Origin of the sequence: Rhodococcus sp. A14, from assembly GCF_011603105.1 — a bacterium.
In the GTDB taxonomy this organism is placed as follows: Bacteria; Actinomycetota; Actinomycetes; order Mycobacteriales; family Mycobacteriaceae; genus Rhodococcus_F; species Rhodococcus_F opacus.
The window spans coordinates 57,672-113,261 of record NZ_JAAOQS010000011.1 but is presented as its reverse complement, the minus strand read 5'-3'; the positions used below and the strand labels follow the sequence as shown (position 1 = coordinate 113,261).

Genomic DNA, 55,590 nt, shown 5'->3' with positions numbered 1-55,590 from the left:
GACCTCGGACAGCGCACCGTGGAACGCATCGACGACGGCGTAGATCTCCACCCGGTTGCAGGTGGAGACGATCATCGCCTCCGAGATGTGCGACGACGCCAGAAGCTTGTCCGTCAGCTTCGGGCGATCGGTGTCGGTGACAGCTACCCGCTCGAGAACCGGCACCGGGGCCGTCCTGTGCGAGACCCCGACAAGCAGAACACTCACGGCGCGATCACTGATCCGTTTCTTGGTGCGGTGGACGGGACAGCCGAATGTCCGATGCGGACGCGGGGAGCGGTGGGGACCGATTCCGTGTTGCGTGCGCTGTTGAACGAGAGGACCTGCATTTCGACCGCGAGGTCGACGCGGCGCATCTCGACGTGATCGGGGACGTCGAGCGAAGTCGGGGAGAAGCTGAGGATGCAGCGCAGTCCGGCGCGCACCAGACGGTCGGCGACTTCCTGCGCCGCCTCGTCGGGCGTCGAGATGACACCGATGGTGGCCTCGAGTTCGGCGCAGGCCTGTTCGAGTTCGTCGACGTGCCGCACGGTGAGGTCGCCCACCGGCGCACCGACCCGCGCCGGGTCGCTGTCGAACAGTCCGACCATGGAGAACCCGCGACGGCCGAAGCCGCCGTAGCCGGCGAGCGCCTGGCCGAGGTTTCCGACGCCGACGAGCACCACCTTGTGTCCGCGGTCCAGGCCGAGTGCTCGCTCGATGCGGGCCCGCAGGCGCGTCACGTCGTAGCCGACGCCGCGCACACCGTTCGGCCCCAGGAAGGAAAGGTCCTTGCGGAGCTTCGCGGAACCGACACCGGAAGCGGCGGCGAGTTCTTCGCTCGAGACGATGATCGTGCCGCGTTCCGTCAGCACTCCGAGGACCCGCAGGTACGTCGCGAGGCGCGTCACCGTAGCCTGGGGGATGTCCCGCGATTCGGGGAGCGGAGCCGCGCCGGCGACCGAGGGGGCCGGAGACCCGACCACAGACTGCCCGACCGCCCCCGTGACGCCAGGGGCCACAGACCCATGCGTCTGGTGCGTTTCGGTCACGTCGTTGGCTCCTCGTCCGACCGGCATTCGATGCCGTTCTTCACGATGCTCCGGGGAATTGTTCACACCACGGTAACTGCTTGTGAACCCATGCACAAAGTCGCTGCGACTGCGCGACATGCGGTCCTACCTGCACGGCATCGGAAGATCCCCCTTTTAGGGTTCCCTTACTTGCGTAAATCCGAGCGAAGGCGCTCTTCGTCGACCTCCCAGTAACTGTGCTCACGTCCGTCGAGCAATACCACCGGCAATCGGTCGCCGAATTCGGCCCGCAATTCGGGGTCCGTGGCCGCCGCCTCGTCGACGTCTATGCACGTCAGTTCCAGCCCGAACTCCTCGCACACCACCAGCAGCCGCTCGCGGGCCGGCGCGCACGCACCGCACCCCGCCCTCGTGAGAAGCGTCACCTCGTGTCCGTTCGTGCTCATGCCTCGCCACTTCCTTTCGACGCGTCCGGTGGAGTCACTGTGCCGTTTCGGGGTCCACAGACGCCAATCAACTCGGAGATGAACGTCACACAGTCCCCCCTGCACGGCCATCCACCCGCCCCGTCCCCGATTCGGGGGATAGGCTGCTCCCAGAGGCTTCTGCGATACGGGAGGTGCGAGTGCCTGCGCGATCACTACCGAACGGCACGGGTTTCGGTTCAGGTCTGGCGGGGATCATCCTCCCGGGCCGACGCCAGTTCAGGAATCCGCTGGGACCCAGCGAAGCCGAGGTACGTGCCAACGTCGCAGGTGAGGCGAGTGCCGATGCGGCCCTCGCACTTCACGTCGCGTCCGGCGAGGATACCGAGGTGGTGGAACACGACGTTCCCCTCGACCTCACGGCGGCCGCGTTCTTCGACGTCGACAACACGATGGTCCAGGGCGCCTCGATCATCCACTTCGCCCGCGGACTCGCGGCCCGCAAGTACCTGAAGACGTCCGACCTCGTCGACTTCGCGTGGAAGCAGATCAAGTTCCGCATCACCGGCAAGGAGAGCAGCGACGACGTCGCCTCCGGCCGGGAGAAGGCCCTCTCCTTCGTCTCCGGACGGTCGACGGCCGAGCTCGCCCGGCTCGGTGAGGAGATCTACGACGAGGTGATCGCCGACAAGATCTGGCCCGGCACCCGGGCACTGGCGCAGATGCACCTCGACGCCGGTCAGCAGGTGTGGCTCGTCACCGCGACCCCGGTGGAGCTGGCCCAGGTCATCGCGAAACGCCTCGGCCTCACTGGTGCCCTCGGCACGGTGGCCGAGAGCGAGGACGGGATGTTCACGGGGCGTCTGGTCGGCGACATCCTGCACGGCCTCGGCAAGGCGCACGCCGTGCGCGCCCTGGCCGTCCGCGAGGGGCTCAACCTCAAGCGCTGCACCGCGTACTCGGACAGTCACAACGACGTACCGATGCTGTCGCTCGTCGGCACGGCCGTCGCGATCAACCCCGACACCGATCTGCGCGAGCTCGCCAAGAACCGGGGCTGGGAGATCCGCGACTTCCGGACCGGACGCAAGGCCGCCAAGATCGGCGTCCCCACGGCGCTGCTCCTCGGCGCTGCCGGCGGCGCACTCGCCGCGATCGTCGCGCGCCGCCGCGAACAGGCGGCCTGAGCCGCCGGTTCAACGATTCAGCCGAGGAACACGTTGCGGCGCTTCGCGAGGAGCCGGTAGAGCGTCTGCTGGATGGTCTCCCGGACGTGGTCGGTGACCTCGAACAGTTCCATCGGATCGTCGGCCGCCGCCGCGTCGTAGGTGTCGGTGACGATCGGCTTGCCGAACTCGATGTACCACTTCGACGGCAGCGGAACGAGGCCGAGCGGTCCGAAGTGCGGGAACAGCGGGGTCACCGGGAAGTACGGCATCCCCAGCAGCCGGGCGAGCGTCCCCAGTTCGCCGATCTTCGGGTAGATCTCCTCGGACCCGACGATCGAGCACGGAATGATGGGCGCACCGGTCCGCATGGCGGCGGACACGAAACCGCCGCGGCCGAACCGCTGCAGCTTGTAGCGTTCGCTGAACGGTTTGCCGATGCCCTTGAAACCTTCGGGGAACACGGCCGCGACCTCCCCGTCCTGCAGGAGGCGCACGGCGTCCGGGTGGCACGCGAGGGTGTGCCCGGCCTTGCGGGCGACACCGCCGACCAGCGGCATCTCGAAGGCCAGATCGGCGGCCAGCATCCGCAGCGGGCGATGCGCGGGGTGATGGTCGTGGACGGCAACGGACGTCATCAGACCGTCGATGGGCAGGACACCGGCATGGTTGGCGACCACCAGCGCGCCACCGGTCGACGGGATGTTCTCCAGACCGCTGACCTCGACGCGGAACCACTTGTCGAACAGCGGCCGCAGGATCGGGAGCCACACGTTCTCGGCGAAGTGCGGGTCGTAGCCGAAGTCGTCGACGTGATAGTCACCCGACAGCCGGCGGCGCACGAACTCGGCGGTGTTGACGATCTGCTCGGCCAGGGCGTTGCGGACGGCGTCGACGGCCGAAGACTCGGTGACGGGCTCGGGTGGGGTGATCACGGCGGGTGGAGGCATCGCGGACGGATGTCGGCTCTCGCTCTGCTCACGCCTCGATCGTCCGATAGCGGCCCCGCGCGCGGCTGTCGCACCGTGCAACGGAATGACCTTCGCCACTTCGTTCACCTCTCCCCTTTCGCCGTGCCGGTAAGAGCGAGTAGTGCGTTTTCTGCTGCGTCGACCCATTCGTTCTTGATGATCGGCTTGACGCCTGCCGCGCGAGCGAAGTCGTCGAGCGCCTGCATCGAGGTCCACCGTGGCTCGAAGGATAGTTCGCTTCGCATGCGGGTGGTGTCGAGTCCGCAACCGAAGTGGAAGTACTCGAGTTGCTCGGTGGTGTACGACCGCATCACCGGACCCATCAGCGCACGTCCGACGTTGCGGAACAACCCGAACGGCATCGGGACCTCGATCCGCCCGGCGCGACGGATGGCCTGGGACATCATGACCACGCCGTCGCCGGCGACGTTGAACGTGCCCGCCGGACCCGACACCGTGGCCCGTTCCAGTGCGGCGAGCGCGTCCTCCTCGTGCAGCACCTGCAGGCGTGCGTCGCGTCCGAGAATGGTCGGCACCACCGGTGAGGTGAGGTACTGCGCGACGGTCGCGTTGAGGCGGGGCCCGACCAGCGGTGCGAGGCGGAGAATCGACACGGCGATGTCGGGGCGCCTGCGCCCCATTCCGCGCAGATATCCTTCGATCTCGATGCAGTCCCGTGCGTAGGCGCCCGCGGGACGCCGCCGGGCACTCATCTCCTCGGTGAACTTGGCCGGGTCCTTGGCGCTGCAGCCGTACACCACGGAGGCCGAGCGCAGCACGACCTTCCGGACCGTCGGCGCCTTCTGGCAGACGGCGAACAACTGCATCGCGCCGATGACGTTCATGTCCTTCATGGCCGCGCGACTGCCCGACTTCGGCGGGCGCGCCAGCGTCGACGCGTGCACGACAGTGTCGACCTCGGCGTTGCGAATGACCTTGCCGATCAAGGGATTCCGGATGTCGGCGCGCACGAACTCGGCGCGGCCCATGCGGCGCAGCATGTCCTTGCTCGGCGACACCGCGTCCACCGCGATGACCCGCTCGATGTCCGGATTCTGAGCGAGCCGGGTGACCAGGTACCCACCCAGAAACCTGCTTGCCCCGGTGACCAGCACGACGCGCGGCACCGCCGTTCGCGTAGTACAGTCTCCGTCACTCACAACCACTAGGACCCCCGATCACGTAGCGAGTGACGTCAACGATACGTGCAGGAGGGGGATGGCGCTCAGCACAACGACAATTGGTCGGCCGCCCAATACGCGGAGGGGTCGGCGAAACGACGGATGCCCGCCACCGGAGGTGACGGGCATCCAGACGCAACTCTTTACTTACCGAGTTTCCTGCGCTGCACTCGGGTGCGGCGAAGCAGCTTGCGGTGCTTCTTCTTCGACATGCGCTTGCGTCGCTTCTTGATCACTGAACCCATAGCGGGTGTCCCTCACGTTCTTCTCTAGCGTTCCTGCGCACGCCGGTCACGTACGCCTGCGCCGCTCTGGCGCCTGGGCCTCGTTTTAACTAGCTCAGCGCCTTACGACACCAGCTGGCTGGTACGACAGTCGCTAATCGTACCGGTGCGGGTCCTCTCCCTGAAAACTAGGTCGCACCGCTACCGGCGAAACCGAGGTGACCCTCTTCGTGCCGATCGGTCAACCGGCGTCGAAGTACGAGGTTTCGAGGTAGTCGTGCACTGCTTTCGCATGCACTCTGAACGAGCGGCCCACACGGACGGCGGGCAGTTCGCCGCTGTGCACCAACCGATACACAGTCATCTTGGACACTCTCATCAGCGTCGCTACCTCGGCGACGGTGAGAAATTGCGTTCCGGCCAGTGCCGGTTGTCCGTCCGGGGCCGAGCCCTTGGACGGCTTTTTTGCAGACGTCATCAACCACTTACCTCCGGCACGTCTCGCGCCGCCGGCTTCCCCTCCGGCGGAACAGACACGCACGTGCTACTTCGAGCTTAGCGGGACGGATGGGGTTACTGCGACGGGTGTGGGCAATCGAATATTCATTCGGTTGACGTGCCGAGTTCGGCGGAACGAATTTTCGCGGCTTCGAGAGCGTCGAAAAAAGCTGTTCGGAGCCCGTTTCCTTCCAGCCGGCGGATCGCCGCCGCGGTGGTTCCGCCGGGCGAAGTCACGGCGGCACGAAGTTCGGTTGCGCTCTCCCCCGACCTGTCGAGCATGGCTGCGGAGCCGACCATGGTCTGCACGACCAGTTCGGATGCGGTCGCCCGGGTCAGTCCGAGCCCGACGCCCGCGTCGATCATGGCCTCGGCGACCAGGAAGAAATAGGCCGGACCGGAGCCGGAGACGGCGGTGACGGCATCGATCTGCGATTCGGGGACGACGACGACCTTGCCGACCGACGACAGGACGCCGCGCACCAGTTCGAGGTGCTCCTTCTTCACGTGCCTGCCGGGTGCGAGCACGCTGACGCCCTCACCGACCAGCATGGGCGTGTTGGGCATGACCCGGACCACCGGGAACCCGGCGGGCAGTCTCGTCTCGTAGAAGGCGGTGGGGATACCGGCGGCGAGCGACACGAGCAGCTGCTCGCGCTCGCCGTCGAGTTCCACCTTGGACACCTCGGTGAGCGCGGCCTCGACGTCGCCCGGCTTGACGGCCATCACGATGACGTCGGCGCCTTCGGCGGCGTCGGAGGGGGTGGTGACGCGCACCGAGTACGCCGCGGCCAGCTCGTCGGCGCGCGCCGGATGCTGCTCGGCCACCACCAGATCCTTGACGGCGTGACCTGCCTGCAGAAGCCCCGAGATGAGGGCCTCGCCGATCTTGCCGCCTCCGATTACCGCAATTCTCGTCATGCCGAACAGCCTGCCACGACGCTCTACGGCGCCTTCCTAGCGGGGGATCATCGCCAATTGCCGGCTCTGCACGACGATCGCCCCGGTGGAGTCGAGGACGGTGTGGTCCTCCTCGAACCACGCGCCGCCGAGCACCGTGCTGCTGGCCATCACGCGCAGCCATCCCGGTGCCGGCTGCCTGCGCAGGTAGGTGGTCAGCTGCACCGTGGGCGCCCAGCCGAACATGCCGCGGTTCATCGTCACGGGGGCGCTGATGTCTCCGGTCATGATTGCGAACAGGGCCGCCGTGTCGGGATCGTCCTCGTCGCCCGCGCGCGGTCGCACCCACATGCGCACCTCGGGTTCGCCCTGGTTGCCGGTCAGGAAGTGCGCTGACGTCCCGTCGACCCGCATGTCGCAGCCCTGCGACACGTGGACGATCTGCCCCATCGGATGGTCGGCCGTGAGGACGACGGCATCGGCGGGCGGTTCCACCGGGAGCTGGGACAGGGCGTGGTCGCCGTTGTACTGCGGCTCCCCTACGTCGGGGACACCGAGCGTGACCGACGCGTGCACGGCCACGCGGTCGCCTTGCGTCAGCTCCACGTCGACGAACGACACCTGCTTGCCCTGCTTGCGCAGCGTCGTCGACAGTGTCACCTCGCCGGGATCGGGAGCGGACAGGTAGTTGGCACCGACCGCGAGGGGCTGCACCCGGGACAGCTCGGCGTCGCCGTTCTCGTCGAGCAGTCGCCTGCGGGCCGCGGCCGCGCAGAGCGACATCATCGAACCGCCGTGCACCTTGGGGCCGATCGTCCAGATCGGGTCGATCGACGCCTGATAGGTCCCGTCACCGGCAGCGGTGAGGACGTTGAGGTCGCGGAAGGGAGTTGAGCTCACTGCTGATCCTGTTCTTCGGGGTTGCGGAGACGCTTCTGCGCGACGTCCTGGTGTGCGAGGCGGCGCATCGCGGCGATCACCGGCTCGTAGATCGCCGTGCCGAGCACCGCGTAGCGGATCGCGTCCTCGGCCGGTTCGGTGGGCATGAGTCCGATGTCGATCTCGGCGATTCCGCGCACGTGCCGCCCGTAGGCCTCGAGCCGCTCCTCGGTCATCGGGATGCCTGCTTCTTCGAGCCCCTCGAGCGCGCGTTCGAGCTGGCCGACCGCGACGTACCGCGGGTCGTACACCTGCCCGAGCCTGTCGAGGACGGCGCGTGCCCGCGGGAACTCGTCCGTGTCGTCGTCGGAGGCGTCGAGGTAGGGCGGGAGTTGCGCGATGGCCTCGCCGAGCACCTCGAACAGCGAGCCGTGGGGATGGTCGACGAGCCGGAGGATCTCCCGGATGCGCGGAATCGGGAGTCCGGCTCCGGCCAGCGCCTTGACGAGGCCCAGCCGCTCGACGTGCTTCTCGCCGTACCGGGCCTGGGTGGCGCTCGTCGCCTCGCCCGGCATCAGCAGACCTTCGCGCAGGTAGTACTTCACCGTCGCGAGCGGAACGCCGGTACGGGCGACCAACTCGGAAACGCGCACGGCCCCTCCTTCGGCTCGTCGACTCTCGACCTCGGATACCCCAGCACTAGATACTAAAACTATCCAATATGGCGACGAGCTTACCGCAGCAGGGACGCGGCAGATATCTCAGGTGTCGTCGTGATCGCCACCGGAGTGGCTGCGCGACGACCCCGAGGCGGCGCGACCCGGTTCGAGGTGCTCCCGGGCGAACGCCAGCGCCTGCGCGAGCATCGAGGACCGTTCCCGCTGCGTCCGGGCGTTCTGCGTGTTGATCTCGATCACCGCCTGCCCGTCGAATCCGGTGTCGACGAGATGACGGCACAACTGCGCGCACGGCTGGGCGCCGTGGCCGGGGATCAGGTGCTCGTCCATCGACGCGCCCCGACCGTCGGCGAGGTGAAGATGCGCGAGGCCCTCCCCCATACGCTCCGCCAGCTTCATCGCGTCCATTCCGGCCGTGGCCGTGTGGGACAGATCCAGGGTGTAGTGGGCGTGTCCCGAATCGGTGGGGTCGTAGGACGGGCTGAACGCCGACAGCGCCGCACCCGGTCCGCCCCGCTTCCGGAGCCGCTGCGCGGACCTCTCCTTGCTGCCGAAGAAACCGTCCGCCCGCATCGGGAACATGTTCTCCACCGCGACGACCACATCGCTGCGCTGTTCCAGTTCGGCCACCTGATCGGCGAATCCCTCGGCGTACCGGCGCTGCCAGCGGAACGGGGGGTGCACCACGACACTCGTCGCCCCGAGCGACTCGGCGGTGCGGACGGAACGCTCCAGCTTCGCGACCGGGTCGGCACCCCACACCCGCTGCGAGATGAGCAGGCACGGCGCGTGGATCGCCTGGACCGGAATCGCGTACCTGCGCACCAGCCCGGCAACGGCCCCGATGTCCTGGCTGACCGATTCGGCCCACACCATCAGTTCGACGCCGTCGTATCCCAGATCGGCCGCATACCGGAACGCAGCCTCCGTGTTCTCCGGGTACACCGAGGCCGTCGACAGGCCCACCAGTACCTTCCGCCCGCGCGGTGACGGTCGAACCTGCCCGTGCCCACTGTCCCCGACCATGAGCAACTCAGCCCGACGCAAGCATGAAGGCTAACGGCCCCAGAGTGACGATCATCCCGACCACGACGGCGATCACGAAGCTGGTGATGTCGTCGGTGCGACGCAGGATGCGGACCATCGCGACCAGTCCCACGATGACGAGCAGCGCCAGAATCAGCGCGACCCACGGAAAGACGTCCCACAGCTTCTCGAAACCCTTGAAGAGCAGGGCCCCGGCGATCACGGCTACGACGCCCTGACCGATGAGGACGGCCCACTCGCGGGTGGAGTTCTCGCCTGCCTCGTCCTGCTTGCCCGCCTTCTCCGCTTTCGCGGCCTCGGCCTTCTCTGCCTTCGCCTCCTTGCGGGAACGGCGAGGGCTCTCGGGCTTCTGCGCGTCGCCCTCGCGCTTCTCGGTGTCCGCGTCGTCGGTGGCGGCCTCGATGAGGTCCGTCTCCTCGCCCGCGTTCGCCGCGTCCGAGTCCCGGGACTGCCGCATCAGGTCACCGGCCAGAGTCGAGCCGGACAGTAGCGCGGGTTCCGGCTTCGCCTTGGCGGGAGGCTCGGGCTTCGGCGTCTCGACGAACTTCGACGCGCCGTTCGTCGGCGCTGCGGGACCGGCCTTCGTTGCGGTTCCGGTTTTCACCGGCGCCTCCGTTTTCGCCGGCACCTCGGGCTTGGCAGGCGCGGCGGGCTTGGCAGGCGCTGCGGACTTCGCCGCCGGTTCGGCCTTGGCCGGGGTGTCGGGCTTCGGCGCCGGCTTCACGCGGGGAGCGGCGACGGTCGGCGCAGGCTCCGGCTTCTTCACGACCGGGGCGGCCACGGTGGGCGCCGGTGCGGACGCGGCGGCCTCGGGCGCCGGCCGTTCCTTCTGGACGGAGCGGCTGACCCAGGTTCCCTGGTGATCACGCGACGTCCCACCCGACACCACTCCGCGGCCACGACCGGCGGGGCGACTGGCGATGGGCTCGTCGTCATCGTCTTCGTCGTCGACGGGAGCCTTGAATGCTGCGGTGCGCCCGTCGGCACGCACGGACGGCGCCGCCGGTGCGGTGGTGCGCGGCGGCTCGGGCGCGGCAGATTCCGGTTCGGGTTCGGGTTCGAGTGCCCGCGAATCGGACGGATCCCGAACCACCGGAATTTCACCGGTCAGCTCGGCAACGGAGATTCCCCCCTTGACGCCGCGACGACGCCGCCCGCCCCGGGACTCCACCTGCTGTCCGTTGCGTTTGAGCAGCTCTGAAACAGAGATCTGCTGACTGTCCTCGGTCATCGAGCACCCACCATCAATTCACCGCCCATTTCCGTATCGAGCTTGCGGAGGATCAAACCCTCACGCAGAGCCCAGGGGCAGATTTCCAGTTCTTCCACGCCCAGTGCTCTCATGCTGGCCTCCGCAACGAGTGCTCCGGCCACGATCTGCTGCGACCTGTCGGAGCTCACCCCTTCCAATTCTGCACGGTCCGAGGCCGTCATCCGCGAAATGAAAGCTATGAGTTGCCTGAGACCGCTGGCGGTGAGGGTGCGCTTGACCCGCGGGCCCGCGCCGGAGGGCGCCGCGCCCGTCAGCCGGGCCAGCGAGCGGAACGTCTTGGACGTGCCGACGGCCCGATCCCACTGCCCCGCCGCGCGCAGTTCCTTGGACGGGACGGTCAGTTCGGCGTCCAGCCAATCCCTCAGCACGGCCACCCGACGCTTGCCCGGCGGGTCGGCTTCGAGCCAGTCCCGGGTGAGCCGTCCCGCGCCGAGTTGCAGCGACAGCGCGACGTCCGGGTCCTCGTCACCACCCGCCGTCAGCTCGAGGGATCCGCCTCCGATGTCGAGGTTCAGGATGCGGCCCGCGCTCCACCCGAACCAGCGGCGCACGGCGAGGAACGTCAGCCGGGCCTCGTCGACACCCGACAGAACCTCGAGTGCCACCCCGGTCTCGGTGTGCACTCGCTCGAGCACGGCGTCCGAATTGTTGGCGTCGCGCACGGCGGAGGTGGCAAACGCCATGAGCTCACCGCACCCCGACGTCTTCGCGATGCTGGCGAAGTCTGACACCGTCGACACCAGGCGATCCGCACCCTGGGGGGTGATGTCACCCCGGTCGTCGGTGTTCTCGGCCAACCGCAGAGTCGACTTGGTCGAACTCATCGGTGTGGGGTGGCCGCCCCTGTGGGCGTCCACTACGAGAAGATGGACGGTGTTGCTTCCGACGTCGAGTACCCCTAGTCGCACATTGACACGGTACTGGGTCTACCGTCGGGCTTTGTGACAGCACGTAAAGCAGGGCGTTCACACAAGATGACGCCCAGCCCGGAAGTACCCCTCGACTTCGCTCGTGAATGGGTCGAGTTTCCCGATCCCGACAACGCCGAGCACATCATCGCCGCGGACATGACGTGGCTGCTCTCGCACTGGACCTGCGTGTTCGGCACCCCCGCCTGCCAGGGCATCATCGGCGACCGGCCCGACGACGGTTGCTGTTCCCACGGCGCGTTCCTCTCCGACGAGGAGGACCTGGAGAAGCTGAACCGGTCAGTGAAGATGCTCACACCCGCGGACTGGCAGTTCATGGAGAAGGGTCTCGGCAAGAAGGGTTACGTCGAGGAGGACGACCTCGAGGACGAGCCCGCGCTGCGCACCCGCCGGTATCAGGGCGCCTGCATCTTCCTGAACCGCCCCGGCTTCGAGGGCGGCGTCGGTTGCGCGCTCCACTCGATGGCACTCAAGCGCGGAATCGAACCACTCGAGGTCAAGCCCGACGTGTGCTGGCAGCTCCCGATCCGCCGCACTCAGGAGTGGGTCGAACGCCCGGACGGCGAGCAGATCCTCAAGACCACCATCAGCGAGTACGACCGGCGCGGCTGGGGCGAGGGCGGCTCGGACCTGGACTGGTACTGCTCGGGCTCCCCCGACGCCCACGTGGGCGCCAAGGCCGTCTGGCAGTCGTACGCACCCGAGCTGACGGAACTGCTCGGCAAGGCCGCGTACTCGGAGCTGGCGAAGATGTGCAAACGCAGGGCCGGCCTCGGCCTCGTCGCTGTCCATCCCGCCACCGCCGCGGCGCAGAAGAAGGCTGCCGAGTAACGCATCAGACCCACCGGTCGATTTACCCGTCACGGCCCCATTCCGGGCACAGCCATGACAGGAGAGATCATGTTCGCTCGAATTCTGACCGGTGCCCTGTTGACCGCCGCCGCGACGCTCGCCCTCGCGCCGACCGCGTCCGCCCAGCCGACCCCGGACTGGAACACCTTCTACGACAAGACGGCCAACTTCGTCGCACCGTTCGATCCGGGTGCCTTCGGCGACAAGGGTGACCGGGCAATTGTGCTGAGCCCGTACGGCACCGGCCGGGTCATCGAGTGCAAGGGCGACGGACACTACGTCGCGGTCTACTGCAGGCAGTTCGACGACCAGGGTCGCGAGCACGCCATCACGCAGATCATCTCGGCGCCGTTTCGCGGCGTCTACGTGTACAACCCGTTCTGACACACGCCCACGAATTCGTCAGCCGCACAGGCAATTTCCTGCGCGGCTGACGAATTCGTGTGCAACTGTGGCGGATCGGCGTCCGCTCACGCCTCCAGTTTGTAGCCCAGGCCGCGGACGGTGACGAGATGCTCCGGCTTGGCCGGGTCGGTCTCGATCTTCGAGCGCAGACGCTTGACGTGCACGTCGAGGGTCTTGGTGTCGCCGACATAGTCCGCGCCCCACACCCGGTCGATCAGCTGCCCGCGGGTGAGCACCCGGCCCGAGTTCCGCAGCAGGTACTCGAGGAGGTCGAACTCCTTGAGCGGCAGCGTGACGGCCTCGCCGTTCACCTGGACCACGTGACGTTCGACGTCCATCCGGACCGGTCCCGCCTCGAGGACGGCCGAGTCCTGCGCGACGTCGAGTTCGCTGTCGACGCCGCGGCGCAGCACCGCGCGGATGCGGGCGATCAGTTCCCGCGCCGAGTACGGCTTGGTCACGTAGTCGTCGGCGCCGAGTTCGAGGCCCACCACCTTGTCGATCTCGCTGTCCCGTGCCGTCACCATGATGACGGGGACACCGGACCGGCTGCGGAGCTGCTTGCAGACGTCCGTGCCGCTCATGCCGGGCAGCATGAGGTCGAGGAGGACGATGTCGGCACCGGCCCGGTCGAACTCGGCGAGCGCGGACGGTCCGTCGCCCACGATCGTCGTCTCGAATCCTTCCTTGCGTAACAGGAATGCCAATGGGTCGGCCAGTGACTCCTCGTCTTCCACGATCAGCACACTTGTCATCGCTTGGCCTCCATACCGGTTTCTCTCTTCCCGACGTTTCCGCCCTCGGCGTCCACTGTCTCGATGTGTGCAGGAATCTGCAGGGTAAACGTCGAACCTGTTCCGGGCTTGCTCCACAGGTCGATCGATCCGTTGTGGTTGGCGGCCACGTGTTTGACGATCGCGAGGCCGAGCCCCGTTCCGCCGGTCGCGCGGGCCCGCGCCTTGTCGACGCGGAAGAACCGTTCGAACACCCGCTCCTGGTCTGCCTTGGCGATGCCTTCGCCGCGGTCGGTCACCGAGATCGCCACGTTGTCGCCGCGGATCGACCGGCTCACCGAGACGGGGGTGCCCTTCGGCGAATAGGCGATGGCGTTCTGGACCAGGTTGGACAGCGCGGTGACGAGCAGGGCGCGGTCGCCGAGCACTTCGTAGCCGCTGTTGTGGTCCGTGGTGACGGCGATCCCGGCGGCTTCCGCGGAGATCTTGCAACGCTGCAGCGCCTCGTCCACCACCTCGTCGACCGAGACGGCCTCGAGGTCGGGCAGTTTCTCGGCGCCCTGCAGCCGCGACAGCGCGATCAGTTCGGTGACCATCTTGCCGAGCCGCACTGATTCACTGAGCACGCGTTCGCCGAAGTGCCGGACCGAATCGGGATCGTCGGCCGATTCGAGGAGTGCCTCCGCCAGCAGACCCATCGCGCCGACCGGGGTCTTGAGCTCGTGGCTGACGTTGGCGACGAAGTCGCGGCGGGTCGCCTCCATCCGCACCTGCTCGGAGTCGTCGTCGGCGAACAGGACCACGAAGTTGTGGTCTTCCTTGCTGAGCAGACGTGCGGTGCCACGCACCGCGATCCGATCGCGTCCGCGCTGCGGGTTCTTGGTACTCAGGTCGACCTCGACGGGTTCGCCGGTTTCGAGGACCCGGAGCGCCGCCACCCACGCCCGGTCGTCGACGAGCCGGTTCCGCACCAGGCCCAGCTCCTCCGCGCGGGGGTTGAACAGGACGACGTCGTGGAACTGGTCGACCACGGCGATGCCGCTCTCGGATGCCAGCACGATCAGGTCGAGCACCTGCGACATCGTGAGCCCGGACTGCTCTTCCATGCGCTGCGCCTGCCGGGTGGACAGCATGGGGATCAGCACGCCACCGACGAGGTAACCGACGAAGCCGCCCACGATGGCAAGCAAGACGGCTTGAACAACACTCACGCCTGAATCGTACGTTCGTGCGGCGGGCCGGTTACGCCGGGACCGGGCATTTCCGCGCACGTCACACGCGGCGACCGGAGTCTTCGTCCGCAGTTAACCTGCCGTTGGCCGGACGTCCCGCGAACGCGACGTCCGGCCGGTCGCACGGGTTACTTCCCGCCCTGGTTCGCGACCGCGGCGGCGCCCGCGGCAGCGGCCTCTGGGTCGAGGTACGTGCCACCGGGGTTGAGCGGCTTCAGGTTCTCGTCCAGGTCGTAGCGCAGCGGGATGCCCGTCGGGATGTTCAGGCCCGCGATGTCCTCGTCGGAGATTCCGTCGAGGTGCTTGACGAGGGCGCGCAGCGAGTTGCCGTGCGCGGTGATCAGCACGGTCTTGCCCGCCTTCAGGTCGGCGGAGATGGTGTCTTCCCAGTACGGGATCAGGCGGACGACGACGTCCTTCAGGCACTCCGTCAGTGGGACCTCATCGAGGTTCGCGTAGCGGGGATCGGTGTCCTGGCTGTACTCGCTGCCGGCCTCGATCGGCGGCGGCGGGGTGTCGTAGCTGCGGCGCCACAGCATGAACTGCTCGTCGCCGTACTTCTCCTTGACCTGCGCCTTGTTGCGTCCCTGCAGGGCACCGTAGTGGCGCTCGTTGAGACGCCAGTCGCGGGTGACGGGAATCCAGTGCCGGTCGGCGGTGTCGAGCGCGATGTTGGCGGTGCTGATCGCGCGGCGCAGCAGCGACGTGTAGAGCACGTCGGGGAGCAGGTTGTGCTCGAGCAGCAATTCGCCGGCGCGCTTGCCCTCGGCGATGCCCTTATCGGTCAGGTGGACGTCCACCCAGCCGGTGAACAAGTTGAGCGCATTCCATTCGCTCTCGCCGTGGCGGAGCAGCACAAGGGTTCCGGTACTCATGCCGTTCATCCTGGCATGCCTCCCGGAACCCTCGCGCCGTGAACCCCTGCCGTCAGCTCCGGTCGGCCTCGCTTGCCCGGAGATCCTTGCGGAGGATCTTGCCCGCGGCGGACTTCGGCACCAGGTCGATGAACTCGACCTTGCGGACCTTTTTGTGCGGCGACACCCGCTCGGCGACGAACGCGATGACCGCGGCCTCGTCCAAGTCGGCACCGGGCTGGCGGACGACGAACGCCTTCGGCACCTCCTCACCCTCGTCGTCGAGAACCCCGATGACGGCGGCGTCGGCGATCTGCGGGTGCGTCAACAGCAACGCCTCCAACTCGGCGGGCGGCACCTGGTACCCCTTGTACTTGATCAGCTCCTTCATCCGGTCCACGATCGTCACCACCCCCTCGGAGTCGACGGTCGCGATGTCCCCGGTGTGCAGGTACCCGTCCGCATCCAGGGTCTCCGCGGTGGCCTCGTCGTTGCCGAGGTACCCGGCCATGATGTTCGGGCCCTTGCACCACAACTCACCCGGTGCGCTGACCCCCGCCGCCGGGTAGGCGACCTCCTCCCCGGTGCCCGGGTCGACCAGCTTGCACTCCATGTTCGCGATCGACGGACCCACCGAATCCAGCGCGATGTCGTCACGGTCGAACGGAATCGCATGCGAGACCGGGCTCATCTCCGACATCCCGTACCCCTGCCGCACCCGGCACCCGAGCCGGTTCGCGACGGCCTTGCCCAGTTCCTGATCCAGCGGGGCGGCGCCGGAGAAGATCGAATGCACGCTCGACAGGTCGTAATCGTCGACCAGCGGATGCTTGGCCAACGCCACCGCCACCGGCGGGGCGATGAACACATACGTGCACTGCTGCCCGGACACGATCGAAAGGAACTCGACCAGGTCGAACTTCGGCATCGTCACCAAACTCGCCCGGTTGAACAGGGCCGCGTTCAGCAGCACCGTCATCCCGTAGATGTGGAAGAACGGCAGCACCGCCAGCAGTTTGTCGTCGGCGCCGATGCCCATCCGCGGGTTGATCTGACACACATTCGCCACCAGGTTGCGATGCGTGAGCATCACCCCCTTCGGCCGGCCGGTGGTCCCCGACGAGTACGGCAGCACCGCCAGCTGGGTCGCCGGATCGAACGACACCTCCGGCGCCGGTGCGCCCTCGGCCAGCAGATCGGTCAGCGACGGGTGCCCGTCGGCGCCGTCGAGGACGATCACGTTCTCCACCGGGATCCCGACCTTCGCCGCCGCATCCTCGGCCTGCGGCAGCAGCGGGGAGACGGTGAACAGGAACTTCGCCTTCGAGTCGGTGAGCTGCTTGGCGATGTCCTCCGCGGTGTACAGGGCGTTGATCGTGGTCGCGACACCACCGGCCCGCAGGATCCCGTGGAACACCGACGCGAACGCCGGAACGTTCGGCGAATGCAACCCCACCACCTCACCGACCGCGAGACCGCGGGCGGCCAGCGCCCCGGCCACCCCGTTGATCTGGGCGACCAGGGACTGGTACGTGGTGACCGCGCCGGAGGCACCGTCGATCAGCGCGGGCCGGTCCCCATCCGCCGGGTCGACGTGGCCGAAAAGGAAATCGTAGACACTGAGGTTCGGAATCTCGACGTCCGGAAACGGGCTCTTGAAGCTCACTGGGGCCTCTCCCTCGAAGTGTTGCAGCAGCAGTTGTCGGTACAAGTTTCTGTGAACATCAGACACATGTACCTAACCTGTGACAACAGTCACAAGCTCGGCGCAACTCTACCCGCGCGTATTTCCGGTCCGCGCGCGGTCGACAGCACTCAGGCCTGCGAATCCTCGATGAGATGCTCGAACGGTTTCAGGTTCGCCAGTGACTCCCCGCGTGAGACACGCCACTCCCACTCACGCTTGATGGAACCGGCGAAACCGAGCTCGAGGAGGGTGTTGAAGTCGCCGTCGGCCGCCTCGAGCACCTGCCCGAGAATCCGGTCCAGTTCGTCCGCGGTCACCGCGTGCTCGGCGATCTGACCGACCAGGTAGATGTCGCCGATCTTGTCGATCGTGTACGCCACCGAGTACAGCCGGCGATTGCGCCGCAGCAGGTACTTGTAGACGCCTTCGAAGTTCTCGTCGGGTTTGCGGCAGACGAACGCCTCGACGCGCAGACCGTGCTTGCCGACAGTCAGGAGCGTGGTGGTCTTGAGCTTGCGCTCGCCGGGCAACTCGACGATGAAGTGCGTCGAGTCCTTCCTCGTGAAGTCCATCTCACGTTCGGTCAGGGCGGACTCGATCACGTCGGCCAGCTCGCTCATGCGCGCACTCCCCCGGCCCTGCGCAGCTTCCACAGTCCGCGTCCGCGACGCGGGGAGAATTCGCTGGGGCCGTGTCCGTAGTTGTAGTTGACGGTCGCCATCCGATAGCTCTCGAGGAGTCCGTCGGCGGTGTGTTCCCAGGAGAAATTCTCCGCGTGACGCGGAGCCTCGGCGGCAAGTGCGGCGAGCCTGCCGGGCTCCGAGACCAGCGACTGCAACGCCGTCGCCCAGTCCTCGGTGCGGTGCCCGTCCACGAGAAGCCCGGTCTCGCCGTTCCGGACGGCGACGCCGAGACCGCCCACGTTCGCGGCGATCACCGGCGTGCCACAGGCCTGCGCCTCGATGGCCACCAGCCCGAACGACTCCGAATAACTCGGCACCGCAACGATATCCGAAGCCCGGTACACGTCGACGAGCCGATCGGGCGCCTGCGGCGGGAGGAACGTCACCCGCGCGGCGATGCCGAGCGAGGACGCGAGTTCGATCAACGCGTCCGGCCGGGCCAGCCCGGAACCGGACGGACCGCCGACCACGAGCACCCGCAGTGTCGATTCGGGATCTCGGGCGATCAGTTCGGCGGCGGCACGGAGCAGGACGTCGGGCGCCTTGAGCGGCTGGATGCGTCCGACGAACGTCACGACGGTCTCGCGCGGGTCGAGCCCCAGCTTCGCCCGGGCGGCGGCCCGGTCGCCCGGCCGGTACCGCGTCAGATCTGCGCCGGGCGCCACCACGTCGATCCGGTTCGGGTCGGCGCCGTAATGGCGGACCAGCTGATCGGATTCCTCGGTGGTGTTGGCCACGAGCCGGTCGGACTCGGCCACCACCTGCTGCTCGCCGATCTGGCGGGCGGCCGGTTCGGGAGTGTCACCGTCGGCCAGCGACAGATTCTTGACCGCGGCGAGCGTGTGCGCGGTGTGCACGAGCGGCACACCCCAACGGTCGCGGGCGAGCCAGCCGACCTGCCCCGACAACCAGTAGTGCGAGTGCACCAGGTTGTAGTAGCCCGGTTCGTGGCGGGCCTCCTCGCGGAGCACCCCGGCGACGAACGCGCAGAGCTGGGTGGGCAGATCCTGCTTGTCCAGCCCCTCGAACGGGCCCGCTACGACGTTCCGGACGAGGACCCCCGGCGCCGCTTCCTGGACCGGTGCGTCGGCGGACGACGTGGCCCGGGTGAAGATCTCCACCTCGACGCCGCGACGCGCCATTTGGATGGCGGACTGCAGCACGTAGACGTTCATTCCGCCCGCATCGCCGGTACCGGGCTGCGCCAGTGGTGAGGTGTGGACCGAGAGGACGGCCACCCTGCGGGGGCGCGAGTTGTGCATGGGCGTCACCACTCCATAGTGCTCCCTCACCGATCGGCCCCTTTAACCGAGGTTGTCGACGAACTCGCCGACCTCCTTCACGAACCTCTCGGGATCCTCCACGAACGGTCCGTGATCGCAGCCTTCCCAGAACGACGCCCGCGCCTGCTGGATCAGTTCTGCAGCGTGCCTACCAGCCGAGACATCGACGACGGAGTCCTCGGTGCCGTGCAGGACGAGCACCGGCACGTCGAGGGACCGGAGCAGGTCGTCGTGGCTCGCGGACCGGTTGAAGAGTGCGGCCCGCACCCGGGGCGGGGTGGCGAGGCTGGCCCCGAACAGCGCCTGCGACTGTGCGCCCTTGCCTTCCGGCGGTCCGGTGAGCGCGTTGCCGAACGCGCCCAGCGCGCGGATCGCCTCGCGCGGCTCCTCGGACATCGCGCCGGGGATCGCCGCGCGCATCGCCTCGCCGACCTTGCCGCCTGCCTCCCCGCGACCGATGCTGGTGATGGCTCCGACGAGGACCACACCGTCGACGGCGGACGTGCCGTGCGACGCCAGGTAGTCGCAGATCACTAGGCCGCCGTAGGACCAGCCGAGGAGCACGGCGCCGGACGCGACACCTTCGGCCGTGAGCACCGCGTCGACGTCCCCGGCCCAGACCGCGGAGTCGTCGTAGCCGGTGTCGGGCGCACCCGAGTAGCCGTGTCCGCGGAGGTCGACGGCGATGACGCGGTAGCGGGCCGCGAGTTCGTCGAGCACCCCGGGGCCCCAGCACTTCGAGGACTGCGCCCAACCGTGCAGGAGTACCAGGGCCCGCGCGTCGGGGTCACCGGTCACCGAGTAGACGAGGGGCGTTCCGTCGACGCCGACTGTTTCACGAATAGCCATGGGGTCACCATAGAGGCCAGCAGCGCGGCGATCGCCGCCACCGCGTAGCCCGCGGTCGTGCCGAATTCGTCGATCATCCGGCCCGCGAGTGCCGACCCCACGGCGACGCCGACACCCAGCCCGGTGACGATCCAGGTGATGCCCTCGGTCAGCGCGGCCGCGGGCACGATCTGCTCGACGAGACCGGTCGTGACGATCATGATCGGTGCCACCGTCATCCCCGCCACCGCGTAGGCGACGGCGAGCGCCGGAATGCTGTCGGCCAGAAGGAGTGGAACCGTCAGGACTGCCACCGCGAGAACCGCGACCATCAGCTGTTTCCGGAGCGACGCCGACACCCGGATCGCGCCGAACACGATGCCTGCCACAGCGGAACCGGCCGCGAACAGGGCCAGCACCACGGTGGCGGAGGCGGGTGCGTCGTGGCTTCGGGTGAAGGCGATGGCACCGACGTCGATGACACCGAAGATCGTGCCCATCGACACCATGACCGCCACGAGGATCCACACGGCGGGCGTCCGGACGACGGACGGGCGGCCGTCGTGCGTTGCCGAATGCACGGGGGGTTCGGTGCCGCGCTGAGCGACGAGCGCGAGCGTGCCGACCACCAGCAGGACGAGACCCGCGAGCGGTCCCGCCTCGGGGAACACCGTGACGGACAATCCGACGGAGACCACCGGTCCCGCGATGAAGCACAGCTCGTCCACCACCGCCTCGAACGCGAACGCCGTCCGCAGCAGTGGCGTGCCGCGGTACAGCTCGGTCCAGCGGGCGCGCACCATCGCACCGATCGTGGGCATGCAGCCGGCGGGAACGGCCCACACGAACAGCACCCAGTCGGGCGTCCCGAACCGGACGCACAACAGCATCGCGGCGATGGACGTCGCGCTGATCCCCGACGCGACGGGAAGGACGCGGGACTGCCCGTACCGGTCCACCGCCCGGGACACGACCGGGGTGATGAACGCGTAGGTCAGCGCGAACACCGCGGCGAGAGCACCGGCCAGTGCGTAGTCGCCGCGCAGTTCGGACAGCATCGTGACGATGCCGATGCCGACCATGGCGATCGGTACCCGCGCAACGAATCCTGCGGCGGAGAACGCGGCGGAGCCGGGGGCGGCGAAGATCTGACGATAGGTACCGAGCACGCGTCGAGCCTCACAGATCGTGGCCGCGACTTCCAGCACGTGCAAGTATTGCGCTCATGAGTGTCCTGGTGTGTTTCCACGCCCATCCCGACGACGAAGTGTTCACCACGGGTGGCGTGATGCGCCAGGCCGCCGACGCCGGTCATCGCGTCGTCGTGGTCACCGCGACGGACGGGGCGCTCGGCGAGGCCCCAGACGGGATCCTGACCGACGGCGAATCACTCGCCGAGCGTCGGCGCCGCGAGCTGGAGGAGTCGACGTCGCTGCTCGGCGCCCAGCGTGTGGTGTTGCTGCACTACGCGGATTCCGGGATGGCGGGAACGCCGGAGAACGAGAACCCCGCCGCGTTCTGCAACGTCGACGTCGAGGAGGCCGCTGCCCGGCTGGCCGCGATCCTCGTCGAGGAATCCGCCGACGTGGTCACCATTTACGACCCCAACGGTGGCTACGGTCATCCCGATCATGTCCAGGTGCATCACGTGGGCATCCGGGCCGCCGAACTGGCCGGTGTGCCACACGTCTACGAGGCGGCCGTGAGCCGCGACCACATCCGGCGGCTCATGGCCGCCAATCCGGAGTGGTCCGAGAACGCCCAGCCACCGGACCTCGACACGTTCGGTCTGCCGGACTCCGAGATCACCACGGTCGTGGACGTCACCTCGGCCATGGACGCCAAGCGCGCCGCGATGCACGCGCACGCCACCCAGATCGGGGATTTCGGCCCGTTCCTGCAGATGCCCGAGGATCAGTTGCGGGCGGCATTCGGTCAGGAGTGGTTCCGCCGTCGCGGGGCACCGGCCGGGCTCGCGGAGTCTTCGCTGCCCCTCTGATCGACCGGCGCGGGTATCCCCGCGAACCGCCTGCGCGGGTTCGGTTCCGCGCCTAGCATCCACGGGTATGGATCCCGCTGATCTCGTCGCGACCATGCCGTTCGCCGTACATACCGGGGTCCGCCTCACGAAGGCCGCGCCCGAAGAGGTCGTCGGGCACCTCGAGTGGGAACAGCACCGCACGACCGCGGGAAACGGCATGCACGGCGGGGCGCTGATGACGCTCGCCGACAGTGTCGGAGCGGTCTGCGCGTTTCTCAATCTTCCGGCGGGGGCATCCACGTCGACCACGAGTTCGAGCACGGTGTTCACCCGCGGCGTCCGCAAGGGCACCGTCACCGCGACGGCGCGGCCGCTGCACGCCGGACGAACCACGGTCGCCGTCGTCACCGAACTGCGGGACGGCGAGGATCGACTCGTGGCGCAGGTGACGCAGTCGCAGGCGGTGCTGCACCGCCAGCCGGGAAGCTGACCGATGCCGCGTCTGCTGCGGGCATACCGCGCCACGGGAGCGGATCTGCCGTTCGGCAACGTGCTCGCCGCACACGACGTCGCGATGGAAGGCTATTTCTGGCGGTTCACCCAGCCCGCGACGGGACAGGTCGTCATCGCGCTGGCGGGAATCAACCGGGCCGCGGACGGGCACTGGGCGACGCTCGGTCTCGCCGGTCACCCCACCCGGTTCCTGCGGACTGCCGCGCATCCGGAGGGCTACGCCAACCCTGCCGGACTCGGCGCGTTCGCGGGCGACGCTTTCCGCGGGTCCGTCGACCGTGTGCGGGTGGACCTCGGGCCGGACGCCCGCCTCGACGTCCGGGTCTGCGCCCAGGTCCCGTGGCCGCGGCGCAGGCTCGGCGGATCGAGTGTGTTCCAGACCGTGCCCGCGCTGAACCAGTACTGGCACCCGTGGCTGCTCGGCGGACGCGCCGAGGGAACGGCCGTGCTGGGCGGCACCGAGATAGACCTCGACGGCGCCCAGGTCTACGGCGAAAAGAATTGGGGCAAGGGCGGATTCCCCCACTCCTGGTGGTGGGGCCAGGCTCAGGGTTTCGCCGACCGGCAGGCGTGCGTCGCGTTCGCCGGCGGCGAAATCACCGCGGGCGGGCTGCGCACCGAGGTCACGGCCGTCGTCGTCGCGCTGCCCGACGGCACGGTGTTCCGCCTCGGCAACCCGGTCACCTCCCCCGTCCGGGCGCATGTCACGGACGATCGGTGGTCGCTGCGGGGCCGCGGTCGCACGTGGAGCGTCGAGATCGAGGGCGGCTCCCCGCTGAGCGCGGCGCACGTGCTGCCGGTTCCGCTCCCCACCGAGCGTCGCAACATCCCCGGCGCCCTCGAGCACCTCGCGGGCTCGATGAGTGTCACGGTCCGCCGTCGCGGTGAGCTCGTCTGGGCCGACGAGTCACCACTCGCCGCGTTGGAGCACGGCGGCATCGAGCGGGCGCGCGCGGAGCTGCGCAGGCGGGGTGCGCCACCGGACGCGACCTCGGCGCCGCCGCTCAGCTGATCACCTCGAGCTCGGGTGGCTGCAACGCCTCGACGATCTCGTCGGTCTCCGCGTGGAGAACCCCTATTCGCCCGGCCTCCTCCAGGTGGCGCGCATCGACGCCCGAGATCGCATCGGCGGCGACGAGCACCTTGTAATCGCGTTCGCTGGCGTCGAAGATCGTGGCGCGCGGGCAGTTGGGATAGTTGCATCCCGCGATCACCACGGTGTCAACCCTCCACTGGCGCAGGCGGCCGTCGAGTTCGGTGCGGTAGAACGAACTCCACCGGGGTTTGAACAGGATGTGCTCGGTGGGCGAGACGGACTGGAGGCCGCCGCCGAGGAGCGACTCGGGGTCGAGCGGTGGCACCCCCAGCTCCGGCGCCACCTGGGAGCCGGCGGTGCCCGGTCTGACGATGTCGAGTCCGGCCGCGATCACGCGGCGCCGGCACAGGTCGACGTCGTCGCCCTCGTACAACCGGACGACGTGCACGATCGGCGCCGAGGCCTCCCGGTAGGCGTCCACGAGACGCGCGATCGCGGGCAGCACCGCGGAGGTGCCGGGAATCGGGGCGGTCCCGCCGTCGACGAAGTCCACCTGTGTGTCGACGACGAGCAGCGCGGACCGGCCGAGATCGGGAGCGAGGAACGGATCCGAGTTCTGCCGCCAGTGGGTCACGCAGCAAATCTAACGCTCGCGCGCACCCTGTAGCCGGAATCACAGGGACCGGTGCATTCACCCGAAACGCGAGTTTGGGACCATGGAGTGGGTGGGGTAGTGCGAGAAGGGTCCCAACCGATGACTGTGAGCGACGAGAACTGGCCGTCGATCGGCGCGACAGGGGCGCGCTTCGGATCAGCCGGCCGGCGCCGCAGCGCCAGGAAAGAGCAGGACCCGAGCCCGCCGCAGCCGGCCGAGTGGGTGGAGCCCGGCCGCGCCGAGGCCGCTCCCGAGCAGGTGGAACCCGTTTCCGAACACGCCGATCAGACTCCCGAGTCCGTCGACAGTCCTGCCGCCGAGCCCACCGAGTGGGTGGCGCCCGAGGACACCGTCTCCATCGTCCGGCCGTTCATCCTCACGGGCGGGCGGACCGAGTCCGGGGTCGATCTGCCACTGGAGGCGCTCATCGTCGCCCGCCCGGACGGCGACACCGTCGTGGACGGGATGCTTGCACCGGACGAACTGCGCCGCGTCTTCGCGCTGTGCTCCGAACCGCGGTCGGTGGCCGAGATCGCGTCGCTCGCGTCGATCCCGCTCGGCGTCGCGCGCGTACTCCTCGGCGACCTCGCGGCAGCCGGGGCGGTCACCGTGAACGAGACCGCCGGGTCCACCGGACCGGACCGGAAACTGATGGAGCGCGTCCTCGACGGGCTGCGCAAACTCTGAGACGCACCGGGGAGCAAGCACCCGGGGAAGAAGCATACGAATTCGTCAGCCGCACAGTCAATTGCCTGTGCGGCTGACGAATCGCTGTGACGCTAGATCGACGTCCGGCGCATCGCTCCGACCGGATCGGAGTAGATGGTGCTCAGCGACACCACCGTCGAGGCGTACTCCTGCACCCGGTTGCCGAATCCGGAGATGCGAATGTCCCTGCGCTCCAGCGACGATGCCTGCGCGAAGGCCTCCGCGACGTGCGGGATCCCGGCCGGGTACTCGGTGAACGCCTGGCCTCCGAGGATCACCCGATCCGGGTTGAACAGGTCCCGCAGCATGGCGACCGTCTTCCCGAGCACCTGAGCACGTACCACCAGAAGCGCGTGCGCGGGAACGGAACCCGAGGACGCGGCCTTGTAGAGGGCACTCATCGTCGGCCGCTGGTTCGACGCCGGGAGGATGCCCGCATCGAGGGCGGCGGAAATGACCGCGCGATCACTGATCGTCGCCTCGAGGCACCCGCGTGAACCGCACGAGCACTGCGCCGACGAGCCCGTCGGCAGGTGCGCGATCGAACCGGGACCGCTCGACGGCGTGTGAACGCGGCCGTCGATGGTGATCGCGATGCCGGCCGTCTCACGGGCGTAGAAGTACAGGCCCGTTTCGCCTTGCGCGACACCGTCTTCGCTGTCCGGGCTCAGCAGCAGCTCGGACGCGGCCATCGCCTCGACGTGCGCCGCGACGGAGACGGGCAACCCGAGTCCAGTCGCGATGATGGCGCCGACCTGAGCGGACTTCCATCCCAGCCGGGGGTGGTCGACGACACCGGTCTGCGGATCGACCCGACCGCCGAGTGCGACACCCGCCCACAGCGGGCGACGCCGGTGCCAGCGGGAAGCGAAGGCCCGCGCGCTGCGTGCAATGCCGGCGAGTGCGTCGGCGGACGCGCCCTGCGGGGTGGGCACCTCGACCGCGCCGAGGACCTTCCCGCGCAGATCACTGGCGATGATGCTGGTCACGACCGCGCCGATGTGAATGCCCACCGTCAGGTAGGGCTCGTGGTTGACCTCGAACGGAACCCGCGGACGACCGATCGCGCCGGACGGCGTGAGGTCGCCGCGCTCGCGCAGCAGCCCGAGGTCGAGGAGCGCCGACACCTGACGGTTGACGGTGGCGATGCTCAGGCCGGTTGCCTTCGCGGCGACGTCCCGCGACAACGGGCCGCGAGACCGGGCCACCCGCAGAACACCGGCGGCCGGGCCGTCGCTGATCCGCAGCTCGGGGGGAACGATGTGGAGACGGGGACGGGACACGGGCCGCTGGAATCGAGATGCGGAGCCGGTCCGGGTGGGGCTGGAAAGAGTGGGGGTAGACACGTGGCAGTCCTTGCATGCGGAGGCGGTGCGCACCTTCGTCCGAACGCTGCATCCGTCCCGGGCCGAGAGTGGGACGACCGAGGACGATCGATCAGGAGAAGACTGCGCGAATTAGCTGCAGATGCTGAGACAGCGACAACACAGTTCCCGCGCCAAGGGCAGCCGCGAGCCCAGCGCGGAAGTCACATAGGTGACCCGCGGAGCGGTCGACTGGCCTGAAGACATGACACGAAAGTAGCAGCTTCGGTCGGTTTCACCAATCGGAGGGCGCGTCGGCGGGTGCCTCCGCGCCGCGCCACTTACCCCAGTTCCCGCCACTGCGAGTGGCGCCTGCCGGCGCACATCGGAGGGCATCGCCACTCTTGACGGCAAGAGTGTTTCACGACGCACTACGCCGAAATACCAACCGAACGTACAGTTTTAGGAGCGAGATGTATCGATGTGAGCACCTCCGAGATGTCGCTGATCAGACGGCCGAGATCGCCATCGTGACCGAACCTCCATTCGCACCCTCGAAGGAAATCGACGTGACCTCCACCCAGAACTCCGTGACACCCCGGGCGACCGTCCGGCCGCTGAAGGTGGCCGGGCGCCAGTCTCATCGGGACCGCCATCGAGTGGTACGACTACGTCATCTACGGCATGGCCGCGGCAATCGTGTTCGGCCCGTTGTTCTTCCCGTCCTTCTCCTCGATCGCGGGGACGCTGGCCGCATTCGCGACGTTCTCCGTCAGCGAAGAAGCGTTCCTGTCCTGGGGCTGGCGGGTCCCGTTCCTGGCCAGTGCGGTCTCGTCATCCGGTTCACCATCTCCGAGAGCCCCGACTTCGAGAAGGTCGAGAGCACGCACCGCGATCAACGATTGCCGATCGTCACCGTCCTGCGGGAGAACCTGCGCGAAGTGCTGCTGGCCGCGGGTGCGTTCATCGGCATCAACACGGTCGGTTACATCTTCATGGCGTACCTGCTGTCCTATTCGACGAAGGTCCTGGGCATGAGCAAGACGCTCGTGCTCCTCGTCACGGGCTCGGTGGGGCTGACCGTCTGGGCGGCCGCGCTGTTCCCGCTGATCGACCTCCAGAACCCCCCGGTGATCGCGGCTCTGTTCACCGAACTGTTCAGTGCCGAGGTCCGGTACAGCGGTGCGTCGCTCGGCTATCAGATCGGATCGGTTCTCGGCGGCGGGCTCGCCCCGACAGTGGCCGCCGCGCTGTACGCGAACTGGGGTTCGTCGGCACCGATCTCCCTGTACCTCACTGCGGTCACGCTGCTCAGCCTGCTCTGCGTCGTCGCGATCACGCGGAAGGTTCGCGCCGCCGCGTAGCGCCCGCCCCTTGCGATCAGGGTGACGCAAATCCTTCCTGCGACACACCCACTGGTGGTTCGGTTACGGGACTCCACACCGTCTCCGGTATCCGAAAGGCTCACCATGTCCATCGATTTCGCGCCCGAGCACGTGACAGACGCCGAGGGTTCCCAGAACGCGGCGAGCGTCGTCAAGCTCGGTGCCCACATCGGCGCCCGGATCGACGGCGTCCGGCTCGGCGGCAACCTCGACCCCGCCACCGTGTCGCTCATCCGCCAGGCCCTGCTCGAGCACAAGGTGATCTTCTTCCGCGGCCAGGAACATCTGACCGACGACTCGCAGTACGAATTCGCGGAGCTTCTCGGCTCCCCCACCACGGCGCATCCGACCGTCACGTCGCGCGGCACCAAGGTGCTGCCCATCGACTCCGACTACGGCAAGGCCAACAGCTGGCACACCGACGTCACGTTCGTCGATCGCATCCCGAAGGCGTCGATCCTGCGCGCCGTGCAACTCCCCACGTACGGCGGATCCACCACCTGGGCGTCGGGTGTCGCCGCGTACAACGCGCTGCCCGAGCCGCTGAAGGTCCTCGCCGACAACCTGTGGGCGACGCACACCAACGTCTACGACTACGCGGCGACCAGCGCGGAACGCGCGCAGGACGACAAGGCGAAGGAGTACCGCGCCGAGTTCCAGTCCACCTACTTCGAGACGGAGCACCCCGTGGTGCGGGTGCACCCCGAGACCGGCGAGCGCACACTGCTGCTCGGTCATTTCGTCAAGAGCCTGGTCGGCCTGAGCAGCACCCAGTCGCAGGCACTCTTCCGGGTTCTGCAGGATCACGCGATCTCGCTCGAGTTCACGACCCGGTGGAACTGGCAGTCGGGCGATGTCGCGATCTGGGACAACCGTGCCACTCAGCACTACGCCGTTGCCGACTACGACGATCAGTACCGGCGCCTCAACCGCATCACCCTGGCCGGTGACGTCCCCGTCGACATCCGGGGCGAGCGCAGCCGCAGCGTCGCCGGCGACGCGAGTGGCTACTCCGTCATCGACGAGCCCTAACATGTCGGCATGACCTTTTCACCTGACACCCGCATCGCCGTCGTCACCGGGGCGAGCTCCGGAATCGGAGAAGCCACCGCCCGCACCCTGGCCTCGCAGGGATTTCATGTGGTCATCGGGGCCCGGCGACTGGATCGTCTGGAGAAGATCGCCGAAGACATCGGCGGTACCGCGCTCGAACTCGACGTCACGGACCAGGATTCCGTGGACGCGTTCAGCGCGGTACTGCCGAGGGTCGACGTGCTCGTGAACAATGCGGGCGGCGCCAAGGGACTGGCCACCGTCGCCGACGCCGATCTCGACGACTGGCGGTGGATGTGGGAGACCAATGTCCTGGGCACCCTTCGGATCACCAAGGCGCTGTTGCCGAAGTTGGTCGAGTCGGGTGACGGTCTGATCGTCACCATCACATCGCTGGCCGCGCTCGAGGCGTACGACAACGGTTCCGGATACACGACCGCCAAGCACGCGGAGGGCGTCCTGCACCGCACGCTGCGCGGAGAACTGCTCGGCAAGCCGGTCCGTCTCACCGAGATCGCACCGGGCGCAGTGGAAACCGAGTTCTCCCTGGTGCGTTTCGAAGGCGACCAGGAGCGCGCCGACAAGGTCTACGCGGGCATCACCCCGCTCGTCGCCGCGGACGTCGCGGACGTCGTCGGGTTCGTCGCCTCGAGGCCCTCCCACGTGAACATCGACCAGATCGTCGTCAAGCCACGAGATCAGGCTTCGTCCGGGCGTTTTCACCGCACGACGTAGGCGCGTTCGCGGCGGTCCGCCGGTCCTGGTGTTCGAGCACCAGGACCACGGTCCACAGTCCCGCCACGATCGTCACGACCCCCAGCAACATCCATCCCATCCCACAGCCCCCTGCCGATCAACGACTTTCGACCGAAACGGACTGTCGGGGTCGTCCGTCGACCCCTCGACAGCGGACGACTCCCCACAGTTGTGTGACCCGAGAACACGGCGCCGTTGACGCGTCCTCATTCAGGTAGACGCAGGCGGCCCGGTTTCGGTTCCACCGGGTGTGAAGAAAGTTCGCTCGCCTATGCGAGCGCCGACATGGACTGCCATTCGGGCCAGCTGACGGCCCAGTCGTAGATGTCGCCGTCGGCGGCCGAGAGGTCGATGGACGTCCCGGTCACCTCGACGGGATCGCCGTACATCGCGGTGCCGAAGTACTGCTGCGCGTCCCCGAGGGACAGGTTGATGCAGCCGTTGGTGACGTTCGACGAACCCTGGACGCCGATGGTCTCGGGGTTCGCGTGGATGAACTCACCGTTGTTGGAGATACGGACCGCCCAGCGCTCGCGCACGTTCTCGTAGAACGGCGGGTTGGACATGAGGAAGTCCTCGTGCTTCTCGGTCACCATGTGGATACCGCTACGGGTGACGTTGCGGGCCTCGTTGCCTTCGCCGTAGCTGACGGGGATGTCCATGATGGTCTCGCCGCCGCGCACCACCTGCATGCGGTGGCTCGGCGCGTTCGCGATCACGATCTGGCTACGCCCGACGGTGAAGTTCAGCGACAAATCCTCCGCGCCGTACGCGCCGTCGCCGAAGTCCAGTCCGTACAGCCGGGCGTCGAGGCTCACGGTGGTGCCGGGCGCCCAGTAGTTCTGCGGACGCCAATGTGCGCGCGACCCGTTGTCGTCGGGCAGCCACGCCCACGAGCCCGGTGTCGGCGGGTTGGTCGTGACGGTCATCGCCTTCTCGACCGCCGCCTTGTCCTCGACGGACTCGTGGAACTGGACGATGATCGGGGCGGCGATGCCGACTTCCTGACCGTCGCCGATGTTGAGTGTGGCGCCGATGGTCTCGTCGGGCTCGACCGTGGTGAAGCTGCCGTCGACGGCAACGGACTTGCCGTCCGTGCCGAGCGCCGTGCCCTTCCACGTGTACGTGGCGCCGTAACCCAGCGCCTCCCCGACGGTGAACGTGGTCCGGTCGGGTGACAGCACACCCTGCACGGCACGCCCCTCGGCGTTGACGAGGGAGATGTCGGTGAACGTGCCCTGCGACGCGGTCGCGGAGATCGGCGCCACCGGATTGACGTCCTCGGTGCCCGACGCCGGATTCTGGGTGACCTCGACCGCCGGTTCGGGGGGCGCGGTGGCGGTTCCCGACTCGGAGCCGACCGTGCATCCGGTCAGCAAAACGAGAAACGCGATCAGCGCCGTCGCGATCAACGCGACGCGCGACCGACTTGTCCGAGAACCCAGTTCATGCACAGCTAACAGGTTACCTGCGCTACGGACCTGTCTCAGATCGCGCAGCCCACCGTCACGGGTTCGGGTTCGAGCCGGACACCGAACGCCGCCTGGACGCCGTCCCGGACGTCGCGAGCCAATGCCAGCAGGTCCTCGCTCTTCGCGGCACCTCGATTGGTCAACGCGAGAGTGTGCTTGGTCGACAGCCGCGCGACGGCGGTCTCGCCGGGATACCCCTTCGAGAAGCCGGCCCGCTCGATCAGCCACCCCGCAGACAACTTGGTTCCGCCGTCGGCCGGGTACTGGGGAACAAGGACGTCGCCGAGGCGGGTCTCGATCGCGGCGAGGACGCCCGCCAACTCGCCGTCCGCAACGACGGGGTTGGTGAAGAAGGAGCCCGCGCTCCAGGTGTCGTAATCCTCGGGATCGAGCACCATGCCCTTGCCCCGCCGCAGGTCCAGCACGGCGTCGCGGACCTGCGCCGACGGCAACCGGTCGCCTTCGGCAGCGTTCAGCGCGGAGACCAGTTCGCGGTAGCGCAGCGGCTCGCCGAGCCCGTCGGGATGCACGGTCAGTTCCACGGCCAGCACCAGGGCGGCATCGGAGTGTTTGAGGACGCTCGTGCGGTAACCGAGGCCGAGGGCGTCGGGTTCGACCCAGCGCGCCTCACCGGTGCGTCGATCGAGGAGGTGAACCCGCCGCAGCATCGACCCCACCTCGACGCCGTACGCGCCCACGTTCTGCACCGGGGTGGCCCCGGTCGATCCGGGAATCCCCGACAGGCATTCGAGCCCGCCCAGCTCGGCGGCGACGGTCTGCGCGACCACCTGATCCCACTCGGCGCCCGCCTCGGCAGTGACGAATCCCTCCTCCAGACCGACGGTGGTGTTGCACACACGCACGACCACACCGTCGAATCCGTCGTCGCCGACCACCAGATTGGAGCCGCCGGCGAGGATCAGAGTCGGGATGTGCGCGGCGTCGAGGAGACGCACCACGTCGACGAGGACCTGCGTGGTCGGGCACTCCGCCACGATCCGCGCCGGCCCGCCCACGCGCAGCGTGGTCATCCCCGACAGTTCGAGGTTCTCGGACACGAATGCGCCCGAATCGACGAGTTGACTGACAATGCTCACGTCCCACACAACCGCAAACGGTAGCCTGCGGATCGTGAGTCGCCGCATCGAGCATTCGTCGTCCTATACGTTTCCCGTCGCCCAGGTCCATGCGGGCCTGATCACCGAGCAGTACTGGCGCGACCGTCTCGACCGGGTCGGAGGACCGGGGGCAACCCTGGACGAGGTCACGACCGGCCCGGGCACCATCTCGGTGGCCATGTCGCAGTCGATCCCCGCCGAGCACCTGCCCAGCATCGTCTCGAAGGTCCGGTCGGGCGATCTCGTGATCAAGCGCACGGAGACGTGGGGCACGCTCGACGGCGATCACGCCGAGGGCACGTTCACGGCCGAAGTCCAGGGCGCGCCGGCGGTGATCTCGGGGACCCAGACCCTGACGGCTGCCGGTTCCGGGTCGAAGGTGCAGGTCGAAGGCAAGGCCGACGTGAGGATCCCGCTGATCGGCGGCAAGATCGAAAGCGCGATCGCGGACGAGGTCCTGCGCCTGATCGAGAAGGAGCAGGGCTTCACGCAGCAGTGGCTCGGGGCCTGACCTGGGGCGGGTGTCCCTTGTGTTCCGTCACAGCCGGTAACCTTGGCGATCATGGCTCGCCGCATCGACTACTCAGCCCGTTACAAGCACACCCCGAAAGAGGTGTACAACGCGTTCACCAACCGTGACTACTGGGATGCGCGCATCGAGGAGATGCGGAAGTACTCCGAGAACCACATCGAGCACTTCGACGTGAACGACGACGGGATCGACATCGTCCTGCACCACATCCTGCCGCGGTCGGAACTCCCCGAGATCGCGCAGACCGTGATGAAGAAGGACATGGTCATCACGCGCAAGGAGTCGTACACGCCCTTCGGTGAGCCGACCACGGGCACGTACGAAGCCTCGATCCCCGCGGGCCCGGGCAGCCTCACGGGCACCATGAAGCTGTTCGCCACCGAGACCGGCTGCACGTTCCGCACTTCGTCCGAGGCCAAGGTGTACCTGCCGTTCATCGGCGGAAAGCTCGAGCAGCTGATGCTCGTCAACCTGATCGACCTCTTCCGCGCCGAGGCCGAGATCACCGAAACGTGGTTGTCGCAGCACTAGCAACCACCGCACGGATTTCCCATGACTTCAGCGACGCTGAAGCGGCCTCACGGTGTCATCACCCGGGGTACGACAGGCATCAATCGGCTGCGACGCAGCGACCGCTGGCTCGTCCACGACGCGCTGGTGCGCCGGACGCTGCACGCGTCCGTCGACCCGCTCGTCGTCGACCTCGGGTACGGCGCCCGGCCGCACACCACGTTCGAGCTCGCCGACCGGCTGACCGCCGTGCGCGGCGACCGCCGGGTGGTGGGGCTCGAGATCGATCCCGAGCGTGTGGTCGAGAGCAGGAACGGAGTGAGTTTCGCCCGCGGCGGGTTCGAGCTCTCCGGGCTGCGACCCGTCCTGGTCCGCGCGTTCAACGTGCTGCGGCAGTATCCCGAGGATGCCGTCGGGCCGGCCTGGTCGCGGATGCAGTCCGGGCTCGCACCGGGCGGGCTGATCGTCGACGGCACATGTGACGAGCTGGGCCGCCGCTGCGCGTGGGTGCTGCTCGACGCCACCCGCCCGCTGTCGCTGACGCTGGCGTGGGATCCGTTCGCCGTGGAGAAGCCGTCGGACATCGCCGAACGGCTACCCAAGGCGCTGATCCATCGCAACGTACCGGGTGAGCCGGTCCACGCCCTCCTCGCGGCAGCGGACCGCGCGTGGGCCACTGCGGCGCCTCACGGCTCGTTCGGACCGCGGGTGCGGTGGCGGGCCGCCCTCGAACTGCTGCGCGCGCAGGGACTTCCCGTGCAACCCCAGCGCCGCCGGCTCCGCGACAACATCCTCACCGTTCCGTGGGAAGTGGTCGCGCCCGGTTCCGGCACGAATTAATTCACGCGACATCCCCCGAAGCGCCCCGTAGAGTCACTTCACGAAACACGTTGTGCCGGTGCGCAGGCGAGGGCTACTTCGACTGTGGATCGCGTGGTCGCCGGTTCGAATCCGGTCAGGGACGCAGGTCCCTGTAGCTCAGCGGTAGAGCGCGTCCGTGCCTCCGCCGACTCCGAACTCGGCACGACATGCGTGCGCGCCACCCGGTGCGCAGACGACGGATACTTCTCAGGTGAAGTGCGCAAGCACGCGGTTCGACTCCGCACCCCGTCGTCGCTTCGACCTCGGGTGGCGCGCACCCCACGAGCACCGACACCTCCCGGAAGGAGGAACAACCCATGAGCAAGTTCAACCTGAAGACGCTGCGCCGCACCAAGGTACAGAGCCCCATCACGTCGGAAACGCAACCGACCGGCCGCACGTTCGAGGGCGGCAGCGGCTACGCCCGCGGCGCGAAGAGCGAGCTGTTTCTCCTCGCGGTCACCAACATGGTGGGTGAGCACACGTTCTACGAGTCGGCTCCGGACCGCGACAACCGGTTCGTCGAACTCATCCACGAGGTCACGCTGTCGGACCCGGAGTGGACCGCCCGCCTGATCGGGTGGCTGCGCCGCGACGCGCATCTGCGTTCGGCGTCCGTGGTGGCCGCGGCCGAGTTCGTCCGGGCCCGGCTGGGCGCCGGTCTGCACGGCGGCAACCGCGCCGTCATCTCGTCGGCGCTGGAGCGGGCCGACGAGCCGGGTGAGATCCTCGCCTACTGGATTGCGCGCCACGGTCGTTCGATCCCGAAGCCGGTCAAGCGCGGGGTCGCCGATGCCGCCGTCCGCCTGTACTCGGAACGCTCACTGCTGAAGTGGGATTCCGATGCCAGGGACGTCCGCTTCGGCGACGTCCTCGAGCTCACCCATGCGTCGCCGTCGGCGACATGGCAGGGCGAGCTGTTCCGGCACGCGATCGATCGGCGGCAGGGACGCGAGAACACGATCCCCACCGGCCTGCGGATGCTCACGGAACGAGCGGCGCTGGCGGCTCTCTCGCCGGAGGATCGGCGTGCCGTCCTCCGGACCCCGGAGCTGCTGTCGGCGGCCGGCATGACCTGGGAGTCGCTCGCCGGCTGGCTGCAGGGGCCGATGGACGCCGCAGCATGGCAGGCGGTGATCCCGTCCATGGGGTACATGGCGCTTCTGCGCAACCTGAGGAACTTCGACGAGGCCGGGCTTCCCGACCACGTCGCCGAACAGGTGGCGGCCCGGATCGCCGATCCGGGCGAGGTCGCGAAGTCGCGGCAGCTGCCGATGCGGTTCCTCGCGGCCTACCGGAACGCGCCGAGCCTGCGGTGGGGGCATGCGCTCGAACGTGCGCTCGGGGCATCGCTGTCCGCGGTCCCGTCGCTGCCCGGCCGCACCCTGGTGCTCGTCGACCGGTCCGGATCGATGTTCTACAGCCGCGTCTCGGCGCGGTCGGAACTGACGCGGGCGGACGCGGCCGCGGTGTTCGGCACCGTTCTGGCGGCGCGTGCCGAACGGGCCAACCTGGTCGAGTTCGGCACGGACAGCCGGTACGTGCCGTTCAAGCACCAGCCGGTGCTGCGGGTCGTCGACAGTTTCGGCGACCTGGGCGGCACGGACACCGCGTCGGCGGTGCGGAAGCACTACCGCGACCACGATCGCGTCGTCATCGTCACCGACGAGCAGGCGACGTGGGGCGATCCGACCCGGCACGTCCCGGCCGACGTCCCCGTGTACACGTGGAACGTGGCGGGCTACCGACACGGACACGGACCGACGGGATCCGCGAACCACCACACGTTCGGCGGACTGTCGGACGCGGGATTCTCGATGATCCCGATCCTGGAGGGCACCCGGAACGGCGAGTGGCCGTTCTGATCCCGGGGCGGTGACCGGTCAGGTGCAGGTGGCCAGTGCGTGTTCGACGCGCTGCGCCACCTGCGCCGGCAGGGATCCGCACTCCCCGTGCAGTGCGCGCGCATTCAGTCGCCCGATCGCGACGCCGTCGGCGACCACCTCGTCGAGCAGTTCCTGCGAGATGCCGCTGGCGGCGAGGTCGAGTGCCGTGCACAGCGGCGTGGTGATGCGCAGGGGGCCGACCTGCTCGCAGTCCTCCGGGCGGAGCGAACGCCGGTGCAGCGCCAACTGCTGCGTCGGCGAAGGCGGCGACAGCACCGTCGAGAGGTGGATGAACCGCGGGTACAGATGCCCGAGACCGTGAAGTTCGGCGGCACTCTGGTGGGAGACCGCGGCGGCGGCACCGAACCAGGTGCACCACTTCGCGAATTCCTCGAGATCGGAGTGCGGGCAATCCTTCAAGCGGAACAGATCTCGCTCGATCTTGACCCACGAGCCGTCGGCAACGCGCTCGCCGATCTCGTCGGAGGCGAAACCGAGGCGCAGCACTTGCGCAGTGGTGAAGAAACCCGCCTGAGCCGTCGCGACGCGTGTCAGTTCTTCACCGACACCTTCGCGCTCCGGGTCACCGGGACGTGGAGCCAACCATCCGGACATTCCCCTAGATTACTGGGCGATTGTGGCACGTATCACAATTTCTGCGGATCTCGGCGACCCGCCGCGGGCGCATTCACAGAAATTGTTCAGAGTTGTCGGGAAGAATCCGTGTAATGGCAGCCCGAACGAACTCCGCACCCCGAAGTAACCGTGTGCTCGTCATCTCTCTTGTCGTCATCGCCGCGCTCGTGGTGGTCCTCGTCGGCGGCGAACTCTTCGTGCGCAACAGAGTGAAGACCTGCATGGCAGACCAGTTCGAGAGCCAACTCGGCTCGCAGGTGGACGTGGGCCTGAGCTGGAAGCCGGTCCTGCTCCAGTCGGTCGACAAGAACGTCCCGTACATCACCATCGACAGCGACGACACCAAGTTCGGCCCCGCCCAGGGAATGCAGGTGCACGCCCAGGTCAACGACATCCGGATCGAGAACACCGCGGACAGCAGCGGCACCATCGGCAGTTCCGACGCGGACATCACCTGGTCCACCGCGGGCATCCTCGCGACGCTGCAGCAGCAGGCGTTCGGTTCGCTCATCAGCGGCGTCACCGCCGATTCGAACGCCGGGACGTTGAGGTTCTCCGTCGGCCCGGCCGGGCTCGCGGATCTGACCGTCAAACCGGAGGTCGTGAACGGGACCGTCAAGGTGGAGACGGTGGGTGCGGAGGTCCTCGGTTTCGGTCTTCCCACCGATCTCGTCGACGGGGTCGTCCAGATCCTCACGTCGAGTCTGCAGACCTACCCGCTGGGCATGCAGCCGACGTCGTTGAAGGTCACCGACGACGCCATCGAGATCACCCTCGAAGGCGGCGCCTACACGATGCCTGCCGCCGGCACCCAGCAACAGCAGCAAGAACAGCAGAGCAGCTGCGGCCTCCTGGTCTGACCGACCACCGGGTCAGTCGGGCAGCCCGTCCAGGACGGCACGGGTTCCCGACAGTCCCAGCCGCGTCGCACCGGCCGCGATCATGTCGAGGGCGGCCTGTGCGGTGCGGATCCCGCCGCTCGCCTTCACGCCGATCCGACCGCCGACGGTCTGCGCCATCAGCCGCACCGCCTCCACGGTCGCTCCCCCGGCCGGATGGAATCCGGTGGACGTCTTCACGAAGTTCGCGCCGGCCCGCTCGGCGGCCCGGCACGATTCGACGATCGCCTCGTCGGTGAGCGCCGCGGTCTCGAGGATCACCTTCAGGACCGTGCGGTCGCCGACGGCCTCGCGGACGGTGAGGACGTCGGCCAGCACCGCGTTGAAGTCGCCGGCCACGGCGGCACCGATGTCGATCACCATGTCGATCTCCTGCGCACCCTGGTCCACGGCGAGCCGGGCCTCGGCCCCCTTGACCAGCGAGTGGTGCTTGCCCGAGGGAAACCCGACCACCGCGGCGGTCACCAGACCCGGCGCCTTGATCGGCAGCATCGACGGCGACACGCAGACGGCGAGCACGCCGAGCGAGCGCGCCTCGTCGATCAGCGCCTTCACGTCGTCGGTGGTGGCCTCGGGCTTGAGGAGCGTGTGGTCGACGAGGTCGGCCACCTGGGAGCGGGTCAGTGCAACGTCGGACATACCTGTGAGCTTCGCACAATGCCTTCCGGGGCTCGCGGCACGGCCTAGCATCGCCGTATGAGTGATCCGGGATCGATCTTCGACGAGGCGCGGCTGGAGTTCGACCGGCTGACGACGGCCGTGTGGACGCCTGCCGGGCAGTCACTCGTCTTCCAGCTCGGACTGCGTCCCGGCGACGCCGTCCTCGACGTGTGTTGCGGCGCAGGCTCTTCGGCGCTCCCCGCGGCCACCGCGGTCGGTCCGGCGGGCCTCGTCCACGGCGTCGATCTGGCCGACGAACTCCTCGAGCAGGGGCGCCTGAAGGCGTCGGAGCGAGGACTGCAGAACGTCGAGTTCGTCTGCGCGGACGCCACCACCTGGGAACCGCCGAGCACCGTCCCGGACGCGGGCTACGACGCGCTCGCCTGCTCGTACGGCGTGTTCTTCCTGCCCCACATGGACGCCGCGTTCACCCGGCTCGCGGGCCTCGTCCGGCCGGGCGGCAAGGTCGGGATCACGGTGTGGCGGCGGGGCGCGTTGCGCGACTTCGCGGCCGCGTTCCAGGACGCCGTCGCCCGGCACCGGGAACCCGAGCCCGAACCAGCCGGGTCGCCGTTCGATCCCCTCGAACGCATCGACACCCCGGACGCGCTCCACCAGTGGCTCGGCGAGCTGGGCGCGCACTCGACCGAGGTCCGGGAGCTGTCCAACATCATTCCCGCCACCCCCGAGTTCTCCTGGGACCTCGTCCTCGGTGGGAACTTCCGCCGCGCGCTCGCCCCGTTCGACGCCGGGACCGTCGAGCAGATTCGTCTCGATCTCCTGCAGCTGCTCACCGAACGCGCGATACACGACATCGACGCCGGCACCCTCGTCGGCACCGCCGTGGTGAACGGCCGGAGCGCGACCTGAAAGACTGTTGCCCATGAGCGCTGCTTCGACCGAGGACCACCGGTACGTTCTTTCTCTCGGCTGCCCCGACCGCACCGGCATCGTCGCCCGGATCTCGACGTTCCTCGCCGAGGTCGGCGGCTGGATCGTCGAGGCGGCGTACCACGCCGACGCCGACACCGGCTGGTTCTTCACCCGTCAGGCAGTGCGTGCGTCGTCCGTCGACATGTCCATCGAGGAACTCCGGGAACGCTTCGCGGCCGTCGCCGCCGAACTGGGCCCCGAGACCGAGTGGACCGTGTCCGACACCGGTGAGCGCAAGCGGGTGGTGCTGCTCGTGAGCAAGGAGGCGCACTGCCTCCACGACCTGCTGGGCCGTGCGGCCGGAGGCGAGTTGCCCGCCGACATCTGCGCGGTGATCGGCAACCACCGCGACCTCGAGAACGTCACGCGACAGCACGGCATCGACTTCCATCACGTGCCGTTCCCGAAGGATCCCGCCGAACGCGGGCCCGCGTTCGAGCAGGTGCGTGAACTGGTCGACGCCCACGACCCCGATGCCGTGGTGCTCGCGCGTTTCATGCAGGTGCTGCCCTCGGCACTGTGCGAGCACTGGGCCGGCCGGGCGATCAACATCCATCACAGCTTCCTGCCGTCCTTCGTCGGCGCCCGCCCCTACCACCAGGCATTCGCCCGCGGTGTGAAGCTGATCGGCGCCACCTGCCACTACGTGACGGCCGAACTCGACGCGGGCCCCATCATCGAGCAGGACGTGATCCGCGTCGACCACGCCGACGAGGTCGCGGACATGGTCCGGCAGGGTCGCGACATCGAGAAGCTCGTACTGTCCCGCGGCCTGCGCTGGCATCTCGAGGACCGCGTCCTCGTGCACGGCCGTAAGACGGTGGTGTTCAGCTAGCCCCGGCGAACACAGAATCCGACGTATCGGTCAGGCTCACACGCTATTGCGTGTGAGCCTGACCAATACGCGGGCACCTGTCGGATCAGAGATTGCGCAGCCGGACGATCTCCTTGTCGAACTCGTCGATGCTCTCGACGGAGCTCATGTGGCCGACGCCGGGCAGGACGATCAGCCGCTCGAGGTGACCCGCCTCGTCCAGGACGCGAGCGAGCTTGCGGGCGTGGACCGGTGGGGTCAGTCGGTCCATGGAGCCGACGAGCACCGTGGTCGGGACGTCGAGGTTGTCGAGAGCCTCGTGGATGTCGAGGCCGCTGAGCGCGGCACCCCAGCCGCCGCGGATGCGCGGCTTGCAGTCCCGGACGATGTTCTCGCAGAACTGGACTTCGGCGCGGGAGGCGTTGGGCGACATCGACACGTACTGGAGCGCGCGGGTCATCACCGGCGACGACACCAACGGCACCGGTGTGCTCAGGACGGCGCGGCCGACCGGGACCGGCACTCGCGGAAAACGATTCGGCAGCGGGACGACGGTGGTCTCGGCGATGAGCCGGTCGCAGGCGGTGCTGGCGAGCAGAACCGCCGACGCGTACTTCTTCACCTCGTCGGGGTGCCGGCCTGCCCACGCCATGATGCTCATGCCACCCATGCTGTGACCCACGAGCACGGCCTTCTGGTCTTCACGCACCGTCGCCTTCAGCACCTCAGACAGGTCGTCGGCGAGGACGTCCGGGCCGAGTGCGAGCGAACCGACCGTGCTGCGGCCGTGCCCACGCTGGTCGTAGGTGATGACCCGGTACTCGTCCGCCAGCGCGTTCACCTGCGGGTACCAGTACTCGGTCGAACAGGTCCAGCCATGGCTCAGCACAATGGGATCGCCGTCCACCGGACCGTAGGCGCGGACGTACAGCGTCGCTCCGTCGTCGGTGAGGATCTCCGTCACGTCCGGGCGCAGGTTCGGGGTGCGCAGCAGCTCGTTCGGCGCCACCTCGGTCGACAACGTCAACCCGCGGGTGGCGCGCGTGCGGCGGATCGCCGCTGCCGCGGCGACGACGGCGCCCGCTCCGGCTGCGCCGGCGAGTGCCCGGAAGGCGATGGTGCGCGAACTGCTGGTCATTCCTACCCCTGTCCTGTCTAACTTGCTCTGTTGGTGTCGGTGCTCGTCGCCGGACCCGGTGTCTCACCGAGTTGCCGGGCCGCCCTCACGAGGGCCTTGGAGATCTGCTCCTCCATCGCCTCTTCGAACAGCGACTGGACGGCGTCGTGCGCGAGGGGACGCATCTGGTCGATGAGCCGCGCGATCTCCGAGACCTTCGCCTCGTCGAGTTCGAGCGGCTCACCCTCGGCGGCGAGGTAACGGTCCGCGACGACGGTGACGAACCGCGCGGCGACGTCCGAGAGGTCTCGTCGCATCGCCGCGGTCTGTTCGAGGACGCCCTCGAGGGGGATGCCGGCGTCGACGAGGACCTGCGCAGCCTCGACCAGTCGCGGATCGTTCACCGAGTAGTCGTCCCCCGCGGGAACGAGCACACCGAGTTCGGTGCCCTTGGCGATGTTGGCCTCGGTGGTCTGCGCACCGAACATGCGTTTCAGCTCGGCGATCGTGAGACGGGCCGCTCGCCTGCGCTTCTTCCATCGGCTGCCCGGGTCGTCGGTCTCCAGAACGTCCTTGACCTGGAGTCCGTAGTGCGCAGCCGTGAGGAGTTCACTGATGGTGGCGAACGTGTAGCCGCGATCGAGCATGCGGCCGATCAGGTGCAGCCGGGCGAGGTGCGAATCGTTGTACCACCCGGTGCGCCCCTGCTTCCGTGGCGGCGGAAGCAGTCCGCGGTCCTGGTAGACGCGCACGTTGCGCACGCTCACCCGCGCCTCGCGTGCGAGGTCGTCGATCCGGTATTCCTTCATCAGACGGTGCGCGCCCGTCGGAGCAGCAGCCGGGACGGACCGCCGACGAGTCCCACGGCCCGGTGGGCATCGCTCGCTGAGTCACGCAGGTGGACGACGGACATGTCAGCTCCTCGGTAGCCGTGTCATCACAATAGCATTGTCACAATGTCCATTGTCATCGTTTGGGCGCACGAGAGCCACGCCGTCACTTGCTCATGGGGTGGGAGCGACTACCAGCGAGGCCCGCGCTGCACGTCATCGACGCGCGGGCGCACGTCCACGAGATAGACGCACACCGCGACCACCGCGACGATGCCGAACAACTGCACGGCGGGGAACAGCAGGAGGACGAGGAACGCGACGGCGAGAATGCTCAGCCAGATCGGTTTGCTCAACTTGTCCACGGCGGTGAACGCGTCCTTGCGCTGGCGAGCCGCGTGGAACAGCGCGTACGCGGCGCCGCCCAGGGCGACGATGCGAATCACCAACAAGATCACCGAGACGACGCCGTCAACTTGAATCACAGCCCCATCCTACGAGGTCGACACGCAAACGGCCCCCGCACCGAACGTGCGGGGGCCGAAAAGCGTGAAGGATCAAGCCTTCTTGGCCGGAGCAGCCTTCTTGGCCGGAGCGGCGGCCTTCTTGGCCGGAGCCGGGGCCGGAGTTGCCGCAGCCTTGGCCGGAGCAGCCTTCTTGGCGGGAGCGGCATGCTTGGCCGGGGCAGCCTTGTCGGCACGAGCTTGGACGTCGGCCGCGGTGGCGGTGACGCGATCGGCAGCGTCCTTCGACGCCTCCTCGGCCTGGTCGCCCAGGTCGAGAACCTTCAGGGCAGCCTCGTCGCCGGCGTCGGCGATGGCCTCGCCGAGCCCCTCGGCGGTGTCGGAGATGCGACCCGACGCGCGGCCCGCGAGCTTCGCGGCCTGCTCGCCGACGGCGCGCGTCTGGCGTGCAACGGTGCCGAGAGCTTCCTCGGTCAGCTCGACGGCGTCGCCGAAGGCAGTCTCGGCGCGGCCGATGCCCTCCTCGACGACCGGCTGCTTGCGGATGCGCTCGACGGTGTCCTCGCCGCGCTCCGCGAGAGACGTGTACAGGTCGGATGCGACCTTCAGGTAGGCCTCGGCGACCTTGCGCAGCTCGTCGGCGGTGAACTTCTCCCGCAGCTCGGCAAGCTCCTCGGGCAGCTCGGACGGCAGTCCGGCGAGGCGGTCGCGAAGGTTTTCGACACCCTCGGTGACCTCTTCCTGGAGTCCGGCGATGCGCTCCTTGGCGCCGCCGACCCGCTCCTCGACGTCACCCTGGGTGGACTCGGCGCGCGAGCGGACCTGGGCGACGACGTCGGCCACGGCCTGCACAACGACGTCTCCGGCGCCTACGGCCGCGTACAGCGAGGTCTTGACGCTGTCGATGGTCTTCTGGTCAGTCATCGGCTTTCTCCTGTTCAACGGTGGGGGGTTCTGGTTCCGGCGTCTGGGAATCAGAACGCTGGTGTTCTTCTGTCCGAAGCTCGGACGTCCGGGATTCGGCCGCTTCCGCCGATTCGTTCTCACGACAGAACGACTCGTAGATCTCGAGCAGCACTTGCTTCTGCCGCTCGGTAATGGCCGTATCCGCGAGCAGAGCGTCACGGAGGGGACCGTGTGGCCGCTGCTCGAGGTAACCCGCCTGGACGTACAGGACCTCCGAAGACACCCGGAGACCCTTGGCTATCTGCCCAAGCACCTCGGCCGAGGGCTTGCGCAACCCACGCTCGATCTGACTCAGATACGGATTACTGACACCGGCCAGCTGCGCCAGCTGCCGCATCGACACCTGGGCCGCTTCGCGCTGGGCACGAATGAAACCTCCGATGTCGTGAGCGGCGTTGCTGACTACGCGAGCTGCCAGATCTCCTGCACCGGCTGCGTCGCGATCGTCGCTTGCCATCAGTCCTCCGTGTTGCTGGGCAGAACCAAGCCTAAAGCAGGGTGCTAGCAATTGCAAGCACTCTGCTAGCACCCAGCTAGCGGACCCTCCGTCGAGGCAGATGTCACCCGAACAGCAACGTCGAGAACGTGTAGATCAGCAGGCCCGCGATCGAACCGACAACCGTGCCGTTGATGCGGATGAACTGGAGATCCCGTCCCACTTGCAATTCGATCTTCTTGGACGCCTCCTCGGCGTCCCAGCGCTCGACGGTGTCGGAGATGATCGCGGTGATCTCGTCGGTGTAGTGAACGACGACGTAGCGCGTGCCGGCGAGCACCCACCCGTCGACCTTGGTTCTCAGCTCGTGGTCGTCGCGCAGCCGCTCACCGAATCGCACGACGTTCTCCGCGACCTTCGTGCGCAGCGTGCTGTTCGGGTCGTCGACGGATTCCATGATCAGGCGCTTGGCGACCGTCCACGTCGCGGCGGCGAGGCCGGTCACCTCCTCGCGCCCCATGATCTCGGCCTTGATCTTCTCGGCCTTCTCCATGGTCGCGGGATCGTTCTGCAGGTCGTCGGCGAAGTCGACGAGGAAGCGGTTGGCCGCCTGCCGCACCTCGTGCTCCGGGTTGGATCGCACCTTCCAGGTGAATTCGACGAGCTCCCGGTGGATCTTCTCGCCGAGCATGGCGTCGACGAACTTGGGCGACCAGGCGGGCGAATCGCGGCTGACGATCCGGTCGATGGTCTCCTGACTCCCGAGCGCCCACTGGTGCGCCCGCTCGGCGAGCAGATCCAGGATCGGCAGCTGCCGGTTCTCGCGCAGGAGTTCGCCGAGTACCCGCCCGATCGGCGGCCCCCACTGGGGCTCGGCCAGCCTGCGCACCAGGGTGCTGTCGATGATCTGCTGCACGTCCTCGTCGCGCAGGATCTCGACGAAGCCGCGCAGGATGGTGGCCGTCTCGGCAGCGACGCGCGCGGCGTGCTTGGGCTGCGCCATCCACGTGCCCAGCCGCAGCGGGATCTCCGCAGCCTCCACCTTGGCGGACACCACCTCGGGGGCGAGGAAGTTCTGGCCGACGAAGTTGCCGAGGCTCGCCCCCAGCTGGTCCTTCTTGCGCTTGATGATCGCGGTGTGCGGGATCGGCAATCCGAGCGGATGCCGGAACAGGGCCGTCACCGCGAACCAGTCGGCCAGCGCACCGACCATTCCTGCCTCGGACGCGGCCCGCACGTAGCCGACCCAAGCCCCGGCGCCCCGCGATTCCTGCCACCTGCACACGAGGTAGACCACGGTGGCGAACACGAGGAAGCCCGTCGCGACAGCCTTCATCTTGCGGAGATCGCGGCGCTTCGCGTCGTCGTCGAAGGCGGAAAGGCTCAGTTGATCCACAGACGCCATTGTGCCCAAGGACGGCGCGGAGGCGGCAGCCCAGCCGCTGGACGCGCGCCCGCACAGACGGCGTTGTGCCGTGCGACAAGACCGGAGCACTAAGCTGACAGGAGATCGCGACACGAAACGGATGTGAAGAGACTCAGTGGCGAACGACGACGTGAAGGATCCTGAGCAGGTGACCGAGTCGATGACGAAGCTGGACAAGGCGGCAAAGCCCGATGGGCGCAAGCGCCGCTGGCGTGAGCACAAGATTGCGCGCCGAGAAGAACTCGTCGACGGAACGATCGCCGCCATCCGCTTGCGTGGACGCGACATCGGCATGGACGAGATCGCATCCGAGATCGGTGTCTCCAAGACGGTGCTGTACCGCTATTTCGCAGACAAGAGCGATCTGACGAACGCGACCATGGCGCGTTACGTGGAGACCACACTCGCCCCGCGGATCTACGAGGCCATCGGCGGCGACCTCGACGACTTCGAGCTGACCCGCGCCACCATCACGGCGTACGTCGAGACGGTGGCGTCGGATCCCGACGTCTACCTGTACATCATGGCCAACGGCTCCGGCCCCGGCCGCGAGACGGTCGCCGACTCGGAACGGATGATCGCGGAGGTGCTCTCCACCGTTCTCGGCGAGCGGCTGCGGCAGATGGAGATGGACTCCGGCGGCGCCGTCCCCTGGGCGTACGGAATCGTCGGTGGTGTGCAGTTGGCGACGCACTGGTGGATCTCCAACCGGTCCATGTCGGTCGAGGATCTGATCAACTACCTCACGATGATGACCTGGGGTGGCGTCACCGGTATCGCTGCGGTCAACGGCTCGCCCGCGCGATTCAACTCGATCCCGCACCCGTTGCTGCCGCCTGCGGCCGAGGCCGACTAGGCGCCCGACCGTTTCTTGTGTAACTAGCAGTTACAGGTAAACTTGCCTGTGTGAACGAACACGATGAAGAAGAAGAGGGCTACCGCGGCCCCGCCGACGTCGTCGTCGGCGACCGTCCCGCCGTGACCGTGCAGGTCCAGTTGGCGGGAAACTTCGAACCCATCAGCGGTCGGTACGTCTGGCACGGCCGCGTCCGCACCCTGACGGACGCCCTCGGCCCGGATGCCGACCTGTCCGCGGGCACGGAACTGCAGATCACCAGCCCGGCAGGCACGGCCACCGCCCGGATCACCGGGGTGGACCTCTGGGGAAGCCATCTCGTCGACGGAGTGACGCCCCCGCCGTTCAGCCGGGTGTGAACTCGAAGTCCGCCGGTTCGACCGACCGCGTCCGGCGCCAGTAGCGCACGGTCGAACCCGGCCAGATGGTGCGGTTGACGCCGTGCGAGTCCAGGTACCAGCTCACGCACCCGCCGGTGGACCACACCCCCTTCGCCAGTTTCCGTTGGATGTCGGTGTTGAAGCGGCTCTGCACCGCGGGCCGGACGGCCGCGGAATCGGCGCCGCGCCGGTCGACGAGATCCATCAGTTCCAGTGCATAACGAATCTGCGACTCGATCATGAAGACCACCGAATTGTGACCGAGCCCGGTGTTGGGTCCGAAGAGGAAGAACGCGTTGGGGTAACCCGCGACGGTGATACCGAGGTAGGTGCGGATCCCGTGCTCCTCCCATTCGTCGGCGAGGCGCCGGCCCTCGACCCCGGTGAGCTCGACATTGTCGAAGCCGTCGGTGACATGGAATCCGGTGGCGTAGATGATCGCGTCCACCACCCGCTCCGCCCCGTCGCCCGCGACGATGCTGTGCGGGCGCACCTCCGCGATGCCCTCGGTGAGCACGACCGTCTTCGGTGAGATCAGCGCCGGATAGTACACGTCCGACCCCAGGATCCGCTTGCAACCGATGCGATAGGACGGGGTCAGCTTCCGGCGCAGTTCGGGATCGGTGACGGTCCTGTTCAGGTTCTTCCGTGCCGCGCTCTCGATCGGCCGCATCAGGCGGGAGTGCCCGTTGAACCCGAGCGCGAGCGATTCGTAGGTCCAGTAGACCGCGGCACGCACCATTCGACGGGCCAACGGGACCCGGCCGAACAGGCGCCGCGCCTGCGGCGGAATGCCGAAGTTCAAGCCCGGTATCACCCAGGGCGGCGTCCGCTGATACAACTGCAACTCGGCGACGTCGCCCACGATCTCGGGAACGAACTGGACGGCGCTGGCGCCCGTGCCGATCACCGCGACCTTCTTGCCCCGCAGGTCGTAGTCGTGGTTCCACTCCGCCGAGTGGAACACCGTGCCCTCGAACGTGTCGGCGCCGGGCAGATGCGGGACGTTCGGGATGTGGAGGGCGCCGATCCCGGACACGACGAACTGGGCGACGTACTCGTCGCCCGACTCGGTGTGGACGTGCCACCGTTGCCGTTCGGCGTCCCAGTACCCGCCTGTCATCGTGCGGCCGAAATGAATGTTGCGCCGCAGGTCGTACTTGTCGGCCAGACCGCGCAGATAGTCGAAGATCTCCTCCTGACCCGACCACATCCGGGTCCAGTCCGAGTTCGGCTCGAACGAGAACGAGTACAGATGCGAGGGCACGTCACACGCGCAACCGGGGTACGTGTTCTCCCGCCAGGTGCCACCGACCTCCCGCGCCTTCTCCAGCAGAATGAAGTCGTCGCGCCCCCGCTTGCGCAGCTGAATGGCCGTGCCCAGACCGGAAAAACCCGTCCCGATCACCAGGACGCGACACCGATGCACCTCGCCGCTCACAACTCCATGTAACGCTCCTGTGGCACTGTTTGCACATGGCAGACAAGGCACGCGGATTGTGGAAAATGTCGGCGATCGAGGCCCTGCGGTCGCGCCCGGGTCAGCCGATCGCCGAACTCGATTGCGGGAGCACACCCGGATTCGTCGGCGACAAGTCGGACGGGGTCGCGCTGCTGGAGGAACGCGGGGCAGTACTGTCGTCGCTCCAGGAGAAGCTCTACGCCAACGGACGATCCGGCGACCACCGGTCGGTGCTGCTCGTGCTGCAAGGCATGGACACCGCGGGTAAAGGCGGAATGGTCCGCCACGTCGTCGGGCACGTGGATCCGCAGGGCGTGGATCACGCGTCGTTCGGCGTGCCCACTCCCGAGGAGAAGCGCCACCACTTTCTGTGGCGGATCGACAAGGCCCTGCCCCGCGGCGGACAACTCGGTGTTTTCGACCGGTCGCACTACGAGGACGTGCTGGTGGTCCGGGTTCACGATCTCGTGCCCGAGGAAGTCTGGAGCGGCCGCTACGACGAGATCAACCAATTCGAGAAGGAACTCGTCGCCGGCGGCACGACGCTGGTGAAGGTCGCGATGTTCGTGTCACTCGACGAGCAGAAGGCGCGGCTGCTCGAACGGGTGGAACGCCGGGACAAGTACTGGAAGTACAACCCGTCGGACGTCGACGAGCGCAGGCTGTGGCCCGCATACCAGGACGCGTATCAGGCGATGCTCGACGAGACGTCGACTGATTACGCGCCGTGGTACGTGGTTCCGTGCGACCGCAAGTGGTACAGCCGGATCGCGGTCACCGAGCTGCTGATCGGCGCCCTGGAGAAGCTCGACCTCGACTGGCCGGCCGCGACTTTCGACATCGAAGCGGAGAAGCGGAGGCTCGCGGAATCCTGAGGCCTCCCGGACATGCCGCCGTCAGAAGAGGTGCGGCGTTTCGTGGTGCAGCCTGTGATCGTGACGCACGGTTCCGCCGTACAGCGCCATCGCTCCGGCCAGCGCGACGACGCACAGAGATCCGGAGATCACCGCCCAGCCGCCCTGCCCCGAGCCGGCGGCGACGAGGAACCCGCCGAGACAGACCACCGAGAACAACACGAGAGCGAAGCTGACCCAAGCAGCGAAGAGATTGAGTTTCACGGCACTCACCTCACCTTCGAGAACGTGGTCCCGACGCTACGCCCGACCTGCATCGACGACAAGGTGGGCCGGTTTTCTTCGCGCCGCCCTGGGTAACCGCAAGGCATGAACCTCGAGAGCCTGTTCCGGAAGGCGGAATCCGCCGGGTTCCTCGACGGCGGCAGCCGGTTCCTGCAACAGCGGATCCAGGGGGTGCTCGGTTCGTCCGGCGCGGGCCCGGTGTTGCGCGGATCATGGCTCGGGCACCCCGTGCATCCCGTTCTCGTCAGCCTTCCCATCGGGGCGTGGGTCGGCGCGACCGTCTTCGATCTGGCATTCCGCGATCACGTCGGCGCACGCAGACTGATCGGCCTGGGACTGCTCGCCACTCCCCCGACGTTGGTGACCGGCTGGGCGGACTGGGCCGAACGCGATACGCGTCAGCGCCGCGTCGGCCTGATCCACGCCGAGGCCAACGCCATCGGCATCACGGCCATGTTCGCGTCCTACCTTCGCCGCAGGCACGGATCGGACGCACGCGCTGTCGTCACGAGCACCGCGGGACTTCTCGCGATCGGCATCGGCGGCGCGCTCGGCGGGCATCTGACCTACGCAATGGGCGCAGGAGTCGACGGGGTGCGGGAGGGTCCGGGACCGGACACTCTCATCACCCCGGTGGGATGAAGAATCGAGGAACGCCATGATCGTGCTCGGACTGATCTTGCTCCTGATCGGATGGCTCACCGGCCTCACCTGGCTGTGGACCATCGGCATCATCCTCCTGGTGATCGGCGCGATCCTGTGGATTCTCGGCGCCACCGGACGTGCGGTCGGCGGCAGGCGGCGTTGGTATTAGAACGCAATACCGGCCGGCTGGTGCAACCTGTCCTGTGACAGAGTGCTAGCCGGTCGGTTTACAAACCCGAAGTTCGGGAATCCCCGTGGCATGACGGCCATTCATCGCGAACCCAGACCTCCCGTGTGCGGCGGGCAACCGATGAGAACGGCAGCCGTCGGCACCTCGAGACGATTGAGGATTTCGATGGTCTCGGCCAACGCCAGTCCTCTCGACGTCTCGGACGGCGCCGACGTCGGGGGGCAGAGCATTCACCTCGCCGAACTGTCGGCAGCCCTCACACGAGAGGGTCACGACGTCACCGTCTACACCCGGGCGGACAGCGAGGACGCCCCGGAGCGGGTCACCACCCTGGGCGGGTACACCGTCGTGCACGTGCCGGTCGGGCCGGCGCGGCGGATGTCCGAGGCCGAGATCCTGCCGCTGATGGGGGCATTCGGCAGCTTCCTCAAGACCGAATGGGAATCCGAACGGCCCGACATCGTCCACGCCCACTACTGGATGTCCGGGATCGCGACGCAACTCGCCGCCCGCACGCTCGGCATTCCGGTGGTCCAGACGTTCCATGCGCTCGGGGTGGTCGAGCAGAGGTTCGAGCGAGCGGATTCGTCGAGCACTCACAACCGAATTCACTTGGAACAGTTGATCGCCCGCGGCGCCACCCGGGTGGTGGCGACGTGTACGGACGAGGTCTTCGAACTCTCCCACCTCGGCCTGCCGCGCTCGCGTACGTCCGTGGTTCCGTCCGGCGTCGACGTCGCCGAGTTCACGCCCGACGGCCGGGCCGACGAGAAGGGTAAACGCCATCGCCTCGTCATGGTCGGCCGACTGGCGCCGAGCAAGGGCTTCGACACCGCGATCGAGGCACTCTCCCACTTCCCCGACACCGAACTCGTCATCGCGGGCGGTCCGGCCGCCGACGACGTCGCCGACGACCCCGAAGCGTCGCGACTGTTGACACTGGCCCGTGAGGCGAAGGTGCGCAACCGGGTACGGATCGTCGGGCGCGTGCCGAGAAACGCCATGCCCTCGCTGCTGCGCTCGGCGGATGCCGTCGTGTGCACCCCGTGGTACGAGCCGTTCGGCATGGTTCCGCTCGAGGCGATGGCCTGCGGCACCCCGGTGGTGGCGTCCGCCGTCGGCGGGATGCGGGACACGGTGGTCGACGGCATCACCGGACGCCTCATCTCACCGCGCAACCCGGTCCGCCTGGCCGAGGCCCTGCGACAGATCTTCGACGACGACGCCCTGCGCACGGGATACGGCATGGCGGGCTGCGATCGCGCCCGCGCCCGCTACTCGTGGGACCGGGTCGCCACCGACACTCTCCGCGCCTACGGCCGCTGCGTGTCGGCCCCTCCGCGCACGAGTCGAACCGGCGCCCACTGAAAGTCGGGCGCCGGTTCGGACGGTCAGGCCGTTCGGCCGTGCCAGGCCCCGAGGGCACTGTCCACGGAAGCGAAGCAGGGGTAGCTCGACTCCTGGCCCGCCGCTCTGAGCAGCCGATATACGGGACGGCCGCAGATCATCGCCCACGTCCGCCCGTCCCGGACGTTCGTCGTGTGGACGGTGTCGAGCACCGACAGACCCGCGGTTCCGATGAAATCCACCTGCGACATGTCGAGGATGAACTGCCCCTCCGGCGAGATCCGCGTGCACACGTAGTCGCGGAACCCCGGTGCACTGAACAGGTCGATCTCGCCTCGTACCCCTACCAACATCACCCCGGACCCGAGTCGCTCGGAAGTGAATTCCGCGCTCGCACAGCGTGTCGGAGCGGAACCGACAGCCGAGAGCGTTACCCTCGGCTTGTACGTGGTACCGAACTCCGTGCCCGAACACGCCATTTCAGGTTCTGGGACCCCTGGACCAACAGACATGGCTCACCCCATCTCGAACATTGAGAGGGGAAGCGGAGCACCTGCAGACAGACCCGACCTCGGACACATGACACCGTCTGCTACCGCAGCGCTTCCCGACATCGGCTGTGTGTTCAACCTCGGTTCGAGACTACTCCCGCCTGTGATGTGTCACAAGGAAATAACAGATACTCGAGCTCTCATTTGCCCTGGTGAGCGATTACAAACCGTTATGCACGGTTGTACGCGCCGAAACAGCCGCGACGACACGTTCTGCGACCACGCGCAGTTTGACGTTCTCCCGCTGCGAACGCGTGACGAGGACGTCGAACGCGGTCTCGGCGTCGAGACCCCGCAACGCCATCACGATTCCCTTCGCCTGATCGATGACGGCGCGGGACCGGAGGGCGATACGAAGTTGCTCGATCAGGTTTCTCGCCTCGCTGTACCGCCGGGCATTACGCACCGCGACCGCAGCCGCCTCGACGTACAGCTCCAGCGCCGACTCGTCCATCCGGTGGAAGGCGTGCGGCAGCAGTCCGTACAGATTCAGCGCGGCGGACTGCTCCGCGACGGGCAGGGGTACGGACAGATAGCTGTGGACGCCGGCCGGTTCGGAACTCGCGGCATACGCCGGCCACCTCTCGTGCGCGGCGGCACGGTCGGCCCGCACGGTCTCGCCGGAGCGTACGGCGTCGAGCGCAGGACCCTCACCGAGGCGGTACTGCAACTCCTCGAGTGCCGCGAGCTCGTCCGAGGTCGCGGCCACCGTGACGGGACCCGTCGCCCGGACAACGGTGATCCCGGCCATCGCCGCACCCGGGAACGTCTGGACTACCCGACGGCACAGCCTGTGCAGCGCGACGTCGGTCTCGTCCTCCGGCTCGAGCAACTCGAGCACCGAGTCGAGCGACACGGCGACCGCGTCGGCCTGCACAGCCTCGACAGCACTCGTCAACGTGTGCAGGTGAATCTCGTCAGGCATCCCACTCGTCTCCCGTGACCACCATGACCCTGCCGAGGGCCTCAGGAACGCTGATCGTGCCGCCAACATTACTCGGGCAAACGTACTGATCGGACTGGTTTGATCGGTCCTGTTCTGCGGTATTCCACCTGCGGTGTCGCCGGATCGCTACCCTGACTTCTCAGCAGCGCGAGCCGACCCACCGCCCGCCGACAGCACGGTACGCCCGACCCGGAGGTCTCATGGCCATCGCCAAGACAATCGAACCCGACCAGGATCACACACATCCCGTCGTCGAACTGCGCGTGCGAGCAACGCCCGATCAGCTCTCCGTACTGCGCGCCCTGGCAGCAACCGTTGCCATCCACGAAGATTTCGACCTCGACTCCATCGCCGACATCAAACTGGCCATGGACGAGATCTGTACCCAGCTGATCGTCCGCGCGACACCGGACGCGCTCCTGGTGTGCCGGCTGCAGTATCTCGACAACACCCTGCGAGTCGACGTATCGAGCACCACCACGTCGGTCGGCTCCCTCGGCGAGCGTTCGTTCGCCTGGCACGTACTCAACGCCCTCACCGATTCGGTCGATCTGAAACAGGAACCCGACCCCGCTACCGCGGGTTTCGTGACCACCATGGAATTCACCAAGGTGAAGAACGGCCTGAGTCTGTGACGTCCCATACTCACAGTGGGGGGCACACGGCCCGTTGGCCGGACGAGTATCAGGACGTCACAGCACTCTTCGAACAGATGGCAGCCCTCGACGAGGACGATCCCCGGCGCCGCAGACTGCGGGACGCCGTCGTGACGCGCTGTCTCCCACTCGCCGAACACATCGCGCGACGCTTCGACGGCCGCGGCGAGGCGCACGACGATCTGGTTCAGGTCGCGCGCCTCGGACTGGTCAACTCGGTCGACCGGTTCGACGTGGAGCGGGGATCCGACTTCGTGTCGTTCGCCGTCCCCACCATCATGGGCGAGGTACGACGGCACTTCCGCGACACCGGGTGGGCCGTGCGAGTACCCCGCCGGATGAAGGAACTGCACCTCGCGCTCAGCCAGGCCGTCGCCGAACTGTCCCAGAGCCTCGGTCACGCCCCCACCGTCAGCGAACTCGCCGAACACCTGGACCTCGAACAGGAGGAGGTGGCGCAGGGGCTCCTCGCCGGCAACGCGTATCAGACCGTCTCCGTCGACAACACGTCGTCGGACCGGACCGGCGAGCTGTCGATGGTGGAGACACTCGGCGACTACGACGCCGCGATGGACGACGTCGAGAACCACGAAACCCTGCGCCCCCTGCTCCAATCTCTCCCCGAACGGGAGCGGACCGTCCTCATGCTGCGGTTCTTCGGCAACATGACCCAGACCCAGATCGCCGACCGAGTCGGCATCTCGCAGATGCACGTGTCCCGGTTGCTGGCGAAGACACTGGCGTCACTGCGAGATCAACTCGGTGATGCGTAGGTCAGATCGTTGCCGTGTCGATCACGAATCGGTACCGCACGTCGCTGCCGACCACGCGGTCGTAGGCGCCGTCGCGTGCTGGCCCACTCGTGGCGGCCTACACGTCTACATGTTTGCGCGGCCGAAGGCACGTTCGGGGCCACCGCAGAGGCGGTGACCCCGGACACGCCTGAGAAATCAGGCCTCGGATTCTTCCTTCTCGGCCCGTCTGCGGAGACGCTTCGCGGCCGCCACCATATTGCGCAGCGAGGGCTCGAGCTGCCAGTAGTGCCGCGTCTTCAGTCCGCCGTCCGGGTTGGCCCACAACCGCTCGAGTGAGATCGACTCGCTCGCCTCCGTGAGCAGTTCGTCCAACTCGTCGATGTCCGGGATCCGGGCCGACCGGCTCTCGTACACACCCGGACCGACACCGTGGGTCAGCGCCCGCTCCTTGATGGCATCGAGCACCCACGTGATGGAGCGCGTCGCCACGATCGCCGTCACGTCCGCATCGAGCCGTTCGATGGCGTCGACCACCGACGCCCGGCTCGTGTACGTGATATGCGTGTGGATCTGCGTCTCCGGCTTCGCCCCGCCCGTCGCGAGACGGAATGCGTCGACCGCCCACTCGAGATACGCCTCGCGGCCGTTCTCGCGCAACGGCAGCAGTTCCCGGATCGCCGGCTCGTCGACCTGGATGATCGCGATACCCGCCGCCTCGAGGTCGGCGATCTCGTCACGGATCACCAGCGCCAACTGGTCTGCCGTCTCGTACAGCGGCTGATCCTGGCGGACGAACGACCGCGCGATCATCGTCACCGGACCCGTGAGCATGCCCTTGACCGGCTTGTCCGTCAGCGACTGCGCGTACGAAATCCACTCGACGGTCATCGGCTTCGGCCGCGACACGTCCCCGTAGAGGATCGGCGGACGTGTACACCGCGAGCCGTAAGCCTGCACCCACCCGTTGTGGGTGAAGGCATACCCTTCGAGAAGCTCCGCGAAGTACTGCACCATGTCGTTGCGTTCGTGCTCACCGTGCACGAAGACGTCGAGACCGATGTCTTCCTGCAACCGGATCGTGCTTTCGATCTCGGCCTGGATCCGCTTGTAGTACTCCTCCCAGTCGAGGCGTCCCTCACCCAGCTCGTACCGGGCCTGGCGGATCGCGTCCGTCTGCGGGAACGAGCCCAGCGTCGTCGCCGGAACGAGCGGCAGGTTCAGTCGCTCCTGCTGGGCGACCCGTCGCTCCTCGTACGGAACCCGGAAGCGGTCGCCCGGCTTGATCGCATTGACCCGTGCTCGCACCGCGTGCTTGAGCTTGAAGTGCACCGACGTGGGACGCTTGCGCCACTTGTCGGACGGCCCCTCGGTGAGCGCCTTCGCCAGCGAGACCACCTCGCCGACCTTCTGCTTCGCGAACGCGAGCCGGTCCGCGACATCACCCGGGATGTCGTACTCGGACAACACGTCGTACGGCACGTGCAGCAACGACGTCGACGTCGACACCACGAGATCCGGCACGACGTCCTTCAGCGTGTTCAGGTACGTCAGCGTGTTGTACCGGTCGACGCGCCACACGTTGCGGCCGTCGACCACACCGGCGTAGATGCGCTTGCGCTTCATGCCCGGGATCTTCGCCAGCTCGTCGGCGCTGAGCCGGTGACTGACGAGATCGAGGCCCAGAGCCTCCACCTTGGTGGAGGCGAGGATGGCGAGCGCCTCCCCGAGATGCCCGTAGGGACCGGTGACGAGGATGCGGGGCCGCAGCGGTGCGTGCGACAGCTTCTCGTACGCCTTGGCCAGCGCGGCCAGTTCTTCCGGTGTGCGGTCCTCGGTGAACGACGGCTCGTCCAGCTGAACGCACGTGGCGCCCGCCTTCGCGAGCTGCTCGAACAGCCGCTCGTACTCCGGCAGCACCTTGTCCAGCAGGTCGAGGGTCGAGAAGCCGTGCCGCTTCGACGTCGGACCGAC

The 55,590-nt window shown here is 67.8% G+C and carries 64 protein-coding genes (2 of these 64 running past the window's edge); 25 read left to right on the top strand and 39 right to left on the bottom strand.

The genetic code is table 11. From position 1 onward, the window contains the following. The 3 genes from G9373_RS09200 to G9373_RS09190 all read right to left on the bottom strand — a co-directional run. On the bottom strand, positions 1-207 hold the 5' end (the start) of the coding sequence (locus G9373_RS09200; protein ID WP_037204261.1) for a glutamyl-tRNA reductase. The gene continues 1,233 nt to the left of window position 1, outside the view; the window shows 207 of its 1,440 coding nt (coding positions 1-207); it begins with the start codon at positions 205-207; its stop codon lies beyond the left edge, outside the window. Further along, a complete protein-coding gene (locus G9373_RS09195) occupies positions 204-1,058 on the bottom strand; it encodes a redox-sensing transcriptional repressor Rex (protein ID WP_007300746.1) in 855 nt (284 codons plus the stop codon). Before G9373_RS09195 ends, G9373_RS09200 begins: the two co-directional genes overlap by 4 nt. 140 nt (positions 1,059-1,198) lie before the next feature. Next, positions 1,199-1,459, bottom strand: coding sequence for a glutaredoxin family protein (locus G9373_RS09190; RefSeq protein WP_005560387.1), 261 nt, complete (start codon positions 1,457-1,459; stop codon positions 1,199-1,201). A 179-nt stretch (positions 1,460-1,638) separates the two neighbouring features. On the opposite strand from G9373_RS09190, the gene G9373_RS09185 reads away from it, so the two are divergent. Continuing rightward, a complete protein-coding gene (locus G9373_RS09185; protein WP_005258382.1) occupies positions 1,639-2,625 on the top strand; it encodes an HAD-IB family hydrolase in 987 nt (328 codons plus the stop codon). A gap of 17 nt (positions 2,626-2,642) precedes the next feature. On the opposite strand, the gene G9373_RS09180 is transcribed toward G9373_RS09185, so the two are convergent. The 10 genes from G9373_RS09180 to G9373_RS09135 form a co-directional block, all read right to left on the bottom strand. After that, the gene (locus tag G9373_RS09180; RefSeq protein WP_005251979.1) at positions 2,643-3,662 is read right to left on the bottom strand and encodes a lysophospholipid acyltransferase family protein; all 1,020 of its coding nucleotides are present in this window, start codon (positions 3,660-3,662) and stop codon (positions 2,643-2,645) included. Then, a complete protein-coding gene (locus tag G9373_RS09175) occupies positions 3,659-4,702 on the bottom strand; it encodes an NAD-dependent epimerase/dehydratase family protein (RefSeq protein WP_005258383.1) in 1,044 nt (347 codons plus the stop codon). The genes G9373_RS09180 and G9373_RS09175 overlap by 4 nt, the downstream gene beginning before the upstream one ends. Before the next feature lie 197 nt (positions 4,703-4,899). Further along, positions 4,900-5,001, bottom strand: coding sequence for an AURKAIP1/COX24 domain-containing protein (locus G9373_RS09170; protein WP_003402602.1), 102 nt, complete (start codon positions 4,999-5,001; stop codon positions 4,900-4,902). Between the two features lie 220 nt (positions 5,002-5,221). Beyond that, positions 5,222-5,458 carry a helix-turn-helix domain-containing protein gene (locus G9373_RS09165; RefSeq protein ID WP_005258384.1) on the bottom strand — a complete coding sequence of 79 codons (237 nt, stop codon included), beginning with the start codon at positions 5,456-5,458 and terminating at the stop codon, positions 5,222-5,224. A 125-nt stretch (positions 5,459-5,583) separates the two neighbouring features. Next, a complete protein-coding gene (proC, locus tag G9373_RS09160; RefSeq protein WP_005251971.1) occupies positions 5,584-6,399 on the bottom strand; it encodes a pyrroline-5-carboxylate reductase in 816 nt (271 codons plus the stop codon). Positions 6,400-6,435: 36 nt separating this feature from the next. Continuing rightward, positions 6,436-7,278, bottom strand: a complete 843-nt coding sequence (locus G9373_RS09155) for a thioesterase family protein (RefSeq protein WP_133984998.1) — start codon at positions 7,276-7,278, stop codon at positions 6,436-6,438. Then, positions 7,275-7,910: a MerR family transcriptional regulator gene (locus G9373_RS09150; RefSeq protein WP_133985000.1), complete on the bottom strand. Its 636-nt coding sequence runs from the start codon at positions 7,908-7,910 to the stop codon at positions 7,275-7,277. Before G9373_RS09150 ends, G9373_RS09155 begins: the two co-directional genes overlap by 4 nt. A gap of 108 nt (positions 7,911-8,018) precedes the next feature. Beyond that, entirely contained in the window at positions 8,019-8,960 is a 942-nt protein-coding gene (locus G9373_RS09145; protein WP_051055313.1) for a sugar phosphate isomerase/epimerase, read from the bottom strand. 7 nt (positions 8,961-8,967) lie between these two features. Next, positions 8,968-10,212 carry a hypothetical protein gene (locus tag G9373_RS09140; RefSeq protein WP_133985002.1) on the bottom strand — a complete coding sequence of 415 codons (1,245 nt, stop codon included), beginning with the start codon at positions 10,210-10,212 and terminating at the stop codon, positions 8,968-8,970. Then, a complete protein-coding gene (locus G9373_RS09135; protein ID WP_037204265.1) occupies positions 10,209-11,162 on the bottom strand; it encodes a Ppx/GppA phosphatase family protein in 954 nt (317 codons plus the stop codon). The genes G9373_RS09140 and G9373_RS09135 overlap by 4 nt, the downstream gene beginning before the upstream one ends. Before the next feature lie 66 nt (positions 11,163-11,228). Between G9373_RS09135 and G9373_RS09130 the strand changes: the two genes are divergently transcribed. Next, positions 11,229-12,014 carry a hypothetical protein gene (locus G9373_RS09130; RefSeq protein ID WP_007300738.1) on the top strand — a complete coding sequence of 262 codons (786 nt, stop codon included), beginning with the start codon at positions 11,229-11,231 and terminating at the stop codon, positions 12,012-12,014. Between the two features lie 69 nt (positions 12,015-12,083). Beyond that, the gene (locus G9373_RS09125; RefSeq protein ID WP_005258391.1) at positions 12,084-12,419 is read left to right on the top strand and encodes a hypothetical protein; all 336 of its coding nucleotides are present in this window, start codon (positions 12,084-12,086) and stop codon (positions 12,417-12,419) included. Positions 12,420-12,505: 86 nt separating this feature from the next. On the opposite strand, the gene G9373_RS09120 is transcribed toward G9373_RS09125, so the two are convergent. From G9373_RS09120 to G9373_RS09085, 8 genes are all read right to left on the bottom strand, one after another. Continuing rightward, complete coding sequence (locus G9373_RS09120) at positions 12,506-13,195, bottom strand: response regulator transcription factor (protein WP_005251956.1); 690 nt, start codon at positions 13,193-13,195, stop codon at positions 12,506-12,508. Continuing rightward, positions 13,192-14,385, bottom strand: a complete 1,194-nt coding sequence (locus tag G9373_RS09115; RefSeq protein ID WP_005251948.1) for an ATP-binding protein — start codon at positions 14,383-14,385, stop codon at positions 13,192-13,194. The genes G9373_RS09120 and G9373_RS09115 overlap by 4 nt, the downstream gene beginning before the upstream one ends. A gap of 149 nt (positions 14,386-14,534) precedes the next feature. Next, positions 14,535-15,290, bottom strand: a complete 756-nt coding sequence (locus tag G9373_RS09110; protein ID WP_206031898.1) for a phosphoglyceromutase — start codon at positions 15,288-15,290, stop codon at positions 14,535-14,537. A 43-nt stretch (positions 15,291-15,333) separates the two neighbouring features. Then, on the bottom strand, positions 15,334-16,926 hold the full coding sequence (locus G9373_RS09105; RefSeq protein WP_133985006.1) for an AMP-binding protein: 1,593 nt from the start codon (positions 16,924-16,926) through the stop codon (positions 15,334-15,336). Positions 16,927-17,075: 149 nt separating this feature from the next. Further along, positions 17,076-17,567, bottom strand: coding sequence for a YbjN domain-containing protein (locus G9373_RS09100; protein WP_025433141.1), 492 nt, complete (start codon positions 17,565-17,567; stop codon positions 17,076-17,078). After that, a complete protein-coding gene (mshA, locus tag G9373_RS09095; RefSeq protein ID WP_208328686.1) occupies positions 17,564-18,922 on the bottom strand; it encodes a D-inositol-3-phosphate glycosyltransferase in 1,359 nt (452 codons plus the stop codon). Before mshA ends, G9373_RS09100 begins: the two co-directional genes overlap by 4 nt. Before the next feature lie 12 nt (positions 18,923-18,934). Then, positions 18,935-19,762: an alpha/beta hydrolase gene (locus G9373_RS09090; protein ID WP_133985008.1), complete on the bottom strand. Its 828-nt coding sequence runs from the start codon at positions 19,760-19,762 to the stop codon at positions 18,935-18,937. Continuing rightward, positions 19,708-20,910 (bottom strand): MFS transporter, encoded by a 1,203-nt coding sequence (locus G9373_RS09085; protein WP_133985010.1) that lies wholly within the window; start codon positions 20,908-20,910, stop codon positions 19,708-19,710. The genes G9373_RS09090 and G9373_RS09085 overlap by 55 nt, the downstream gene beginning before the upstream one ends. Positions 20,911-20,966: 56 nt before the next feature. Here G9373_RS09085 and G9373_RS09080 point away from each other — a divergent pair, with 56 nt between their 5' ends. The 3 genes from G9373_RS09080 (at position 20,967) to G9373_RS09070 (ending at position 23,247) form a co-directional block, all read left to right on the top strand. Beyond that, positions 20,967-21,740 (top strand): PIG-L family deacetylase, encoded by a 774-nt coding sequence (locus G9373_RS09080; protein WP_005566246.1) that lies wholly within the window; start codon positions 20,967-20,969, stop codon positions 21,738-21,740. 67 nt (positions 21,741-21,807) lie between these two features. Next, entirely contained in the window at positions 21,808-22,212 is a 405-nt protein-coding gene (locus G9373_RS09075; protein ID WP_133985012.1) for a PaaI family thioesterase, read from the top strand. Between the two features lie 3 nt (positions 22,213-22,215). Next, on the top strand, positions 22,216-23,247 hold the full coding sequence (locus G9373_RS09070) for a tocopherol cyclase family protein (protein WP_133985014.1): 1,032 nt from the start codon (positions 22,216-22,218) through the stop codon (positions 23,245-23,247). Here the strand turns inward: G9373_RS09070 and G9373_RS09065 are convergent. After that, the gene (locus tag G9373_RS09065) at positions 23,240-23,905 is read right to left on the bottom strand and encodes an isochorismatase family cysteine hydrolase (protein ID WP_005570453.1); all 666 of its coding nucleotides are present in this window, start codon (positions 23,903-23,905) and stop codon (positions 23,240-23,242) included. The genes G9373_RS09070 and G9373_RS09065 overlap by 8 nt on opposite strands. 120 nt (positions 23,906-24,025) lie before the next feature. Here G9373_RS09065 and G9373_RS09060 point away from each other — a divergent pair, with 120 nt between their 5' ends. Then, positions 24,026-24,613, top strand: coding sequence for a DUF742 domain-containing protein (locus G9373_RS09060; RefSeq protein WP_005570454.1), 588 nt, complete (start codon positions 24,026-24,028; stop codon positions 24,611-24,613). Between the two features lie 92 nt (positions 24,614-24,705). Here the strand turns inward: G9373_RS09060 and G9373_RS09055 are convergent, their stop codons facing one another. Continuing rightward, complete coding sequence (locus G9373_RS09055; protein WP_275948822.1) at positions 24,706-25,917, bottom strand: ROK family protein; 1,212 nt, start codon at positions 25,915-25,917, stop codon at positions 24,706-24,708. A gap of 698 nt (positions 25,918-26,615) precedes the next feature. Then, on the bottom strand, positions 26,616-26,828 hold the full coding sequence (locus G9373_RS46315; protein WP_240482904.1) for a hypothetical protein: 213 nt from the start codon (positions 26,826-26,828) through the stop codon (positions 26,616-26,618). Positions 26,829-26,840: 12 nt separating this feature from the next. Here G9373_RS46315 and G9373_RS09050 point away from each other — a divergent pair, with 12 nt between their 5' ends. From G9373_RS09050 to G9373_RS09040, 3 genes are all read left to right on the top strand, one after another. Further along, on the top strand, positions 26,841-27,302 hold the full coding sequence (locus tag G9373_RS09050; RefSeq protein ID WP_240960426.1) for a hypothetical protein: 462 nt from the start codon (positions 26,841-26,843) through the stop codon (positions 27,300-27,302). A 105-nt stretch (positions 27,303-27,407) separates the two neighbouring features. After that, on the top strand, positions 27,408-28,355 hold the full coding sequence (locus G9373_RS09045) for a TauD/TfdA family dioxygenase (protein WP_007300726.1): 948 nt from the start codon (positions 27,408-27,410) through the stop codon (positions 28,353-28,355). Between the two features lie 9 nt (positions 28,356-28,364). Next, on the top strand, positions 28,365-29,111 hold the full coding sequence (locus G9373_RS09040; RefSeq protein ID WP_005560405.1) for an SDR family oxidoreductase: 747 nt from the start codon (positions 28,365-28,367) through the stop codon (positions 29,109-29,111). A 290-nt stretch (positions 29,112-29,401) separates the two neighbouring features. On the opposite strand, the gene G9373_RS09035 is transcribed toward G9373_RS09040, so the two are convergent. Beyond that, positions 29,402-30,586 carry an Ig-like domain-containing protein gene (locus G9373_RS09035; RefSeq protein ID WP_054247482.1) on the bottom strand — a complete coding sequence of 395 codons (1,185 nt, stop codon included), beginning with the start codon at positions 30,584-30,586 and terminating at the stop codon, positions 29,402-29,404. A 32-nt stretch (positions 30,587-30,618) separates the two neighbouring features. Next, positions 30,619-31,710, bottom strand: a complete 1,092-nt coding sequence (locus G9373_RS09030) for a UDP-N-acetylmuramate dehydrogenase (RefSeq protein ID WP_081276427.1) — start codon at positions 31,708-31,710, stop codon at positions 30,619-30,621. A gap of 25 nt (positions 31,711-31,735) precedes the next feature. Here G9373_RS09030 and G9373_RS09025 point away from each other — a divergent pair, with 25 nt between their 5' ends. From G9373_RS09025 to G9373_RS09010, 4 genes are all read left to right on the top strand, one after another. Continuing rightward, positions 31,736-32,233, top strand: a complete 498-nt coding sequence (locus G9373_RS09025) for a DUF2505 domain-containing protein (protein WP_043786777.1) — start codon at positions 31,736-31,738, stop codon at positions 32,231-32,233. A gap of 51 nt (positions 32,234-32,284) precedes the next feature. After that, entirely contained in the window at positions 32,285-32,785 is a 501-nt protein-coding gene (locus G9373_RS09020) for a DUF2505 domain-containing protein (RefSeq protein ID WP_005560412.1), read from the top strand. A 21-nt stretch (positions 32,786-32,806) separates the two neighbouring features. Further along, positions 32,807-33,604: a class I SAM-dependent methyltransferase gene (locus G9373_RS09015; protein WP_120660500.1), complete on the top strand. Its 798-nt coding sequence runs from the start codon at positions 32,807-32,809 to the stop codon at positions 33,602-33,604. Between the two features lie 338 nt (positions 33,605-33,942). Beyond that, complete coding sequence (locus tag G9373_RS09010) at positions 33,943-35,490, top strand: TROVE domain-containing protein (protein ID WP_133985016.1); 1,548 nt, start codon at positions 33,943-33,945, stop codon at positions 35,488-35,490. Between the two features lie 18 nt (positions 35,491-35,508). Here the strand turns inward: G9373_RS09010 and G9373_RS09005 are convergent, their stop codons facing one another. Next, positions 35,509-36,126 (bottom strand): hypothetical protein, encoded by a 618-nt coding sequence (locus tag G9373_RS09005; RefSeq protein WP_005261055.1) that lies wholly within the window; start codon positions 36,124-36,126, stop codon positions 35,509-35,511. Positions 36,127-36,239: 113 nt separating this feature from the next. Between G9373_RS09005 and G9373_RS09000 the strand changes: the two genes are divergently transcribed. Further along, positions 36,240-37,007 carry a DUF2993 domain-containing protein gene (locus G9373_RS09000; RefSeq protein WP_007300720.1) on the top strand — a complete coding sequence of 256 codons (768 nt, stop codon included), beginning with the start codon at positions 36,240-36,242 and terminating at the stop codon, positions 37,005-37,007. Between the two features lie 12 nt (positions 37,008-37,019). Here the strand turns inward: G9373_RS09000 and deoC are convergent, their stop codons facing one another. Next, on the bottom strand, positions 37,020-37,685 hold the full coding sequence (gene deoC, locus G9373_RS08995; protein WP_005571530.1) for a deoxyribose-phosphate aldolase: 666 nt from the start codon (positions 37,683-37,685) through the stop codon (positions 37,020-37,022). A gap of 57 nt (positions 37,686-37,742) precedes the next feature. Here deoC and G9373_RS08990 point away from each other — a divergent pair, with 57 nt between their 5' ends. Then, on the top strand, positions 37,743-38,576 hold the full coding sequence (locus tag G9373_RS08990) for a methyltransferase domain-containing protein (protein ID WP_005571528.1): 834 nt from the start codon (positions 37,743-37,745) through the stop codon (positions 38,574-38,576). Between the two features lie 13 nt (positions 38,577-38,589). Then, the gene (purU, locus tag G9373_RS08985) at positions 38,590-39,474 is read left to right on the top strand and encodes a formyltetrahydrofolate deformylase (RefSeq protein WP_005261059.1); all 885 of its coding nucleotides are present in this window, start codon (positions 38,590-38,592) and stop codon (positions 39,472-39,474) included. Between the two features lie 85 nt (positions 39,475-39,559). Here the strand turns inward: purU and G9373_RS08980 are convergent, their stop codons facing one another. From G9373_RS08980 to G9373_RS08955, 6 genes are all read right to left on the bottom strand, one after another. Next, complete coding sequence (locus G9373_RS08980) at positions 39,560-40,591, bottom strand: alpha/beta hydrolase (RefSeq protein WP_064079818.1); 1,032 nt, start codon at positions 40,589-40,591, stop codon at positions 39,560-39,562. A 17-nt stretch (positions 40,592-40,608) separates the two neighbouring features. Beyond that, a complete protein-coding gene (locus tag G9373_RS08975) occupies positions 40,609-41,379 on the bottom strand; it encodes a MerR family transcriptional regulator (protein ID WP_133985018.1) in 771 nt (256 codons plus the stop codon). Between the two features lie 212 nt (positions 41,380-41,591). After that, on the bottom strand, positions 41,592-41,885 hold the full coding sequence (locus G9373_RS08970) for a DUF2516 family protein (RefSeq protein WP_005251878.1): 294 nt from the start codon (positions 41,883-41,885) through the stop codon (positions 41,592-41,594). A 72-nt stretch (positions 41,886-41,957) separates the two neighbouring features. Continuing rightward, entirely contained in the window at positions 41,958-42,788 is an 831-nt protein-coding gene (gene tadA, locus G9373_RS08965) for a major lipid droplet protein TadA (RefSeq protein WP_005261062.1), read from the bottom strand. Then, complete coding sequence (locus G9373_RS08960; RefSeq protein ID WP_005261063.1) at positions 42,781-43,287, bottom strand: transcriptional regulator; 507 nt, start codon at positions 43,285-43,287, stop codon at positions 42,781-42,783. The genes tadA and G9373_RS08960 overlap by 8 nt, the downstream gene beginning before the upstream one ends. A 103-nt stretch (positions 43,288-43,390) precedes the next feature. Next, positions 43,391-44,662: a DUF445 domain-containing protein gene (locus tag G9373_RS08955; protein ID WP_005563320.1), complete on the bottom strand. Its 1,272-nt coding sequence runs from the start codon at positions 44,660-44,662 to the stop codon at positions 43,391-43,393. A gap of 145 nt (positions 44,663-44,807) precedes the next feature. Between G9373_RS08955 and G9373_RS08950 the strand changes: the two genes are divergently transcribed. After that, a complete protein-coding gene (locus G9373_RS08950) occupies positions 44,808-45,548 on the top strand; it encodes a TetR/AcrR family transcriptional regulator (protein ID WP_133985020.1) in 741 nt (246 codons plus the stop codon). Positions 45,549-45,598: 50 nt separating this feature from the next. After that, entirely contained in the window at positions 45,599-45,907 is a 309-nt protein-coding gene (locus G9373_RS08945; RefSeq protein ID WP_005563322.1) for a DUF4873 domain-containing protein, read from the top strand. Here G9373_RS08945 and G9373_RS08940 read toward each other — a convergent pair. Continuing rightward, positions 45,894-47,369: an NAD(P)/FAD-dependent oxidoreductase gene (locus G9373_RS08940; protein ID WP_005261067.1), complete on the bottom strand. Its 1,476-nt coding sequence runs from the start codon at positions 47,367-47,369 to the stop codon at positions 45,894-45,896. The two genes, G9373_RS08945 and G9373_RS08940, sit on opposite strands and share 14 nt — an antisense overlap. A gap of 35 nt (positions 47,370-47,404) precedes the next feature. On the opposite strand from G9373_RS08940, the gene G9373_RS08935 reads away from it, so the two are divergent. After that, the gene (locus G9373_RS08935; RefSeq protein ID WP_039953065.1) at positions 47,405-48,265 is read left to right on the top strand and encodes a polyphosphate kinase 2 family protein; all 861 of its coding nucleotides are present in this window, start codon (positions 47,405-47,407) and stop codon (positions 48,263-48,265) included. A 21-nt stretch (positions 48,266-48,286) separates the two neighbouring features. Here the strand turns inward: G9373_RS08935 and G9373_RS08930 are convergent, their stop codons facing one another. After that, complete coding sequence (locus G9373_RS08930; RefSeq protein ID WP_005261069.1) at positions 48,287-48,517, bottom strand: hypothetical protein; 231 nt, start codon at positions 48,515-48,517, stop codon at positions 48,287-48,289. A gap of 96 nt (positions 48,518-48,613) precedes the next feature. Here G9373_RS08930 and G9373_RS08925 point away from each other — a divergent pair, with 96 nt between their 5' ends. The 3 genes from G9373_RS08925 (at position 48,614) to G9373_RS08915 (ending at position 50,732) form a co-directional block, all read left to right on the top strand. After that, a complete protein-coding gene (locus G9373_RS08925) occupies positions 48,614-49,171 on the top strand; it encodes a DUF2231 domain-containing protein (protein WP_133985022.1) in 558 nt (185 codons plus the stop codon). Between the two features lie 16 nt (positions 49,172-49,187). Beyond that, on the top strand, positions 49,188-49,343 hold the full coding sequence (locus G9373_RS08920; protein WP_005251863.1) for a DUF6131 family protein: 156 nt from the start codon (positions 49,188-49,190) through the stop codon (positions 49,341-49,343). A gap of 186 nt (positions 49,344-49,529) precedes the next feature. Beyond that, complete coding sequence (locus G9373_RS08915; RefSeq protein ID WP_005563329.1) at positions 49,530-50,732, top strand: glycosyltransferase; 1,203 nt, start codon at positions 49,530-49,532, stop codon at positions 50,730-50,732. Positions 50,733-50,755: 23 nt separating this feature from the next. Here the strand turns inward: G9373_RS08915 and G9373_RS08910 are convergent, their stop codons facing one another. Both G9373_RS08910 and G9373_RS08905 read right to left on the bottom strand, forming a co-directional pair. Continuing rightward, positions 50,756-51,064: an STAS domain-containing protein gene (locus G9373_RS08910; protein WP_231137685.1), complete on the bottom strand. Its 309-nt coding sequence runs from the start codon at positions 51,062-51,064 to the stop codon at positions 50,756-50,758. 358 nt (positions 51,065-51,422) lie between these two features. Beyond that, on the bottom strand, positions 51,423-52,187 hold the full coding sequence (locus tag G9373_RS08905) for a GAF and ANTAR domain-containing protein (RefSeq protein WP_005563331.1): 765 nt from the start codon (positions 52,185-52,187) through the stop codon (positions 51,423-51,425). Between the two features lie 221 nt (positions 52,188-52,408). On the opposite strand from G9373_RS08905, the gene G9373_RS08900 reads away from it, so the two are divergent. Both G9373_RS08900 and G9373_RS08895 read left to right on the top strand, forming a co-directional pair. Continuing rightward, positions 52,409-52,843, top strand: a complete 435-nt coding sequence (locus G9373_RS08900) for an ATP-binding protein (protein ID WP_005261074.1) — start codon at positions 52,409-52,411, stop codon at positions 52,841-52,843. After that, positions 52,840-53,637 (top strand): SigB/SigF/SigG family RNA polymerase sigma factor, encoded by a 798-nt coding sequence (locus G9373_RS08895; protein WP_005261075.1) that lies wholly within the window; start codon positions 52,840-52,842, stop codon positions 53,635-53,637. Before G9373_RS08900 ends, G9373_RS08895 begins: the two co-directional genes overlap by 4 nt. 177 nt (positions 53,638-53,814) lie before the next feature. Here the strand turns inward: G9373_RS08895 and metE are convergent, their stop codons facing one another. Then, positions 53,815-55,590, bottom strand: the 3' portion of a protein-coding gene (gene metE / locus G9373_RS08890) for a 5-methyltetrahydropteroyltriglutamate--homocysteine S-methyltransferase (protein ID WP_133985024.1). It continues 519 nt past the right edge of the window; 1,776 of the gene's 2,295 nt are visible here — the last part of the coding sequence; its start codon lies off the right edge, out of view — the gene reads right to left on this strand; the stop codon is at positions 53,815-53,817.

What these genes read in the sequence shown, in the direction of transcription:
- G9373_RS09195 (WP_007300746.1), bottom strand. Translation starts at nt 1,058, where the DNA reads ATGCCGGTCGGACGAGGAGCCAACGACGTGACCGAAACGCACCAGACG.
- G9373_RS09190 (WP_005560387.1), bottom strand. Translation starts at nt 1,459, where the DNA reads ATGAGCACGAACGGACACGAGGTGACGCTTCTCACGAGGGCGGGGTGC.
- G9373_RS09170 (WP_003402602.1), bottom strand. Translation starts at nt 5,001, where the DNA reads ATGGGTTCAGTGATCAAGAAGCGACGCAAGCGCATGTCGAAGAAGAAG.
- G9373_RS09165 (WP_005258384.1), bottom strand. Translation starts at nt 5,458, where the DNA reads ATGACGTCTGCAAAAAAGCCGTCCAAGGGCTCGGCCCCGGACGGACAA.
- proC (WP_005251971.1), bottom strand. Translation starts at nt 6,399, where the DNA reads ATGACGAGAATTGCGGTAATCGGAGGCGGCAAGATCGGCGAGGCCCTC.
- G9373_RS09145 (WP_051055313.1), bottom strand. Translation starts at nt 8,960, where the DNA reads ATGGTCGGGGACAGTGGGCACGGGCAGGTTCGACCGTCACCGCGCGGG.
- G9373_RS09140 (WP_133985002.1), bottom strand. Translation starts at nt 10,212, where the DNA reads ATGACCGAGGACAGTCAGCAGATCTCTGTTTCAGAGCTGCTCAAACGC.
- G9373_RS09130 (WP_007300738.1), top strand. Translation starts at nt 11,229, where the DNA reads ATGACGCCCAGCCCGGAAGTACCCCTCGACTTCGCTCGTGAATGGGTC.
- G9373_RS09125 (WP_005258391.1), top strand. Translation starts at nt 12,084, where the DNA reads ATGTTCGCTCGAATTCTGACCGGTGCCCTGTTGACCGCCGCCGCGACG.
- G9373_RS09120 (WP_005251956.1), bottom strand. Translation starts at nt 13,195, where the DNA reads ATGACAAGTGTGCTGATCGTGGAAGACGAGGAGTCACTGGCCGACCCA.
- G9373_RS09110 (WP_206031898.1), bottom strand. Translation starts at nt 15,290, where the DNA reads ATGAACGGCATGAGTACCGGAACCCTTGTGCTGCTCCGCCACGGCGAG.
- G9373_RS09100 (WP_025433141.1), bottom strand. Translation starts at nt 17,567, where the DNA reads ATGAGCGAGCTGGCCGACGTGATCGAGTCCGCCCTGACCGAACGTGAG.
- G9373_RS09090 (WP_133985008.1), bottom strand. Translation starts at nt 19,762, where the DNA reads ATGGCTATTCGTGAAACAGTCGGCGTCGACGGAACGCCCCTCGTCTAC.
- G9373_RS09080 (WP_005566246.1), top strand. Translation starts at nt 20,967, where the DNA reads ATGAGTGTCCTGGTGTGTTTCCACGCCCATCCCGACGACGAAGTGTTC.
- G9373_RS09075 (WP_133985012.1), top strand. Translation starts at nt 21,808, where the DNA reads ATGGATCCCGCTGATCTCGTCGCGACCATGCCGTTCGCCGTACATACC.
- G9373_RS09070 (WP_133985014.1), top strand. Translation starts at nt 22,216, where the DNA reads ATGCCGCGTCTGCTGCGGGCATACCGCGCCACGGGAGCGGATCTGCCG.
- G9373_RS09060 (WP_005570454.1), top strand. Translation starts at nt 24,026, where the DNA reads ATGACTGTGAGCGACGAGAACTGGCCGTCGATCGGCGCGACAGGGGCG.
- G9373_RS09045 (WP_007300726.1), top strand. Translation starts at nt 27,408, where the DNA reads ATGTCCATCGATTTCGCGCCCGAGCACGTGACAGACGCCGAGGGTTCC.
- G9373_RS09040 (WP_005560405.1), top strand. Translation starts at nt 28,365, where the DNA reads ATGACCTTTTCACCTGACACCCGCATCGCCGTCGTCACCGGGGCGAGC.
- G9373_RS09020 (WP_005560412.1), top strand. Translation starts at nt 32,285, where the DNA reads ATGGCTCGCCGCATCGACTACTCAGCCCGTTACAAGCACACCCCGAAA.
- G9373_RS09015 (WP_120660500.1), top strand. Translation starts at nt 32,807, where the DNA reads ATGACTTCAGCGACGCTGAAGCGGCCTCACGGTGTCATCACCCGGGGT.
- G9373_RS09010 (WP_133985016.1), top strand. Translation starts at nt 33,943, where the DNA reads ATGAGCAAGTTCAACCTGAAGACGCTGCGCCGCACCAAGGTACAGAGC.
- G9373_RS09005 (WP_005261055.1), bottom strand. Translation starts at nt 36,126, where the DNA reads ATGTCCGGATGGTTGGCTCCACGTCCCGGTGACCCGGAGCGCGAAGGT.
- G9373_RS09000 (WP_007300720.1), top strand. Translation starts at nt 36,240, where the DNA reads ATGGCAGCCCGAACGAACTCCGCACCCCGAAGTAACCGTGTGCTCGTC.
- deoC (WP_005571530.1), bottom strand. Translation starts at nt 37,685, where the DNA reads ATGTCCGACGTTGCACTGACCCGCTCCCAGGTGGCCGACCTCGTCGAC.
- G9373_RS08990 (WP_005571528.1), top strand. Translation starts at nt 37,743, where the DNA reads ATGAGTGATCCGGGATCGATCTTCGACGAGGCGCGGCTGGAGTTCGAC.
- purU (WP_005261059.1), top strand. Translation starts at nt 38,590, where the DNA reads ATGAGCGCTGCTTCGACCGAGGACCACCGGTACGTTCTTTCTCTCGGC.
- G9373_RS08980 (WP_064079818.1), bottom strand. Translation starts at nt 40,591, where the DNA reads ATGACCAGCAGTTCGCGCACCATCGCCTTCCGGGCACTCGCCGGCGCA.
- G9373_RS08975 (WP_133985018.1), bottom strand. Translation starts at nt 41,379, where the DNA reads ATGAAGGAATACCGGATCGACGACCTCGCACGCGAGGCGCGGGTGAGC.
- tadA (WP_005261062.1), bottom strand. Translation starts at nt 42,788, where the DNA reads ATGACTGACCAGAAGACCATCGACAGCGTCAAGACCTCGCTGTACGCG.
- G9373_RS08960 (WP_005261063.1), bottom strand. Translation starts at nt 43,287, where the DNA reads ATGGCAAGCGACGATCGCGACGCAGCCGGTGCAGGAGATCTGGCAGCT.
- G9373_RS08935 (WP_039953065.1), top strand. Translation starts at nt 47,405, where the DNA reads ATGGCAGACAAGGCACGCGGATTGTGGAAAATGTCGGCGATCGAGGCC.
- G9373_RS08925 (WP_133985022.1), top strand. Translation starts at nt 48,614, where the DNA reads ATGAACCTCGAGAGCCTGTTCCGGAAGGCGGAATCCGCCGGGTTCCTC.
- G9373_RS08920 (WP_005251863.1), top strand. Translation starts at nt 49,188, where the DNA reads ATGATCGTGCTCGGACTGATCTTGCTCCTGATCGGATGGCTCACCGGC.
- G9373_RS08915 (WP_005563329.1), top strand. Translation starts at nt 49,530, where the DNA reads ATGGTCTCGGCCAACGCCAGTCCTCTCGACGTCTCGGACGGCGCCGAC.
- G9373_RS08910 (WP_231137685.1), bottom strand. Translation starts at nt 51,064, where the DNA reads ATGTTGGTAGGGGTACGAGGCGAGATCGACCTGTTCAGTGCACCGGGG.
- G9373_RS08905 (WP_005563331.1), bottom strand. Translation starts at nt 52,187, where the DNA reads ATGCCTGACGAGATTCACCTGCACACGTTGACGAGTGCTGTCGAGGCT.
- G9373_RS08900 (WP_005261074.1), top strand. Translation starts at nt 52,409, where the DNA reads ATGGCCATCGCCAAGACAATCGAACCCGACCAGGATCACACACATCCC.